This is a genomic window from Flavobacterium sp. (assembly GCF_032153895.1).
Classification (GTDB): Bacteria; Bacteroidota; Bacteroidia; order Flavobacteriales; family Flavobacteriaceae; genus Flavobacterium.
Genome location: NZ_JALDYN010000003.1, coordinates 115,343 through 159,912, shown reverse-complemented (window position 1 = coordinate 159,912; position 44,570 = coordinate 115,343). Strand labels below are relative to the sequence as shown.

General features: G+C 39.0%; 37 protein-coding genes and 2 tRNA genes (1 of these 39 cut by a window edge). 17 read left to right on the top strand and 22 right to left on the bottom strand.

All coding sequences use genetic code 11. From position 1 onward, the window contains the following. Nucleotides 1–8 precede the first annotated feature (8 nt). From RUH60_RS02740 to RUH60_RS02720, 5 genes are all read right to left on the bottom strand, one after another. Nucleotides 9–85, bottom strand: a tRNA-Asp gene (locus RUH60_RS02740). 87 nt (nt 86–172) lie between these two features. Continuing rightward, the gene (locus RUH60_RS02735) at nt 173–1,099 is read right to left on the bottom strand and encodes a DUF58 domain-containing protein (RefSeq protein WP_313805041.1); all 927 of its coding nucleotides are present in this window, start codon (nt 1,097–1,099) and stop codon (nt 173–175) included. An 82-nt stretch (nt 1,100–1,181) separates the two neighbouring features. Then, complete coding sequence (trxA, locus tag RUH60_RS02730) at nt 1,182–1,499, bottom strand: thioredoxin (RefSeq protein WP_313805038.1); 318 nt, start codon at nt 1,497–1,499, stop codon at nt 1,182–1,184. Nucleotides 1,500–1,719: 220 nt separating this feature from the next. Further along, complete coding sequence (gene dnaE, locus RUH60_RS02725) at nt 1,720–6,243, bottom strand: DNA polymerase III subunit alpha (protein WP_313805035.1); 4,524 nt, start codon at nt 6,241–6,243, stop codon at nt 1,720–1,722. Between the two features lie 268 nt (nt 6,244–6,511). Beyond that, the gene (locus RUH60_RS02720; protein WP_313805032.1) at nt 6,512–6,856 is read right to left on the bottom strand and encodes an RNA-binding protein; all 345 of its coding nucleotides are present in this window, start codon (nt 6,854–6,856) and stop codon (nt 6,512–6,514) included. A gap of 194 nt (nt 6,857–7,050) precedes the next feature. Between RUH60_RS02720 and RUH60_RS02715 the strand changes: the two genes are divergently transcribed. The 3 genes from RUH60_RS02715 to RUH60_RS02705 are packed head-to-tail and all read left to right on the top strand — an operon-like array spanning nt 7,051 to nt 8,874. Further along, nucleotides 7,051–7,617, top strand: a complete 567-nt coding sequence (locus RUH60_RS02715) for a 30S ribosomal protein S16 (protein ID WP_313805029.1) — start codon at nt 7,051–7,053, stop codon at nt 7,615–7,617. A gap of 15 nt (nt 7,618–7,632) precedes the next feature. After that, on the top strand, nt 7,633–8,160 hold the full coding sequence (gene rimM, locus RUH60_RS02710; protein ID WP_313805026.1) for a ribosome maturation factor RimM: 528 nt from the start codon (nt 7,633–7,635) through the stop codon (nt 8,158–8,160). Nucleotides 8,161–8,166: 6 nt separating this feature from the next. Next, nucleotides 8,167–8,874, top strand: coding sequence for a methyltransferase (locus RUH60_RS02705; protein WP_313805023.1), 708 nt, complete (start codon nt 8,167–8,169; stop codon nt 8,872–8,874). 190 nt (nt 8,875–9,064) lie between these two features. Here the strand turns inward: RUH60_RS02705 and RUH60_RS02700 are convergent, their stop codons facing one another. Beyond that, nucleotides 9,065–10,009: a hypothetical protein gene (locus RUH60_RS02700; RefSeq protein ID WP_313805020.1), complete on the bottom strand. Its 945-nt coding sequence runs from the start codon at nt 10,007–10,009 to the stop codon at nt 9,065–9,067. Nucleotides 10,010–10,079: 70 nt separating this feature from the next. Here RUH60_RS02700 and RUH60_RS02695 point away from each other — a divergent pair, with 70 nt between their 5' ends. After that, nucleotides 10,080–10,259, top strand: a complete 180-nt coding sequence (locus RUH60_RS02695) for a hypothetical protein (protein WP_313805017.1) — start codon at nt 10,080–10,082, stop codon at nt 10,257–10,259. A gap of 364 nt (nt 10,260–10,623) precedes the next feature. Here the strand turns inward: RUH60_RS02695 and RUH60_RS02690 are convergent, their stop codons facing one another. From RUH60_RS02690 to RUH60_RS02655, 8 genes are read right to left on the bottom strand one after another with little or no spacing between them, the layout of a single operon-like run. Further along, nucleotides 10,624–12,426 (bottom strand): cbb3-type cytochrome c oxidase subunit I, encoded by a 1,803-nt coding sequence (locus RUH60_RS02690; protein ID WP_313805014.1) that lies wholly within the window; start codon nt 12,424–12,426, stop codon nt 10,624–10,626. 30 nt (nt 12,427–12,456) lie between these two features. Continuing rightward, nucleotides 12,457–13,617, bottom strand: coding sequence for a cytochrome c oxidase subunit II (locus RUH60_RS02685; RefSeq protein ID WP_313805011.1), 1,161 nt, complete (start codon nt 13,615–13,617; stop codon nt 12,457–12,459). Between the two features lie 19 nt (nt 13,618–13,636). Then, nucleotides 13,637–15,142 (bottom strand): quinol:cytochrome C oxidoreductase, encoded by a 1,506-nt coding sequence (locus tag RUH60_RS02680; RefSeq protein ID WP_313805008.1) that lies wholly within the window; start codon nt 15,140–15,142, stop codon nt 13,637–13,639. A 22-nt stretch (nt 15,143–15,164) separates the two neighbouring features. Continuing rightward, complete coding sequence (locus RUH60_RS02675) at nt 15,165–15,713, bottom strand: c-type cytochrome (RefSeq protein ID WP_313805006.1); 549 nt, start codon at nt 15,711–15,713, stop codon at nt 15,165–15,167. A gap of 8 nt (nt 15,714–15,721) precedes the next feature. After that, complete coding sequence (locus RUH60_RS02670) at nt 15,722–16,258, bottom strand: DUF3341 domain-containing protein (RefSeq protein ID WP_313805003.1); 537 nt, start codon at nt 16,256–16,258, stop codon at nt 15,722–15,724. Nucleotides 16,259–16,264: 6 nt separating this feature from the next. Continuing rightward, nucleotides 16,265–17,671, bottom strand: coding sequence for an NrfD/PsrC family molybdoenzyme membrane anchor subunit (nrfD, locus tag RUH60_RS02665; protein ID WP_313805000.1), 1,407 nt, complete (start codon nt 17,669–17,671; stop codon nt 16,265–16,267). Between the two features lie 33 nt (nt 17,672–17,704). Next, complete coding sequence (locus RUH60_RS02660; protein ID WP_313804997.1) at nt 17,705–20,764, bottom strand: TAT-variant-translocated molybdopterin oxidoreductase; 3,060 nt, start codon at nt 20,762–20,764, stop codon at nt 17,705–17,707. A 30-nt stretch (nt 20,765–20,794) separates the two neighbouring features. Continuing rightward, entirely contained in the window at nt 20,795–22,105 is a 1,311-nt protein-coding gene (locus RUH60_RS02655; RefSeq protein ID WP_313804993.1) for a c-type cytochrome, read from the bottom strand. Nucleotides 22,106–22,312: 207 nt separating this feature from the next. Between RUH60_RS02655 and RUH60_RS02650 the strand changes: the two genes are divergently transcribed. After that, entirely contained in the window at nt 22,313–22,702 is a 390-nt protein-coding gene (locus tag RUH60_RS02650; RefSeq protein WP_313804990.1) for an SPOR domain-containing protein, read from the top strand. 25 nt (nt 22,703–22,727) lie between these two features. On the opposite strand, the gene RUH60_RS02645 is transcribed toward RUH60_RS02650, so the two are convergent. The 4 genes from RUH60_RS02645 to rimP form a co-directional block, all read right to left on the bottom strand. Then, nucleotides 22,728–23,657, bottom strand: a complete 930-nt coding sequence (locus RUH60_RS02645) for a hypothetical protein (RefSeq protein WP_313804987.1) — start codon at nt 23,655–23,657, stop codon at nt 22,728–22,730. Nucleotides 23,658–23,729: 72 nt separating this feature from the next. Further along, nucleotides 23,730–26,543 carry a translation initiation factor IF-2 gene (gene infB, locus RUH60_RS02640; RefSeq protein ID WP_313804984.1) on the bottom strand — a complete coding sequence of 938 codons (2,814 nt, stop codon included), beginning with the start codon at nt 26,541–26,543 and terminating at the stop codon, nt 23,730–23,732. Nucleotides 26,544–26,598: 55 nt separating this feature from the next. Continuing rightward, complete coding sequence (gene nusA, locus RUH60_RS02635) at nt 26,599–27,843, bottom strand: transcription termination factor NusA (protein ID WP_313804981.1); 1,245 nt, start codon at nt 27,841–27,843, stop codon at nt 26,599–26,601. Nucleotides 27,844–27,857: 14 nt separating this feature from the next. Then, nucleotides 27,858–28,322: a ribosome assembly cofactor RimP gene (gene rimP / locus RUH60_RS02630; RefSeq protein ID WP_313804978.1), complete on the bottom strand. Its 465-nt coding sequence runs from the start codon at nt 28,320–28,322 to the stop codon at nt 27,858–27,860. A gap of 169 nt (nt 28,323–28,491) precedes the next feature. Here rimP and RUH60_RS02625 point away from each other — a divergent pair, with 169 nt between their 5' ends. After that, nucleotides 28,492–29,316 (top strand): universal stress protein, encoded by an 825-nt coding sequence (locus RUH60_RS02625; protein ID WP_313804975.1) that lies wholly within the window; start codon nt 28,492–28,494, stop codon nt 29,314–29,316. 47 nt (nt 29,317–29,363) lie between these two features. On the opposite strand, the gene RUH60_RS02620 is transcribed toward RUH60_RS02625, so the two are convergent. Next, a tRNA-Gln gene (locus tag RUH60_RS02620) sits at nt 29,364–29,434 on the bottom strand. 161 nt (nt 29,435–29,595) lie between these two features. Here RUH60_RS02620 and RUH60_RS02615 point away from each other — a divergent pair. Both RUH60_RS02615 and RUH60_RS02610 read left to right on the top strand, forming a co-directional pair. Beyond that, nucleotides 29,596–32,838 (top strand): DUF2723 domain-containing protein, encoded by a 3,243-nt coding sequence (locus RUH60_RS02615; RefSeq protein WP_313804972.1) that lies wholly within the window; start codon nt 29,596–29,598, stop codon nt 32,836–32,838. 66 nt (nt 32,839–32,904) lie between these two features. Continuing rightward, on the top strand, nt 32,905–33,549 hold the full coding sequence (locus RUH60_RS02610; RefSeq protein ID WP_313804969.1) for a polysaccharide deacetylase family protein: 645 nt from the start codon (nt 32,905–32,907) through the stop codon (nt 33,547–33,549). Here the strand turns inward: RUH60_RS02610 and RUH60_RS02605 are convergent. Continuing rightward, nucleotides 33,546–33,842, bottom strand: a complete 297-nt coding sequence (locus RUH60_RS02605; RefSeq protein ID WP_313804966.1) for a thioredoxin family protein — start codon at nt 33,840–33,842, stop codon at nt 33,546–33,548. The two genes, RUH60_RS02610 and RUH60_RS02605, sit on opposite strands and share 4 nt — an antisense overlap. A gap of 75 nt (nt 33,843–33,917) precedes the next feature. Next, nucleotides 33,918–35,150 carry a metallophosphoesterase gene (locus tag RUH60_RS02600; RefSeq protein ID WP_313804963.1) on the bottom strand — a complete coding sequence of 411 codons (1,233 nt, stop codon included), beginning with the start codon at nt 35,148–35,150 and terminating at the stop codon, nt 33,918–33,920. Between the two features lie 153 nt (nt 35,151–35,303). Between RUH60_RS02600 and polA the strand changes: the two genes are divergently transcribed. The 9 genes from polA (at nt 35,304) to RUH60_RS02555 (ending at nt 44,193) form a co-directional block, all read left to right on the top strand. Next, a complete protein-coding gene (polA, locus tag RUH60_RS02595; RefSeq protein ID WP_313804960.1) occupies nt 35,304–38,138 on the top strand; it encodes a DNA polymerase I in 2,835 nt (944 codons plus the stop codon). A gap of 399 nt (nt 38,139–38,537) precedes the next feature. After that, nucleotides 38,538–39,845, top strand: a complete 1,308-nt coding sequence (locus tag RUH60_RS02590; protein ID WP_313804957.1) for a serine hydrolase domain-containing protein — start codon at nt 38,538–38,540, stop codon at nt 39,843–39,845. Nucleotides 39,846–39,982: 137 nt separating this feature from the next. Further along, complete coding sequence (rplM, locus tag RUH60_RS02585; RefSeq protein WP_313804954.1) at nt 39,983–40,438, top strand: 50S ribosomal protein L13; 456 nt, start codon at nt 39,983–39,985, stop codon at nt 40,436–40,438. Next, the gene (rpsI, locus tag RUH60_RS02580) at nt 40,438–40,824 is read left to right on the top strand and encodes a 30S ribosomal protein S9 (RefSeq protein WP_313804951.1); all 387 of its coding nucleotides are present in this window, start codon (nt 40,438–40,440) and stop codon (nt 40,822–40,824) included. Before rplM ends, rpsI begins: the two co-directional genes overlap by 1 nt. Before the next feature lie 138 nt (nt 40,825–40,962). Then, complete coding sequence (gene rpsB, locus RUH60_RS02575) at nt 40,963–41,727, top strand: 30S ribosomal protein S2 (protein ID WP_313804948.1); 765 nt, start codon at nt 40,963–40,965, stop codon at nt 41,725–41,727. Nucleotides 41,728–41,831: 104 nt separating this feature from the next. Continuing rightward, the gene (tsf, locus tag RUH60_RS02570; protein ID WP_313804945.1) at nt 41,832–42,653 is read left to right on the top strand and encodes a translation elongation factor Ts; all 822 of its coding nucleotides are present in this window, start codon (nt 41,832–41,834) and stop codon (nt 42,651–42,653) included. A gap of 94 nt (nt 42,654–42,747) precedes the next feature. Then, on the top strand, nt 42,748–43,413 hold the full coding sequence (locus tag RUH60_RS02565) for a queuosine precursor transporter (protein ID WP_313804942.1): 666 nt from the start codon (nt 42,748–42,750) through the stop codon (nt 43,411–43,413). Next, nucleotides 43,406–43,975, top strand: a complete 570-nt coding sequence (locus RUH60_RS02560; RefSeq protein ID WP_313804939.1) for a DNA-3-methyladenine glycosylase I — start codon at nt 43,406–43,408, stop codon at nt 43,973–43,975. Before RUH60_RS02565 ends, RUH60_RS02560 begins: the two co-directional genes overlap by 8 nt. Then, nucleotides 43,972–44,193, top strand: a complete 222-nt coding sequence (locus tag RUH60_RS02555) for a VF530 family protein (protein ID WP_313804937.1) — start codon at nt 43,972–43,974, stop codon at nt 44,191–44,193. The genes RUH60_RS02560 and RUH60_RS02555 overlap by 4 nt, the downstream gene beginning before the upstream one ends. Here the strand turns inward: RUH60_RS02555 and aat are convergent, their stop codons facing one another. Beyond that, a protein-coding gene (aat, locus tag RUH60_RS02550) for a leucyl/phenylalanyl-tRNA--protein transferase (protein ID WP_409559645.1) crosses the window boundary here: on the bottom strand, nt 44,194–44,570 show its 3' portion. It continues 280 nt past the right edge of the window; the window shows 377 of its 657 coding nt (coding positions 281–657); its start codon lies off the right edge, out of view; its stop codon occupies nt 44,194–44,196.

The following is a 44,570-nucleotide window of genomic DNA, read 5'->3' as shown; positions in this document are numbered from 1 at the left end:
TCTTTTACTGGCGGTCTGGACGGGACTCGAACCCGCGACCCCATGCGTGACAGGCATGTATTCTAACCAACTGAACTACCAAACCAGTGCTTTATTGCGGATGCAAATATACAACGCTTTTTATATCCTGCAACTATTTTTTTAATTATTTTTATTTTTTAACATTTATACCTTATCCAAACCTTTGTTTTTCAACTAAATAGGTGGTTAAAATTTTTTCGAATTTCTCATCAACCGATACCGGAACATATTTGATTTTATACTGTGAACACGTATTGGCAACTCGGGTAAAATAAGCTTCAACCAACTTTTCATATTCGGTTTTCACATTTTCAGCAAAAAGATTTACCTGTTCTCCGGTTTCCAAATCGATAAATTTTCTCGGAGCATTGTCGAAATCAAACTGAAACTCGGTTTTCTTATCAATAACATGAAACAAAACCACTTTATGCTTGTTGTGTTTTAAATGCTGCAAAGCCTTAAACAAACGCTCATCATCTTCGCCTTGAAACATATCGGTAAACAAAATTACCATCGAGCGGCGGTGCAATTTTTCAGCAATATGATGCAAATACGTAATCGTATCGGTGGTTTTAGTCTCTTTCTGTGTTTGCAAAATCCCTTCCAGCTGATTCAACAGCATTCTGTGATGGCGTTCACTTCCTTTTTCAGGAGCATAATATTCGTAGGAATCCGAATAAACACTTAAACCAACTGCATCGCGTTGCTTTTTAAGCAAATTCATCAAAACAGCCGAAGCCAAGACCGAAAACCCAATTTTATTCTCGTAAAACAATTGTCCGTCGTTTAATTTTGGATAATGCATCGACGACGAATTATCAATAATCAAATGACAACGCAAATTGGTTTCCTCTTCAAAACGCTTCGTATACAAACGGTCTGTTTTAGCAAACAATTTCCAGTCGATGTGCTTGGTGCTTTCACCAGCGTTATAGATTTTATGTTCAGCAAATTCAGCAGAAAAACCATGAAACGGCGATTTGTGCATTCCGGAAATAAAGCCTTCCACAATCTGGTTGGCTAACAATTCCAAATGCTGAAAACTGGATATTTTGGCGATTTGACCTTCGATCTTCATCTTTCAAAGATATTGAAAAGATTCTAAAACAAAAAAGGCCCGACCTAAGCCGAACCTTTATATTTTGAACACTGTTATACGATTACAACAAAGCGTCGATAGCCTCTGTATACGTGTTTTTAGGAGCAACACCTACTTGTCTTCCAACCACTTCTCCGTTTTGGAACACTAATACTGTAGGAATGTTACGCACTCCGTATTTTGCAGCAAACTCTTGGTTCGCATCCACATCAACTTTACCGATTACGGCTTTACCAGCATATTCTTCGCTGATTTGGTCGATGATAGGCGCCACCATACGACAAGGTCCACACCACGCTGCCCAAAAATCTACTAATACCGGTTTATCTGATTTTAATACTACTTCTTCAAAAGTAGCATCTGTAATTGCTAATGCCATTTTAATGTTGTTTAAAATTGTGAAACAAAAATAGTACTTTATTTTGAATCGCAAACCGTTTGAAAATCAGTTTTGACTATGCTGCGATTGTTAATTTTTATCAGAAGCTATTTCCCGCTGTACGCTATATCTTTTTCGGTGACTTCGCCCTTCGACAGACTCAAGAATCGTTAACACCAAAAAAGGATGCCGCTGCCATCGGGGCTAGGGCATTATCTCATTAATTCAACTTGAAATTAACCTGCAAGCGTTCCAGTTCATGCAAAACCGCATTGGAAATCCCTATTTTCAGCTTACGGCTCGGCATGCTTAATTTCGTTACAATTCGAATTTCTTCTTTTTCTTCAGGAAGGGTTACTTCTACCTCATCCAAACTTTCATCCGCATCACCTACTTCATCGGAATCGTTCATTTCCGCTACAACCGGAACTTCTACAATTGTTTTTATCTTTTCCAGTTCCATCACTTCAAAAGTTACGGTGGTTTCTCCGCCATTGGCTTTAAACAACTCGTTCAGTTCCATGATTAATTGTTCTTTCAATTCATTAATCGAAAACTGTAAAATCAGTTTTTTAGAGAATTTTGGCAAGACGTCTTGCAACTGCAACACATCCATAAACTGCAAACGCGGATCGGAGCGTTTACCGGTTTCTTTATTTACCCAACCTTCTTTCACGTTCAGGCGGATGTACACAAAATGATTTTGTCCCAAATAATGACGGAACCTTAAATATTCCTCGTCAAAAATGCGGAACTCATAACTTTCGTCATAACCTTCCAAATTAAAAGTTGCCCAGCCTTTACCATTTTTGGCTACGCGATGCTGTACGTTGGTCACGATACCACCAACGGCTATATTTTTCCCAACAAACGGGTTCAAATCTTTTAAAGCTTCCAAACGCGTCGGACAGAAATACTTCATCTCAAACTTATAATCATCCAACGGATGACCAGAAATGTAAATCCCGACTACTTCTTTCTCTTTGGCAAGTTTTTCCATCGTAAACCATTCTTCACACGGCGGAACGGTCGGCTCTGGAATTTGCACTTCGGAAGCATCGCCAAACAAACTTACCTGCGATGAATTTTCATTTTCCTGCGTTTTGGATCCATAGCGCATTGCCTTTTCTAAAAAAGTAATGTTATCGCCATCGTGATGGAAATACTGAGCGCGGTGCGTATTATCAAAACAATCAAAACCACCTGCTAAGGCTAAGTTTTCAAAAGCTTTTTTATTGGCGGCACGCAAATCGATACGTTTGGCTAAATCAAAGATAGATTTGTATTTACCGTCTTTTCGGGTATCAACTATCGTTTTTACAGCACCTTCTCCTACTCCTTTAATCGCTCCCATTCCGAAACGAACGGCGTAGTTTTCGTTTACCGTAAATTTATAGAACGACTCATTCACATCAGGACCTAATACATCTAAGCCCATGCGCTTACATTCCTCCATAAAGAACGAAACCTGCTTGATATCGTTCATGTTATTGGAAAGCACCGCTGCCATGTATTCTGCAGGATAATGCGCTTTTAAATAAGCGGTTTGATAAGCAATCCAAGCATAACAAGTTGAATGGGATTTGTTGAAGGCGTAACTCGCAAACGCTTCCCAGTCCGTCCAGATTTTATCTAGTTTTTGTTCGTCGTGTCCGTTCCCTTTTGCCTGATCGATGAACTTGGATTTCATTTTATCCAGTACATCTTTCTGCTTTTTACCCATCGCTTTACGAAGTACGTCGGCATCCCCTTTCGAGAAATTCGCCAGCTTCTGCGACAAAAGCATCACCTGTTCCTGATATACTGTAATCCCATAGGTTTCAGAAAGATATTCTTCACAAGCATCAAGGTCATAAGTGATTTCCTCTTCGCCATTTTTACGCTTAACGAACGACGGAATATACTCCAACGGTCCCGGACGATAGAGCGCGTTCATCGCAATCAAATCTCCGAAAACGGTTGGCTTCAGCTCTTTCATGTATTTCTGCATCCCGGGTGACTCGTACTGGAAAATCCCAACGGTTTCACCTCTTTGGAACAGTTCGTATGTTTTTTGGTCGTCAATTGGGAACGTATCCGGATCGAGCTGCGTTCCGGTGCGGTATTTCACCAACTTGACCGTATCTTTTATTAAGGTTAGGGTTTTTAATCCTAAGAAATCCATTTTCAAAAGTCCTGCACTTTCGGCTACCGAGTTGTCGAACTGCGTTACGTACAAATCGGAATCTTTAGCGGTGGTAACCGGAACGAAATTCGTAATATCATCCGGCGTGATGATTACCCCACAAGCGTGAATTCCCGTATTTCGAAGTGACCCTTCCAACATTTTTGCCTGCTGGATTGTTTCTCCGGCTAAATCTTCTTCGTTGGCAATAGCAATTAATTCTTTTACTCGGTCAAATTCCTCGGATGATTTTAAAGCTTTTTTTACTTCGCCTTCGTCTTCCGCTAAGAAACGGGCTAAGTTCCATTTGCTCGGCATCATGCCAGGTATCAGTTTTGCAATTCTATCGGCTTCAAATAAGGGTAAATCCAATACACGCGCCGTATCTCGAATCGCGGATTTGGTTGCCATTTTACCATATGTGATAATCTGCGCTACCTGATTGGCTCCGTATTTATTAATTACGTAATCCATAACCAAGCCACGACCTTCGTCATCAAAATCGATATCGATATCGGGCATGGATACACGATCCGGATTTAGGAAACGCTCAAAAAGCAAATCGTATTTAATCGGGTCTATGTTGGTAATTCCTAAACAATACGCTACGGCTGAACCTGCTGCAGAACCACGTCCAGGCCCAACGGAAACACCCATTTTACGCGCTTCGGCGATGAAATCCTGTACAATCAAAAAGTAACCCGGATATCCCGAATTGGAAATTGTTAATAATTCAAAATCCAGACGTTCACGAATATCATCCGTAATTTCAGGATAGCGTCTTTCGGCTCCGGTGTAGGTTAAATGACGTAAATAAGCATTTTCTCCGCGTACACCGCCATCGGCTTTGTCTTCTTCCACTTTGAACTCCTCTGGAATGTCGAATTTGGGAAGCAAAACGTCGCGGTACAACGAATAGGCTTCGACTTTATCAATGATTTCCTGAATGTTGATGATGGCTTCGGGTAAATCGGCGAAGAGCTTTTTCATCTCCGCTTCCGACTTGAAATAGTATTCCTGATTCGGCATTCCGTAACGATAACCGCGGCCTCTTCCTATTGGTGTAGCTTGTTTTTCTCCGTCTTTTACACACAACAAAATATCGTGGGCGTTGGCATCTTCTTTGCTTACATAATAAGTATTGTTGGTGGCAATCAGTTTTACATTATGTTTTCTTGCAAACGCAATCAGGGTTTGATTCACGCGGTTTTCGTCTTCCTGATTGTGACGCATTAGTTCGATGTAAAAATCTTTATCGAATTGGGCTTTCCACCAGATTAGCGCTTCTTCCGCCTGATTTTCGCCAATATTTAAAATTTTACTCGGAATTTCCCCATAGAGATTTCCCGACAAAACAATAATATCTTCTTTATACTGTTCGACTACCGAACGATTGATACGCGGCACATAATAAAAGCCTTCCGTATAGGCGATAGACGCCATTTTGGCTAAATTATGATAGCCTTTTTTATTCTTCGCCAGAAAAACAACCTGATAACCGTTGTCTTTTTTGGTTTTGTCTTTGTGATCGTCACATATGTTGAACGTACAACCTACAATCGGTTTTACGATAGTCTCGGTTGGAGCTTCACCATTTTCCTCAGCCGCTTTATTTTTACCTTCTGCCGCTTTGTTGTGGTTGAATACGGCGCTCACAAAGTGAAACGCTCCCATCATGTTCCCCACATCGGTCATGGCTACCGCTGGCATTTTGTTTTTCACTGCTGCATTTACTAAATCATTGATTGAAATAGTGGATTGCAGTACCGAAAATTGGGAATGATTATGCAAGTGCGCAAAAGACGCATGTTCTAGATCTTTTTTAGCTTCTTCAGAAACGGTAGTGACAACTTCCTCCTGCTGAACCTGCTTTAAACGCGCACGAATTTCGTCGGACGCTTTTTTCAGGTTGATGTGTTTTAACCCGATTAATTGAATTTCCTGCGGATTGTTCTCACGAAAACGGTCGTAATAATCTTCCGCTACATCAAGTTCTTCCTTGGTAAAAACTTCACGCTTGATTAATTCTAAGAAACAGCGTGTGGTAGCTTCCACGTCGGCAGTTGCGTTGTGGGCTTCTGCAAATGGTTCTCCGAAAAGGTATTGATGTAACTCCGTTAGCGTTGGTAATTTGTAGCGTCCGCCGCGACCTCCAGGTAATTTTAACAATTCTGCGGTGGTTTCGGTACAGGTATCCAACACCGGCATTTTAACCATGTCGGAACCTACATTCATACGGTGGAATTCACACCCCATGATGTTGACGTCGAATCCAACATTCTGCCCTACAATATATTTAGCCTTCGATAAAGCGATGTTGAATTTCTCTAAGACTTCCAGTAACGAAATACCTTGCTCCATCGCTAGTTCGGTGGAGATTCCGTGAATACGCTCGGCGTCATAGGGAATGTTGAAGCCTTCGGGTTTGACCAAATAATCTTGATGCTCAACCAGATTTCCCAATTCGTCGTGTAACTGCCAGGCAATTTGAATACAACGCGGCCAGTTGTCAGTATCCGTAATGGGTGCTGACCAACTGCGTGGTAATCCGGTGGTTTCGGTATCGAAGATTAAATACATCAGGCTGATATTTAGATTGTAAGCTAAAGATTATAGACTCCTTTTGAGCCAAAACAAAAATACATTTTCAGAAGCGGAATGCCAATTTTAGTTATTAACAAACACAAAAGATCACTCCTTTCTAGCCCAGGTTGAGCCGGTAGCTTCCCGCCACTGCGGGAACTTGAGGCGAAGACGGGAATAAGGATTACTGAAAGCTCAAACCCTTCGCTCAAAAAACAAAAAACCACCTCAATTGAGATGGTTTCTTTATTGAAATTGCTTTCTTTTAGTATCTTCCTCCACGGTTTCCACCGCCAAAGTTTCCACCACCGCGGTTGTTTCCGTAACCACCAGAACGGTTGTTGTTGAAACTTCTTCTTTCACCTTCCGGTTTTGGCTCCGATTTGTTTACCACGATAGCACGACCGCCAACAGTTGCACCGTTAAGCTCTTCGATAGCTTTTAAACCATCTGCTTCGTTTTCCATTTCCACAAAACCAAATCCTTTACTTCTTCCTGTAAATTTATCAGTGATGATTTTAACTGAAGTCACTTCGCCGTACACTTCAAAAGACGCTCTTAAGTCTGCTTCGTCTAATGAAAACGGAAGACTTCCTACAAAAATGTTCATATTAGTATTTTAAAATTTTGGTAAAGGTATACTTTTTTAAATCTAATTCATTCATTATTAAGCTTTTTGTTTTTAAAATTTTATTGTATACAAAACATATTTTTTTCGAGAATCATTAGTTTGTATGCCAAACTTTTCTATCTTTGCACCCTTAAATAACCGAGGTCGAGTACCTCAAATTAATCACAAAGATTATGTCAGTAAAAATTAGATTACAAAGACATGGTAAAAAAGGGAAACCTTTTTACTGGATCGTAGCAGCAGATGCTCGCGCGAAAAGAGATGGTAGATTCTTAGAGAAAATCGGAACTTACAATCCAAACACTAACCCTGCAACTATCGACTTGAACTTGGACAAGGCAGTTACTTGGTTATTCAACGGTGCTCAGCCAACTGACACTGCAAGAGCTATCCTTTCTTACAAAGGTGCTTTATTAAAACACCACCTAGAAGGCGGAGTTCGTAAAGGTGCTTTAACTGCTGAACAAGCGGAAGCTAAATTAGCTGCTTGGTTAGATGAAAAAGCTGGAAAAGTTACTGCGAAAAAAGACGGTTTAGCAAAATCGAAAGCGGATCTTAAAGCTGAGGCTTTAAAAGCTGAAAAAGCTGCTAACGAAAAACGTATCGCTGCTCAAGCTGAGGCTGTAAAAGCTGAAGAAGCTACTGAAGAGGTAGCAGAAGAAGTTGCTGAGGAAGTAGCAGAAGCTACAACTGAAGAAACTCCGGCTGTTGAGGAAAACAACGAAGAAACAGAAGCTTAATTTTAAAGCGGTTCCATGCGTAAAGAAGATTGTTTCTATTTAGGTAAAATCGCAAAAAAATTTAGTTTTAAGGGAGAAGTCCTTATTTATTTGGATACGGACGAACCCGAAATGTATGAAGATTTGGAATCAGTTTTTGTCGAATTCGGCAAAAATCTGGTTCCATTTTTTATTGAAAGAAGCCAGCTTCACAAAGGCGACTTTTTACGCGTGAAGTTTGAAGAAGTAGACAGCGAAGACGACGCCGACCGAATCATGGGAAGCGAAATCTATTTGCCGCTTACGATGCTGCCGAAATTGGACGGTAAAAAATTCTACTTCCACGAAGTGATTGGTTTTGATGTGGAAGATGTGCGTTTAGGGAACATCGGAAAAATTGTTTCCATTAACGACTCTACCGCACAACCACTTTTCGAAATCATGAAAGACGACACGGAAATCCTGATTCCGATGATTGACGATTTTATTGTCGAAATTGACCGCGCTAATAAAAAAGTGGTTTTGGATACACCAGAAGGCTTGGTGGATTTATATCTTGGATAAACTCCAATGACTTTTCAGTTCAAACAATTTAGCATTCAACAAGACCGATGCGCCATGAAAGTGGGTACCGATGGTGTTTTATTGGGTGCTTGGACACCGCTTATTAACAATCCTTATAATATTCTCGATATTGGAGCCGGAACCGGTTTAATCGCTTTGATGTTAGCCCAACGCAGCAATGCGGAACAGATTGACGCCATCGAAATTGACGCCGATGCTTACGAACAGGCAACGGAAAACTTCGAAAATTCCCCGTGGAACGACCGCTTGTATTGTTATCATGCCGGTTTAGACGAATTTGTGGATGAAGTGGATGAGGAATTCGATTTAATTGTTTCCAACCCGCCCTTTTATACAGATGAGTACAAATCTGGTGATGAACAACGCGACAGTGCTCGTTTTGAAGATTCGTTACCTTTTGAAGAATTGGTGGAAGCGGCAGATTTTTTCCTATCGGATAATGGTATTTTCGCTTTGATTATTCCTTTTAAAGAAGAAGAAAAACTACTTACACTTTGTGCAGAGCGAGGTTTATTTCCGCTGAAAATTACCCGTGTGAAAGGCACACCAACCACAGAAATCAAGCGAAGTCTAATGGCTTTTTGTCGTATCAAGCAAACTCCTTTAATTGATGAATTGGTTATTGAGACGGCGAGGCATCAGTATACAATGGAATACATTGAATTGACTAAAGCATTTTATTTAAAACTTTAAAATTAAGTGTTGCAAAATTTCTTCTTCAATCATTTTGCGACATCAGATACTAACTATATTAAAAGAAAAACTACACCTTACAAGATGTAGTTTTTTTTGCTTTTAGTCGCGGGTTTCATCCGAACGAAGCGAATTAAAAAAGTAAATCTCCGCTATCAGGCAGGTACGATACGCTACCTCCTTGTATAATTTAGAAAAAACTCCAAAAAGATTTTCTTTCTTTATCTTCTTTTGTTTCTCTAGGCAAAGGATTTGTTTCATTATATCCTTTCGATGAATTGATAATAAAATGTTTTCCTTTGACTAATTTGGATAAAGGTATTGCGTAAGCGATTGTCCAAAAATCTCTTTTTTGGCCAGCATCAATAGTGCCAAGCTCGTAACCATAACCAACTTGAAAATCTAAAATACTTGCAGATAATGTAGGAGCAAATATGTTTTTTGTGGCATCTCCACTAGCTGCTGAAAACAAAACACCTAATTGAACACCCCAAAAAGGGGTAAAATCAGAATTGATCACTTCGCTTTTATCGTTTGTAGTTCTTTCTAATTCACCCCAAGATATTCCCGCTCCAGCTCCAATCGAATTGAATAAAATAATATCCCCTATCTTTGATGATGAATCAATTTCAGAATCATTTACAGTGTTAAATCGCGCAACTGGTATTGAAAAGTTAGTTGTTATAATAAATGATTTGAAGTTGTATTTAGTATTAATGGGCTGTATTTCATTTAGCTGTGGGTTTATTTTTTCAATAGTGGGTTCTGGAACTGGTGTCGGCAAGATATTAGTTGGCAGAACAGTTTTACCGCTCGTTATTTCAGCCAAAATTTCAGAATCAGTTTTAGGGTTCAGTTTTACAACTGATGATTGTTTTCCATTCTCGTCTTCAGTCCAAATAGAAATTTGCTTCTTGGTACTCAAGGGCTTTACAAACTTGTGTTCAAAATATCCTTTGTAGTTTACAACGATTGTAACATTAGGTTTGTCTGATCCGGTGGTATCAACCTTAATGACAAAAGTTTTATCTGCATTACCAGATATTTGCTTTTCAGACAGCACTACATTAGTCGGTGCAGTTTGGCTATATCCTATAGAAAAACAGAACAATAGCAAGAGAAGTGTTGTTTTCATATAAAATTATTTAAAATTTGTAAATAAAGTTATACAAAAAATTATATATAAGAAAAGAAAAAATGACAAAATGCGAATATTCTTTTTGAATAAACTTTTAGTAAATGAAAAGAATATCAACAAATTCTTTTCAAACCAGCAACACGAAAGCGTTTTATCTGAAGCTTTAAAATCTTTCGTTGGTTTGATGGTTTCAATCGTTTGTCGCCAGAATGCATTAGGATTGTTTTTAGGGAAATTCTGGAGATAGAGACAGGAAGAGTTAGTTATGAAATAAAAAGCCTCGCAGATGCAAGGCTTTTTATAATTATTCTACTAACAATTTATTTATTGTTTTATGATTTGATTCCGTGATCACTTCAAGCAAATACATACCGTTGATAGTCTTGATAAATCTAATTTTTCAGATAATCTATTTTCAATTTTAGATTTACTGAAAACCATTATCCCATAAACATCATAAACTGTAATTACATTGGGAAAATCCAACAAAACTAGTTATCAAACAAAATAAAAAAAGTGATTTTTTAATCATATCTAAAACCATTTAAACAAGAAAGACAATGTAGATTAACTTCATTGTCTTTCCTTGAATATATTAATTAAGTAATCTCTTAGTGATGCAATTGCTCCTCACCCTCTTTATAAGGAACCGTTTGCGGTACAAAATCATCTTCATGACCTGGTTTACTGTAATCATAAGCCCAACGGTATACGTGAGGAATTTCACCTGGCCAGTTTCCGTGCATGTGCTCAACTGGTGTAGTCCACTCTAATGTGTTCGATTTCCAAGGGTTTTGTGTAGCTTTCTTACCGTAGAAAATGCTGTAGAAGAAGTTCCAGAAGAATACTAATTGGAACGCTGCTCCTACCAAAGCAAACACAGTAATCAATACATTCACATCTGCTAAATCATCGAATAACGGGAAGTTCGTGTTAGTATAATAACGTCTTGGAAGACCTGCCATACCGATAAAGTGCATTGGGAAGAATACTCCGTAAGCACATACTGCCGTTACCCAGAAGTGAATGTAACCTAAGTTTTTGTTCATCATACGTCCGAACATTTTAGGGAACCAGTGGTAAACACCCGCAAAGAATCCGTAAAGTGCAGAGATACCCATTACCAAATGGAAGTGAGCCACTACGAAATATGTATCGTGAACGTTGATATCTAAAGTTGAATCTCCTAAGATGATACCTGTTAAACCTCCAGTGATGAAAGTCGAAACCAATCCGATAGAGAATAACATACCCGGATTCATCTGCAGATTACCTTTCCATAAGGTTGTAATATAGTTGAACGCTTTTACCGCAGATGGAATCGCAATCAATAATGTTGTAAACGTAAATACCGATCCTAAGAATGGGTTCATACCTGAGATGAACATGTGGTGACCCCAAACGATAGTTGATAAGAAAGCAATCGCTAAAATTGAAGCAATCATCGCACGGTAACCGAAGATAGGTTTACGGGAATTGGTTGCAATAATTTCAGAAGTGATACCTAATGCCGGTAATAATACAATGTAAACTTCAGGGTGTCCTAAGAACCAGAACAAGTGCTCGAACAATACGGGAGAACCTCCTTGGTAATGTAAAACCTCTCCTGAAATATAAATATCAGACAAGAAGAATGATGTACCGAAACTTCTGTCGAAAATCAATAACAATGCTGCAGAGAATAATACCGGGAACGATACGATACCGATGATAGCCGTTACAAAGAAAGCCCATACAGTAAGTGGCAATCTTGTCATCGACATTCCTTTAGTACGCAAGTTGATCACTGTTACTACGTAGTTCAACGATCCCATCAACGAAGAAGCGATGAAGATAGCCATAGAAACCAACCATAACGTCATACCTGTTCCTGAACCAGGAATCGCTTGCGGTAAAGCCGATAATGGCGGATAAATTGTCCAACCTGCTGAAGCCGGTCCTTGTTCCACAAATAAGGAAACCAACATAATAACCGAAGATACGAAGAACAACCAGTATGAAATCATGTTCATAAAACCGGATGCCATGTCACGTGCTCCAATCTGCAATGGAATTAATAAGTTACTGAACGTTCCGCTTAATCCGGCGGTCAATACGAAGAATACCATGATGGTTCCGTGAATGGTAACCAAAGCCAGGTAAATATCATTTCGCATTACACCTCCCGGAGCAAATTTTTCACCCAATAAAAACTTAAATAGTCCGAATGATTCTTCCGGCCATGCAATTTGCATACGGAACAACAAAGACATCATTACCCCGATAATCCCCATGATTAAACCAGTGATAAGGTATTGTTTTGCGATCATTTTGTGATCGATACTAAAGATATACTTTGTGATAAAAGTATCTTTATGGTGATGTTCGTGATCGTGTCCGTGATCGTGAGTTAAATCGTGTCCTACTGCTGACATATTCTTTTAATTTGAATAGTATTAAATAATTTATTTTACAAGCTGAGCAATTGCTTTCGTTGAATCTGCTGCAGGAGCTGCAGGTGTTTCAACAGCTGGCTCTTCTGAGGCTGCTGCTTCTTTAACGGCTTTGCTTAAAGTACCTTTTTCGCTCAACCATTTTTTATAGTCAGCTTCGCTTTCAACTACAATTTTCATCTGCATGTTGAAGTGTGATGCCCCACAAATCTTGTTACATAATAATAAATAATCGAAATTGTATGGCTCTAAAGCTGATTTTCCTTCGGCTACCAATGCAGCGCTTTTCTTAGCTCTGATTTTGTTGATACGTGCAACTTTCTCAACCATTTCCGGTGTCGAACGCATTTGATCAGTCGTCAATGTTGGTGTGAAGGCAAATTGCGTAACCATACCCGGAACACAGTTCATCTGTGCACGGAAGTGTGGCATATATGCTGAGTGCAACACATCCTGAGAACGCATTTTGAAAATCACTTTTCTACCTACCGGAATGTGCAACTCCTGAACAACTTTATCATCCTGAGCATTAGGATCTGCCATATCTACACCTACAGTATTCACACCCTCGATGTAACGAACGTTGGCTTTACCTAACACGTTATCTTCACCAGCATAACGAGCTTCCCAGCTGAATTGTTTTGCATACAATTCCACATAGATTGGGTCACCTTCTTTCTCATCCACAAACATAATGTTCGTCCAAGCGTACAATCCGTAAAGGATTAAACCTGCTAAAACAATTACCGGGATGATTGTCCAGATGAACTCCAATTTATCATTATCAGCAAAATATAAAGCTTTGTTTCCTTGTTTTCCTCTGTATTTGAAAGCAAAGTAGTGCAATAAAGCTTGAGTGATTGTCTGAACAAAAAAGATCAGAATCATCGAAATCCACATCAAACGGTCTACATCCGGTCCGTGTTCTGAAGCAGAATTATCCATTAACGGTAAGTCACCAAATTTAACACAACAATAAATGGTAGTTAAATAGATGAATACCAAGAAAGCAAACATCAAGTAACCGTTAAGATTATTGTCTCTATCGTTTGCAATACCAGAATCATCACATGATGTCTTAGCGCCGATTTGCGTCAAATCAAATATTTTTGTCAATTGCCAAACGGCAACCCCCAATAAAACTACTACTAAAAGTATCAATAAACTTGTCATTGGTTTATTACTTTAAATATTAATAATGAAAATGTTTACTTTCTTCAATCAACGGATTACGTTTTGCCAACAACGGAGCTTTGGTAAGTGCCGAGAATATAACAAAAATAAACAATCCAAGGAAGAACATTAATGCTCCGATTTCGGAAGCTCCAATGAACCACTGATCTCCTACAGTTGCAGGCATAATCATATTAAAGAAATCAATATAGTGTCCTGTTAAGATGATGATTCCAGCCATTACTACAATCCAAGTCAAACGTTTGAAATCAGTGTTGATTAAGATTAAGATTGGCAATACAAAGTTCATCACTACCATTCCAAAGAACGGCAATCTGTAGTTATCAATACGGGTTACGAAATAAGTTACCTCTTCCGGGATGTTCGAATACCACATCAACATGAATTGAGAGAACCATAAGTACGTCCAGAATACCGAAATACCAAACATGAATTTCGCTAAATCGTGGATGTGACTTGTATTCACATATTCTAAATAACCTCTAGATTTTAAGTATAAAGTAACAAATGCAATTGTTGTAATACCGCTTACGAAGAATGAAGCAAATACATACCATCCGAATAAGGTACTGTACCAGTGTGGATCCACTGACATTACCCAATCCCAAGAAGCAATCGATTCAGAAACGATAAAGAACGCTAAGAAACCTGCTGCCGCTTTAAAGTTCTTCTTGTAAAAAGAATCATCCGAAGCGTTGTCTTGCGCTAATGAATTCTTTCTAGAAACATAGCGGTAGTAATTCCAACCTGCTAAGAAAATAGCGGCACGGATTAAGAAGAACGGTACATTCAAGAACCCTTTTTTACCAGCAATGATAGCATCGTAATTAGGACTTGCAGGATCTGTTACCCCTTCACCCATCCAAGTAAATAAATGGTTGAAATGCATCCCTGACAATACCAACAATACAAAGAAAATGATAGAACCTGGTAATAAATAAGCTGTAATACCTTCCATTACACGGAATAATACTGGCGACCATCCTGCTTGCGCTGCCCATTGGATTGCATAAAATGCTAAAACTCCAACTGAAATCAACAAGAAGAAGATACAAGCCACATACAAAGCAGCCCAAGGCTTGTTTTGTAATTGGTGCAATACGTGTTCTAAGTGTTTTTGGTGCTCAGCATGTGCGTCAGCTTCTGCATGATCTGCTTTTGCTGCGTGAGCATCGTCATGATGTGCTTCTGCAGCCGGAGCTACAGCAGCAGCAACTGAATCATGCGCCGTTGTTGCCAGTGAATCGGTTGCAGGGGCAGCTACATGTTCTGCAGGTGCCACCTCATGATGTGCCTCAGTTGAAGCGTGCGAATCTGCAGCAGTAGCATGTGCATCGTGTGCAGCTTCCGCTCCATGATGTCCTCCATGAGCACTCTCCGCTAATATCTTTTCTACGTCAGCCGTAGTTTTTGGTGCATCAAAAAAACCATATCCCCATCCTATAAGCCCTAAAGCCATAAGAACAAAAGCAAAGGTTTTTAATTTGTTTGAAAATGTGTACATATTCTAAACGTTCAAATGAGTTTTACTTAGTTAATTCTCCTTTTAGTGTCATCACGTGCTTGGCCACTAACCAACGCTCTTCTTGCGTTAACTGATTCGCATGAGAACCCATAGAGTTTAATCCGTAAGTTTCCACGTGGAATACACTTCCTTCAGTAATAGCACGATCAGCATAACTTGGAACTCCCAAGAATTTTTCACGTTTTACTAAATTTCCTTTTCCGTCTCCTTTTTCACCGTGACAAATAGCACAATAAATATTGAACAATTCTGCACCTTTTTCAGGATTTACAGACAAAGAATCTAATGGTGATTGTAAAGATTTTGACATCTCATATCCTGCAGGCGTGTTCGGCAATTCATAAGGTTGGAAACCTCTTTTGATTGTTCCTTTCGCCGGCTTCAAACCTTCTTTTCCACCTTTAAAGGCAGAAGATTGTGAATACGTTTCATAAGCCACTGACTCATACATGTTCGGGAAGAACTGATAATTTGGCTTCGATTTGTCGAAACATGAAGTAGCAACAACCGAAAGTCCAACTACAGCTACTATTTTATATAAAGCTTTCATATTTTCTATTAATGCTTATCAATTACTTTTACTTCTACCGCACCTGTGTTTTTAAAGAACGAAACCATGTCGTCTTCGTTTCCACTTACAGCTACTTCCATTAAGAAATGATCATCTGTAGTTCTTACATCAGGGTTTTCAGCTTTTTTAAACGGCCACAATTTACTTCTTAGGTAAAACGTGATAACCATTAAGTGAGCCGCGTGGAATACCGTCATCTCAAACATAACCGGAACGAAAGCCGGCATATTCTGATAGAAAGCAAAACTTGGTTTACCTCCGATATCCTGAGGCCATCCACCATCCGGATTGATCATGATGTTCCACAACATCCAACTTGCGAAACACAAACCGTAACATCCGTAAATGAACGCACAGATTGCAATTCTTGTTGGTGCCAAGCCCATAGCTTTGTCCAAACCGTGAACCGGGAATGGCGTATAAACTTCTTCAATATGATGATGAGCAGAACGGGTTGCTTTAACAGCATCCATTAAAACGTCATCATCGGTATATAGCGCGTGTATAACTTTATTCGTACTCATGATCTATTAATGATTGTGTGAATGATGTCCTTCTTTTTCTCTTTCTCTTTTGTAGTTGTCACCCGAAGTTTTCAAAATTGTTTTAACCTCTGCCTGAGCAATTACAGGGAAACTTCTTGAATATAATAAGAATAATACGAAGAAGAAACCAATAGTACCGATATAAATACCCGCATCAACAAACGTTGGCTGGAACATCGTCCAAGAAGATGGTAAGTAATCACGGTGTAATGACGTTACGATAATTACGAAACGCTCAAACCACATACCGATGTTTACTACCAAGGAAATAATAAACGAGAACATGATACTGGTTCTCAATTTCTTGAACCACATGAACTGCGGAGAGAATACGTTACACGTCATCATCAACCAGTACGACCACCAGTAAGGACCTGTAGCACGATTTAAGAATGCATACTGCTCATACTCTACTCCAGAATACCAAGCTACAAACAACTCAGTAATATAAGCACATCCTACGATAGAACCGGTAATCATGATTACGATGTTCATCAATTCGATATGCTGGATTGTGATATAATCTTCTAAGTTACAAACCTTTCTCATGATGATAAGTAAGGTGTTTACCATCGCGAATCCTGAGAAGATCGCTCCCGCAACGAAGTACGGAGGAAGGATTGTCGTGTGCCACCCCGGAATTACCGAAGTTGCGAAGTCAAAGGATACAATCGTGTGTACTGAAAGTACCAATGGTGTTGCTAAACCAGCCAATACCAAAGAAACCTCTTCGAAACGCTGCCAGTCTTTAGCTCTACCCGACCATCCGAAAGATAAAATTGAATAAATTCTTTTGTTGAAAGGGGTTACCGCTCTATCACGAATCATGGCAAAGTCAGGTAATAATCCAGTCCACCAGAAAACTAATGATACGGAAAGATACGTTGAAATCGCGAATACGTCCCACAATAACGGCGAGTTAAAGTTTACCCATAACGAACCGAATTGGTTTGGAATTGGCAATACCCAGTAGCCTAACCATGGACGCCCCATGTGAATAATCGGGAATAAACCTGCCTGAACTACCGAGAAAATTGTCATTGCCTCTGCAGAACGGTTAATCGCCATTCTCCATTTTTGACGGAATAATAATAATACGGCTGAGATTAGAGTTCCGGCGTGACCGATACCTACCCACCAAACGAAATTGGTGATATCCCAAGCCCAACCTACTGTTTTATTTAATCCCCATGTTCCGATACCGGTAGAAATGGTGTACACCATACATCCTGCTCCCCAAAGGAACGCAGCTAATGCAATGGAGAATACAGTCCACCATAGTTTGTTTGCTTTTCCTTCAACAGGACGAGCTACATCTACTGTTACATCGTGATAAGATTTATCACCAAGAACTAAAGGTTTTCTAATGGGTGCTTCGTAATGAGACGACATAATCCTTTATATTGTTTCTTAATTAATACTTTATTATTCTTGAGTGTTTCTCACTTTTACGTGATAGAAAACATTTGGTTTGGTTCCGATGTGCTCTAACAAATGATACATTCTGTCATCTTCTGCTAATTTAGCCACTTGACTTTCTTTATCATTTACATCTCCAAATACCATAGCACCGCTAGTACAAGCTGCAGAACATGCTACCTGGAATTCATCCTTTGCCACAACTCTACCTTCTTTCTTAGCTTTAAGAATAGTAGCCTGTGTCATCTGGATACACATTGAACATTTCTCCATAACCCCACGAGAACGAACGTTTACATCCGGGTTCAATACCATACGACCTAAATCGTCATTCATGTGGTAATCGAATTCACTGTTTTTGTTGTACAAGAACCAGTTGAAACGACGTACTTTATACGGACAGTTGTTTGCACAGTAACGCGTTCCCACACAACGGTTGTACGCCATGTGATTCTGACCCTGACGCCCGTGAGAGGTTGCCGCAACCGGACAAACCGTTTCACAAGGTGCGTGGTTACAGTGTTGACACATTACCGGCTGGAAGGCTACCTGAGGATTCTCAGACGGATCTTCCATACCTGTGAACGTATCGATAGAGTTCATTAAACCTGACATTTCTCCTTTCAAATCTACATCGCCTTTGAAAGTATCTTCCGAAGAATAGTAACGGTCAATACGCAACCAGTGCATATCACGACTTCTTCTTACCTCAGATTTACCAACTACCGGAACGTTGTTTTCTGCGTGACATGCAATAACACATGCTCCACAACCTGTACAAGAGTTCAAATCAATCGATAAATTAAAGTGATGTCCAACCGAACGGTCGAAAGAATTCCAAAGGTCAACTTCTGTAGCCGGAGTTGCCTGGTGGTCTAAAGATACCATTGGAACCGGATTCCAGATTTCAGCATCTTTAGTATTGAATATTTCAAGGGTAGTTTCTTTAACGATATCGCCTCTACCCATTAATGTTTTTTGTAACTGTACGCAAGCGAATTCGTGATCTCCGCTTCCTTTAGTCAATTTAGCCGATTGGTTTGCGTTTAAGTTAGCGTACACTTTATAAGCGTTAACTCCAACTTGCATTTCAGCTTTCATCGCTTCTTTACGACCATATCCTAAAGCCAAACCGATAGTTCCAACTGCCTGACCTGGCTGAATGATAACCGGAACGTTTTCTAACTTCACACCACCCACTTCTAAAGTAGCGTAGCTTCCGTTCAAACCTCCATTAGCAACGTTGTAGTTTTCCAATTCTAATGCTTCAGCATCTTTCTTAGATACCGTTACATAGTTGTCCCAAGAGGCTCTTGTAATTGGATCCGGAAACTCTTGTAACCATGGGTTGTTAGCCTGTTGTCCGTCACCCATACCTGTTTTAGTATAAAGGACTAACTCTAAGCCTCCAGCATTTTTAGCTTGTGCTAACGTAGCAGCAGCACCTGCAAAATCAGCAGCACCTGCACCTGCAACACCAGCTTCGAAAGCGTAAACCCCATCGTGAACCAATTTGTTCCAAGAAGTACCACCGGCAATTGAAGTACCAACAGCTTTTAAATAATCGTAATAAGAAGTTGTATTTCCAGTCCAAGCTAATAAGGCTTCCTGGAATTGTTTTGTATCAAATAATGGACGGATTGTCGGCTGAGTAACCGCGTATTGTCCTTTTGCAATCATCACATCGCCCCAAGACTCTAAATAATGAGGAACCGGAGCTGAAATTTTAGATTTAATTGCAGTTTCATCTTCACGTAAAGTAAAAGCAACTGAAGTTGACACTTTTGCTAAACCTGCCTGAAAATCTGCAGCATTTGGCAATGTATATAATGGATTAACGCCATTCATGATTAAAGTGTGAACTGCACCGGCTTTCATATCTGCTACCAATTGCATTACCGCTTTGTTATCTCCTTTACGGATTAAACGAGCAGCAGCCGGATTGAAAGCTTCAGAACTTAATGCCTTATTGATGGCCAACACCAACAATTGCGCATTCACATCATCCAAACCAGAAACTAAAACTCCTTTAGCACCTGCCGCTTTTAACTGCTGTGCTGTTTTAGCTACAGCCGCTTCTTTATCACCTAAATTAGCCGTTCCTACTGAAGAACCTGTAATTGCGTTATAAATTTTAACAAGCGCTTGTTTTTGTTGCGTAACGGTTAAAGGAATACGTTTGTCAGCATTTGCTCCTGCCAAAGACATATTCGCTTCAATTTGAATGTGCTTGGACATTTTACCATTCTTTGGCACACGTCCTTTTGCATAGCCTGAATCGTAGTTTCCACCTTGCCAGTCTCCTAGGAAATCTGCACCAATCGAAACAATAACATCCGCTTTCTCAAAATCGTAATCTGCTAAAGCTCTTTCTCCGTAAGCCATTTGGAAGGCATCCAAAGCTGTAGAAGAAGATACTGCATCATATACCACATGCTTTGCATTAGGATTTTTTGCGATGAACTCAGCAATTAATTTATCTGTTGACGGACTCGCCATAGTACCGGTTAAAAGCACTACTTGTCCACCTTTTGTTTTAGCTTCAGTTAAACTTTTAGCAACCGCCGCATTTACCTCAGACCAAGAAGCATCTTTCCCCTTGATTTTTGGTTGCTTTAAACGCATGCTGTCATACAACGATAAAACCGATGCATGCACACGTCCGTTTGCTCCAAATTTAGCACCCGCCAAATTGTTATTTTCAACTTTAATAGGACGACCTTCGCGTGTTTTGATTAAGATGTTTGCAAAATCAAAACCATCATTCATTGTCGTTGCGTAATAATCTGCAACTCCAGGAATAATTTCTTCAGGTTGAACTACATAAGGAATAGACTTTACAACAGGACCTTCACACGCCGCCAAAGTAGCAGCCGCTGTTGAAAATCCAACGTATTTCAAAAAGTCACGACGACTTGTCGAAGAAGCAGCTAAAGTAGCTCCGTCACCCAGGAATTCATCCGTAGGAATTTCTTCAACAAATTCATTGTTTCTTAGCGTCTCAACAATAGAACTGTTTTCGTTCAGCTCTTCAACACTTTTCCAGTATTTTTTGTTTGATGCCATTGTATATAGATATTAGCTTCTTATTAATTATTAATAGTGACACTTACCACACTCTAAACCTCCCATTTGAGCCGCTGTTAACTGATCAACACCGTACTTTTTAGAAAGCTCTTCGTGAATTTTCTTGTAATAGTCATTTCCTTCCACTTTAACATTGGTTTCTCTGTGACAGTTCACACACCATCCCATCGTTAAAGGAGAATGTTGTCTCATGATTTCCATAGTTTCAACAGGACCGTGACATTTCTGACACTCAACTCCTGCTACAGAAACGTGCTGAGAGTGGTTAAAGTAAACGAAATCAGGAAGGTTGTGTACACGAACCCATTTCACTGGTTTTACTTTACCTGTGTATTTCTGCGCTGTTTTATCCCAACCTACTGCATCGTATAGTTTTTGGATTTCAGCTGTGTAGAATTCTTTTGAATAATCAACGTAAGTCGAATCTTTATCACCTGTAAACTCATTAACGTTTTTGTGACAGTTCATACATACGTTCAAAGAAGGAATCCCTGACGTTTTACTTACACGTGCCGAAGAGTGACAATATTTACAGTCGATTTTATTATCTCCTGCGTGGATTTTGTGCGAGAAGTGGATTGGCTGAATTGGTTCGTAGTTCTGATCTACACCAATCTGCATTAAGTATCCGTAGATAAAATACATACTCACCAAGAAACACACAATTACCGAAACCAATACTAAGAACTGGTTTTTAGCAAAAGCTTTCCAAATTGGTAATGATTTTTCTTTTACCGGAATCTCAACACCGTTAGCCGCAGCAATTTTGTTCAATACATTTTTAACGAAGAACAACATTGCTACCAACATTGCTAAAACAACTGCTAAAATTCCTAAAATCAAATTGTTAGAAATTCCACCTTGTTGTGAAGCACCTCCACCAGCAACATCTGGAGCAGGAGTTTTAACTTCCTCTTTTGGCTGAGAAGTATACGCTAAAATGTTATCAATATCTGCATTCGATAATTGAGGGAAAGCAGTCATCGCTACTTTGCTGTACTCCTCATAAACCTTAACCGCCTGAGCGTCGCCAGATTTTACTAATTCACCACTGTTTTTAATCCATTTGTACAACCATTCTTTGTCATACTTTTCAGCAACACCACGAAGCGCCGGCCCCGTCATTTTTGCATCTAATTTGTGACAAGCCGCACAGTTTGCATTAAAAATTGCTTTACCCGCTACCGGATCTCCAGCACCTGCCGCAGGAGCCGCCGCAGCTGGATCTTGCGCAAATGAGTTCAGCGAAAGCGACAAAATCAGCGCTAAACTGAACAATAATTTTTTAGAAATCGAGTTATGGTTACCCACGTTTTTCATAATTAAAAATGATTATCGACTAAATTTGGTATGGTTTTAGCTCTCTAAAGAACACACCTTATTTATAAACTCGGACAAAAATACGACTTATGAGCTATTATTAAAACCTTAAATTTATCTTAAAAGGTAATTTATATCAATTCTAAATAAATTACTAGTTTTGCTATCATAACATTAATCGTACATTTGCTATAAAGTTAGTTCATTATGAGAATTTTAAGAACACCCCATCGAATTGGCATTCTGTGTTTAACCGCTTTTTTAAGCTTCAAATCATTTTCACAGCCTGGAAAATTTAACATTATTCAGGATCCAAAATTTGAAACCCTACTCAATGAAAAAAGAAAGATCAACTCTTCCATAACGGTTAACGATCGTTATAAGGTTCAGATTTTTTACGGAACTAACGAAGAAGCCAAAAAAACCTTGAGCACATTCCGAAGAGAATTCAGATATTTAGACGGCACCATCATCTATTCCAACCCTTCTTACAAAGTTTGGGTAGGTACGTTCAAAACCCGTATTGAAGCAGAAAGAAATTACAAGGAAATCCTCAAAAAATATCCAAACGCACTCTTGTTACGCCCGAACAAATAATCAAAATCCCTTTTAGGGATTTTTTTTATGGCCAACCCATTTCCTTTCTTACTTTTTCAGTTTCGAAAGCATTTTTTACGGGTATTTTTTGGGTCAAATCTTCATCCTCTGAAGGAACAATAGGAACATCTTTACGTTCAATCAAACCAAAACGCTGGTAGTCAAAATGCATGTAATTATAGATGTCATAACTTCGATAAAACGAATAATCCAACTGATTTTGAAGATAGGCTTTTTTGAAAAATGGCTCCAGAAGCAACCAGGTGCGCTCCAGATTGTCTGTTGTGGAAAAATTATTAATAATTAAGCGATTAAAATCTCCATGCAACAACCCAAAATTCTTCCCTGTTGGAAAAACATCATACTTTCTACAAATCTTATACAACTCCGTTAAAAGGGAAAAATAAACCTCCCCTCTTATTTTCATTAACGCAACAGATGCTTCTGAAGTAAAACTATCATCTGATGAAACTTTAATCAGGTGATTTGAAACCGCTTCTTCTCTAGCAATTAATTCCTTTAATTTTCTAATGTCAGAAAGTTTTGAAAAATTCTTATCATGCCAAATTGCAGATTTTGTCAAATACATCGGTTTGAACCAAGCTTTCAGTTCTCCTTCAAAAATAGCCTCATAAAAGTATTCATGACCCGAAAAATGTGAAGCATCCAAGCCATATTGCTCTGTCAAAATTTCAAGATGGCTTTTAAAATGCGCTATATCGGAATGATAAAAACTCCAATTCAGCAACTTATAGTGCCAGTCAGCTTCATAACCGTAATCGTGGTCTAATTTCTCCAACAGTCCTTTAATTCTTTGATAATTTTCAGGCGTCATCGTTCGAGTACTTCGCATTGCGGGAATAAATTCCTTGGTAATGATTTCATCGCGATAATTTTGCGCTTCTGAAGTAAGGACGCTTAATAAAAACAAACAAAGAGTTACAGCTGATTTCATATTGTATTTTTAAAGTTATAAAAATAAAAAAAGTCCGACAAAATCGGACTTTTCATTGTATATAAAACTAAATTATTTTAGTTTCTTTTTCACTTCAACTTCTTGGAAGGCTTCTATTAAATCGTATTCTTTCAAATCGTTGTAGTTTTTAATCTGCATACCGCAATCGTATCCTTTGGAAACTTCTTTTACGTCGTCTTTGAAACGTTTCAAGGTAGCCAATTCTCCAGTGTAAATTACAACACCTTCACGGATTAAACGAATTCTCGAACTACGGAAGATTTTACCATCCGTAACCATACATCCGGCAATTGTTCCCACTTTAGAGATTTTGAACAATTCGCGAACTTCTGCGGTACCGGTGATTTCTTCTTTCAATTCCGGTGACAACATTCCTTCCATCGCATCTTTCAAATCGTCGATAGCATCGTAGATAATTGAATAATGACGGATATCGATTTCTTCTTTCTCAGCCAACTGTTTCGCATTTCCAGCTGGACGAACGTTAAATCCGATGATAATTGCGTCTGAAGCCGAAGCTAACAATACGTCAGATTCTGTAATCGCTCCAACGCCTTTGTGGATGATACGGATTTGAATTTCTTCGGTTGACAATTTCGAGAAGGAATCCGATAACGCCTCTACTGAACCGTCTACGTCTCCTTTAAGGATAATGTTCAACTCTTTAAACTGACCTAAAGCGATACGACGACCGATTTCGGCAAGTGTGATATGTTTCTGCGTACGAACTGACTGCTCGCGTAACAACTGCATACGTTTAGCTGCAATTTGTTTGGCCTCTCTTTCGTCTTCAAATACGTTGAATTTATCTCCGGCAGTTGGCGCTCCGTCCAAACCTAAGATTGAAATTGGCGTTGATGGACCGGCTTCTTTAATCGAATTACCACGCTCATCAAACATCGCTTTTACTTTTCCATGGTTTTTACCGGCCAACACGTAGTCTCCAACACGTAGCGTTCCTGCTTGTACCAAAATAGTAGTTACATAACCACGTCCTTTGTCCAATTGTGCTTCTACTACGGTTCCTACTGCTGGTTTATTTGGATTCGCTTTTAAATCTAAGATTTCCGCTTCCAACAATACTTTTTCTAACAATTCCGGAACTCCTTGTCCGAATTTAGCAGAGATATCGTGAGACTGGTATTTTCCACCCCAATCTTCTACCAATAAATTCATTCCGGCTAATTGCTCCTTAATTTTTTCAGGGTTCGCACTTGGCTTATCCACCTTATTAATCGCAAAAATCATCGGCACCCCTGCTGCTTGAGCGTGAGAAATCGCCTCTTTGGTTTGCGGCATGATGTCGTCGTCTGCTGCTACTACGATAATCGCGATATCGGTAACCTGAGCACCACGCGCACGCATCGCGGTAAACGCCTCGTGACCCGGTGTATCTAAGAACGTAATTTCCTGACCGTTCTCCAATTCCACTCCGTACGCTCCAATGTGCTGGGTAATTCCTCCAGACTCACCCGCGATAACATTCGCTTTACGGATGTAATCCAACAAGGATGTTTTACCGTGGTCTACGTGACCCATTACGGTTACAATCGGTGCGCGGTGTTTTAAATCTTCCGGACGATCTTCTACTACTTCAATTGTTTCTTCAATATCGGCTGTTGTAAATTCAACTTCATAACCGAATTCATCTGCAACGATTGACAAGGTTTCAGCATCCAAACGCTGGTTCATCGTTACCATGATGCCTAACGACATACAGGTTCCGATTACTTTAGTGATTGGCACGTCCATCATCGAAGCAATTTCACCTACCGTTACGAATTCGGTAACTTTAAGTACTTTGCTTCCTTCTTCCATCGCCTGCATTTCATCTTCTGAACGCTGACGGTGTGAATCACGCTTGTCTCTTCTATATTTAGCCGCTTTCGATTTATTACCTTTTCCTTGTAATCTTTCCAGCGTCTCTTTAATTTGGTTTTTAACTTCTTCTTCGGTTGGCTCTACTTTGGCTACAATCGCAGGACGATTTCCTTTTTGGAAGCCTGGTTTGTTACCCCCGAATTTACCACCACCTCTATTTTGGTTGTTTCCACCTTGGTTTCCACCACCTTGTCCTGGTTGACCAGGAGTTCCCGGTTTTCCAGGTATACGGTTACGTTTTTTCTTCTCTTGGTTTTGCTGATTCGCATTCTGACCAGCTGCACCTTGATTTGGTTTGTTTCCGTCTTTTTTGAAGTCTTCTTTCTTTTTCTTAGGCTTGTTGAACTGCGACAAGTCAATAGTTTGCCCTGTAAAAGTAGCTCCGGAAAGTTTCTGGTACTGTGTTTCGATTTTCTCATCAGCTGCTTCTTCTGTAGTTGCTGATGGTTCTTCTTTTTTACGCTCTTCCTTAACCGGTTTTGCAACTGGCGCTTCTTCTTTTACCGTTTCCGCTTTTGGTGCTTCTTCTTTAACCGGTGTCGCTTCCTGAACAACTTCCTCTTTTGGCGCTGAAGAAACAGGTTTTTCTACAACTTCTTCTGGTTTTTTAGGATCTAAATCAATCTTGCCAACCGCTTTAGGACCAGACAACGATGCTTTTGCACGAACTACTTCCTGCTGCTGTTGTTGCAGTTGTTTTCTCTCTTCCTCTTTGCGTTTTTCTTCGATCTCTTTTTCACGTTCGATACGAAGCGCTTCTTTCTCCTTTTTCTTTTCCTCACCTACTTCCAAAGAAGCTTCTTTTTTTCCTTTATCGGCAGAGAACTGATTGCACAAGACGGTATATTCCTCGTTGGAAATCTTTGCATTCGGACTGGACTCGATCGTATGACCTTTATCCTTTAAATAGTCCACAGCGCGATCCAGAGAAATGTTTAATTCCCTTAAAACCTTGTTAATTCGTATTACTCTTTCTTCAGACATATAATCTTTTTGTTTTTACCTTAATGCGTGTGTGTTGTTGTGTCTAACTAATTGCTTAGTCTTCGAATTCTTCTTTTAAAATTCGCATTACATCTAAAATGGTCTCTTCTTCCAAATCGGTTCTACGAACTAAATCGGCAACATCTTGTTTCAGTACGCTTCTTGCTGTATCCAAACCGATTTTTGCAAACTCGTCGATTACCCATCCGTCGATTTCATCCGAGAACTCTGTTAATTCTACATCATCCTCTTCTTCAGCTAAGTTTCCTTCGCGGATAACATCCAATTCGTATCCGGTCAATAAACCTGCCAATTTAATATTGTGTCCGCCGCGACCAATCGCTTTGGATACTTCTTCTAATTTCAAAAATACTTCCGCTGCTTTTTTGTCTTCATCGATTTTAACCGAAGAAACTTTTGCAGGACTCAACGCTCTGGTAATGAACAATTGAGAGTTCGTAGTATAGTTGATTACATCAATATTTTCATTTCCTAATTCGCGAACAATTCCGTGGATACGAGAACCTTTCATTCCCACACAAGCTCCAACCGGATCAATTCTGTCATCGTATGAATCTACAGCAACTTTCGCTTTTTCACCCGGAATACGAACTACTTTCTTAATCATGATTAAGCCGTCGAATACTTCCGGAATTTCCTGCTCGAACAATTTCTCTAAGAACGATTCTGCGGTTCTGGACATTACGATTTGTGGTTTGTTTCCTTTCAATTCCACGCTTTCGATGATTCCGCGAACGTTGTCTCCTTTACGGAAAAAGTCAGACGGAATTTGTTTTTCTTTCGGTAATACGATTTCGTTTCCTTCGTCGTCTACCAAAATTACAGCTTTTGGACGTACGTGGTGTACTTCCGCCGTGTAAATTTCACCTATTAAATCTTTGAACTGCTTGTACAAGTTCGTATTATCATGTTCGTGGATTTTCGAAATCAGGTTCTGACGTAAAGCCAAAATCGCTCTTCTTCCTAACTGAATCAACTTCACTTCTTCCGACACTTCTTCACCTACTTCAAAATCCGGCTCGATTTTACGAGCTTCAGACAAGGAAATTTCAGAGTTAGAATCCTCTACTTCTCCATCAGCCACTACCACACGGTTTCTCCAGATTTCCATATCGCCTTTGTCAGGATTGATAATGATATCGAAATTGTCGTCTGATCCGTACTTCTTCTTCAATGCATTTCTGAACACATCTTCTAAAATTGCCATTAAGGTAACTCTATCGATTAGTTTGTCGTCTTTAAATTCTGAGAAAGACTCGATTAATGCAATATTCTCCATGTTAACTCTTAGATTTAAAATGTTATTATAACAACTGCTTCTTTAATAGCTTCGTATTTAATTTCTGCTCGTTTTTGAACAGTTTCTTTTCCTTTTCCGATTTGCTTTGGTTCTCTGGCGGACCATTCCAAAACAATAAATTCGTCATTGGCTTCGGTAATTTCAGCTTCGATTTTATCCTCTGCTGTAGTTACTTTTAGCTTTCTCCCGATGTTCTTTTTAAACTGTCTCGGCATTTTCAACGGACTGGTCGCTCCTGCCGAAGCCACTTCCAATGAAAAATCCTGCTCTTCCCGGTCAAGGTTATTTTCAATAGCCCTGCTCACATCGATACAATCCTGAAGGTTTACCCCGTTATCGCCATCTAAAGTTACAATAATTTTAGAAGCCTCAGTAATCGTAAAATCGATTAAAAAAAGAGAAGGTCGCTCTGCCAAAGCATTTTCAAGAACCTCGCTAACTTTTTCTTTAAACGTCATAATCTGTATAAAAAGAGGGAAGCTCTGCTTCCCTCATTATTTAGTTCCGTAATAAATAACGCTGCAAATATACAACTTTTTTTAAATATTGAAAATCATTGTTTATTGTAAAAAAAATTATACCTTTATGAAAAGATATTTAACACAATTTTCTCACACCAACATACTTATGAAAAGAATTTTAGTACCTACCGATTTTTCAAAACACGCCGAATACGCTCTAAAAGTGGCTGCTCAGATTGCCAAAAAAAATGACGGAGAAATTTTCATTTTGCACATGCTTGAACTTCCTCATGAAGGAAAAGATGCTTTCTCTCACGGACACGATATCCCAGAAATTATGTATTTCAAAAAGAGAGCCGAAGAAAAACTGGACGATCTTTGCGATGCCCCTTACCTAAACGGCATTGAAGTTTCTGAAATCATCAAAATTGAAGGGACTTTCGAAGGAATTATGGACATTTCACAAAAAAACGACATTGATTTAATCGTTATGGGCTCTCACGGGTCGAATGGTTTTAAGGAAATGATTATTGGTTCCAACACTGAAAAAGTAGTTAGAACATCTAACGTTCCAGTTTTAGTGATCAAAAAAGAAATGGGTGAATTCGATGTAAATAAATTTGTATTTGCTTCTGATTTTTCAGATGAAGTAAAAGACACTTTCACTAAAGCTGTTGAATTTTCAAACAAGTTTGGAGCACACTTACATTTGGTATCCATCAATACGCCAAACAATTTCAAATCAACTTCGGTTTCTGAAAAAATCATGGCGGATTTCATTGGAAAATTCCAAATCAATAATTATTCAACCCATATTTACAACGATGTAAATGTTGAAAAAGGAATTCTGAATTTTGCTAACAGCATCAACGCTGATTTAATCGGAATGAGCACACACGGACGTCGTGGCTTAGCCCACTTCTTCAATGGAAGCATTAGCGAAGATTTGGTAAACCACGCTGTTAGACCGGTAGTCACCTTTAAAATCTAATACAGCATTAAAATAAAAAAAGCCCCGAAAATTTCGGGGCTTTTTTGTTGGTCTACTAGGACTCGAACCTAGAATGACTGAACCAAAATCAGTAGTGTTACCATTACACCATAGACCATTAAACCTGCTCTCATTGCTGATTGCGGGTGCAAATGTAATACATATTTTTTTCATTCCAAATTTTTAGATAAAAAAATATTAAAAAAAAGCTTTGTGCGTTTCTATATACAAAAAAAGAGTTTCTTTGTACTATAAATAAGACTAACCGAAAACCGTTATATGATAACTTTCGACTTTAAAAAATGGGACACCTACTTAGGGTGGTTTGCATTTGCCATTGCTTTACTTACTTTTTCCTTAACCGTTGAACCAACATTAAGTTTTTGGGATTGTGGGGAATACATAGCAACATCCGCAAATTTAGAGGTCGGTCACCCGCCGGGAGCACCTCTATTTCAGATGATTGGTGCTTTCTTTGCCATGTTTGCCATTAGTCCGGATAAGGTTGCTTTGATGGTTAATATGATGTCGGTTTTCTCAAGTGCTTTTACTATTCTTTTCATCTTTTGGTCGAGCACTATTTTACTGAGAAAAATCATTTCAAGCTTCACAGAACTTGACAACAATAAAGCCATTGTAATTTTAGGTGCTTCTTTTGTAGGCGCGCTAGCCTTTACATTTTCAGACAGCTTTTGGTTCAACGCAACCGAAGCCGAGGTATACGCGATGGCCACATTGTTCATTGCGATGATTTTTTGGATGGCTTTACGCTGGGAAGAAGACATGCACAAACCGAAAGGCAATCGTTGGTTGTTATTAATTTCCTTAATGATTGGACTTTCCTTCGGAGTTCACTTTATGGCATTGTTGACAATTCCATCTATCGGATTGTTGTATTATTTCAAAAATTACGAAAAAATAACGATAAAAAACTTCATCATTGCTAACGTTGTTGTGGTAGCGGTGTTGTTTTTCTTCTTCAAATTCCTTTTACCATATATGCTGGCTTTCTTCGGAAAAACCGAAATTTTCATGGTAAACAGTTTAGGGCTTCCATTCAATTCAGGAACCATTTTTGCATTCTTATTGATTGCTGCTTTCTTCTACTTCGGATTAAACCAAACCCGCAAGAAAGACAAACCGTTTTTAAACACCTTATTGCTTTGCGTACTTTTTGTATTGATTGGATTTTCAACTTGGTTAATGCTACCGATTCGTTCCAATGCCAACGTGGTAATCAACGAGAACAAGCCTTCCGATGCAGCCGAAGTATTAGCGTATTATAATCGTGAGCAGTACGGAGAGCAAAAAACTTTTTACGGACCGTTCTTTTCGGAAACTTATGCGGCTTTAGATGCTACAAATCCGTATTTGGACGACAAACCCAACTACGAGCGTGATTACAAAACCGGGACTTACGTTATTGTAAACAATTATAAAAACGCAAAAAGCAACAGTGATGACAACCATAAAGGTGTTTTACCAAGAATGTGGTATGGTGACACCGAAGATGCTCGCGTCAACTACATGACCTTCACCAAGCCATTAGATTTCAAAATTGATCCGAATACTTTTGTGGACGAAAACGGTGAAGTAATGGAAAACGAAATGAGTCAGATGACCGAAATCGTTTCTGAATTTAGAGCTGCTTTTGCTGCCGGAAAAATCGATTTAGAAGGCTACGATAAATTTTTAAAAGGTTACGGCGATTATTTGATTGTTGAAAAACCGTCATTTACCGACAACATGAAATTCATGTTTGAGTATCAGTTTGGCTATATGTACTGGCGTTATTTATTGTGGAATTTCGTGGGTCGTCAAAATGATGTTCAAGGAAAATACGACACGCAAAACGGAAACTGGTTAAGTGGCATCGGCTTTATTGATGACGCTCATTTAGGTTCTCAAAAGAATTTACCTCCTGATGTTGCTGGCAACAAAGCTCGAAACACCTATTACTTCCTTCCATTCATCTTAGGGGTTTTAGGAATTGTGTTCCACGCCTCGAAAGACAAGAAAAGCTTCTACATTCTATTAGTATTGTTCTTATTCAACAGCTTTGCTTTAAAAGTATTCTTGAACGAACGTCCGTTTGAGCCGCGTGAACGAGATTATGCGGTTGTAGGATCCTTCTACGTATTTGCCATCTGGATTGCCGTTGGAGTTTACGCGCTTTACGATGCTATTCAGAAATATTTACAACCAAAAGTTGCTATTCCTGCAGTTTTAGCCGTTTCGATGCTAGCCGCTCCGGTTTTAATGGCTAAAGAAAACTGGGATGATCACGATCGTTCCGATAAGTACACTGCAATTGCTATGGCAAAAGCGTATCTGGATTCGTGTGAACCGAATGCGATTTTATTTACTATTGGTGATAACGACACGTTCCCGCTTTGGTATGCACAGGAAATTGAAGGTCACAGAACCGATGTTCGTATTGTCTGTACAAGTTTATTCGCAACAGATTGGTACATCGATCAAATGAAGATGAAAGCACACAAATCAGAACCTATTCCGCTTCGTTTTACGCACAATCAATATGTTGGTGGAAAGCTGGATTTCGTGATTCATAAACCTTTGACAGAAAACGGGATGTTATTGGAAGATTTGATGCAATTCATCGCTTCAGATGACGACCGTACTAAAATCGAAATGCGAAATGGACACAAGGTTCACTTCTATCCAACTGATAAAATCCGTATTCCGATTGATAAAAACACGATTATCAAAAACAAGGTAGTTTCTCCGAATCTGAATGATTCTATTGTGGAAAACATAGACATTGATTTAAAAGGTTCGCCAATTTACATCAACCGATTGATGATGTTAGATATTGTAGCGAGCAACAACTGGAAGCGCCCAATTTATTTCACCGGAGGTGCTTTTGCGGACGACGATTTCATCTGGATGAAAGATTATCTGCAATTGGATGGTTTGGTTTATAAATTAGTTCCGATTAAAACACCACTTGGAGAACAGGCAAGTCCACTGGATATGGGCCATATTGATACAGAAAAAATGTACAACATCGTATCTAAATGGAGTTGGGGCAACAGTGGAAGTACCGAAATCTACCACGATCCGGAAACCCGTAAAAACAGCATCACGTACCGTACAAATTTGGCGCGTTTAATGGAAAAATTAATCAACGAAGGTAAAAAAGACAAGGCTAAAAAAATTATTGAGATGGCAATGAAAGAAATGCCAATCGATTATTTTGGGTATTACAGTTTTGTAGAACCTTTTGCTGGTGGTTACTATGAAGTAGGTGAAAAAGCCAAAGCCCGCGACATTTTAAACCAGTTGATGAAGAAATACCAAGACAATCTAACATATTACTCTGGTTTAAAACCAAGCGAACAAAACGAAGTATATATTGACATTATACTAGATATCGATCGCTACAGAAGTTTATTGGAAATCATGAAAGACCGTGGTGATGTGGAATTCTACAACCAAAACAAAGCCAAATTCAACAGTTATAACAAATTGTTTGAACGTTTTGGGCGCGACATGGAATAAAACTTTTAACAGATAAATCACTAAGGCTTTCAGGATTATTAACTCTGAAAGCCTTATTTTTATAGTATGAATCGGTTCTGGATAAAAACATCGCCTTTAATCAAGAAAATCTTTTCGAGTCAGGTTTGGGATATTCCGAACACTGAAAACAAAGTTTTTTTAACCTTTGATGACGGCCCAACTCCCGAAATCACAGAATGGGTTTTGGCGCTTTTGAAAGAAAACGATATTAAAGCAACGTTCTTCTGCATTGGAGACAACATCCGCAAACATCCTGACTTATTTTCTAAGCTGCTAAGTGAAGGGCATTCTATCGGCAATCACACGTTCAATCACCTGCACGGTTGGAAAACTTCTACAAAAACATATTTGGAAAACACTCTGCTTTGTGAAGAACATATTCAGAAGCACACGATCACACCAAAGCAAAGCCGATTATTTCGACCTCCTTACGGCAAAATAAAACCCTCGCAAGCTTCGAAATTGCGCAAAATGGGTTATCAAATAATCATGTGGGATGTGATTAGCGGTGATTTTGACATAAAAATTTCACCAGAAGAATGCTTGAACAATGTCCTGCAAAATACAACATCCGGCAGCATCATTGTGTTTCACGACAGCACAAAAGCAAGTACCAACCTAAAGTATGTTTTACCAAAGGTCATTCAAGAATTAAAAAATAAAGGATTTCAGTTTGCGAAAATCGACTAAGAATTTTCCTGAACCAAAGTAATTAAAGTATTGGCATCTAATTCTCCGGATTGTCTCCAAACCATCTGACCAGCTTTGTAAATCATCAGCGTAGGCAACCCTTTAATACGCAATGCTTCGGCCAATTCCTGGTTTTTATCCACGTCAATTTTTATCACTTTAGCCTTATCGCCAAGCGCCGCAGCCACATCGCGGATTACAGGATGCATGGAAACGGAAGATTCGTTCCAGTCGGTATAAAAATCAATTAACACCGGGACCTGCGCATTGATAAGTTCTCCAAATTTTGACATAATCGAGGATTTAAAGTTATGTTATAAACCAGCTTTCGTCATGAAATAGTATACAAATATAATATTTTTGCGCATTTATGCTACTTTTTCAGCTTTTTTTAGTTCTATAACGGTTATTTCAGGCCAAATTCCAACGCGACCCGGATAGGCATGAAACCCAAATCCGCGATTTACATAGATATAACGCCCCATATTTTCATACAAACCAGCCCATTGTTTATAGACATATTGCACCGGACTCCATTTGATAAACCCTGGTATTTCAATCCCAAACTGCAAACCATGTGTATGTCCTGAAAGCGTCAAATGGTAATTGTTCTCGTGGGTTTTTACTTCAGCATCCCAATGTGACGGATCGTGGCTCATCAAAATTTTAAAATCTTCTTTTGCTAAACCTTCCGAAGCCTTGGTTAAATCACCAGCTTGTTTAAATTTCACGCCCCAGTTTTCTACACCAACAAGTGCAATCTCATCGGAACCATTTTTCAACTTTACGTTTTCGTTCAGCAAAAGTTTGAAATCAATCTGTCGGTGTAAATCTTTAATCGCTTTGAAGTTTTCCTCTTTTTCGGTTCTTGATGACCAATCGACATATTCACCGTAATCATGATTTCCTAAAATAGAATACTTTCCGAATTTCGGTGTTTCAATTTTCTTGAAAGTTTCCACCCAAGGATGCATCTCCGTAGCATGCGTATTCACGATATCTCCGGTAAACAAAACAATGTCCGATTTTTGCTCGTTAATCAAATCGATAGCATATTGAATCTTCTCCGGATTGTCAAAACTACCACTGTGCACGTCAGAAAACTGCGTGATGGTCATCCCATCAAAACTTTCCGGCAAATCAGCAAAAAACAACGTCTGACGAATCACTTTAAAATTGTATTTTCCTTTGGTCATTCCGTACAACAACGACGTAAACGGAATCGCCGCAATTCCCAATGCTATCTGACTGATGAATTTTCGTCTGCCTGGAATCGCTTCTTTGATATTATCGGCTTGGGTAAAATAATTGATCACCGTGGCGAACATTCTATAAATATCTTCTCCTAAAAGAATGATGGTGATGATGAGTTTCGGAACCAACATCAACAACAGTAAGCCCATAGTAAACAAGGATTGTGCATTCTGCCCTACTTTGCGGTCAAATTGGCTGAAACCATATAAAATATAAGCTACCGCCAACAAACTGATTATCTGATATACGATAAGAATCCAGCGCTCCCTTGTAATTGTCTTGACAGCCTGATAGGCATACAGTTCAACCAACAGTAGAATTACTCCAATAAAAACCAAACGACTCATTTACTTTTTGTTTTTAGACAAGCAAAGTAACGAAGAATGAAACGCTTAGCCGTCATTTCTTAATTTAATTTTAACTAAAGCACTGATTTGCCGTTGAAGTTGTAGCATAATCTTCCCACTTTCCTTATTTTTACGTTCTAATTTTTCGAAACCATGTCACAAAAACGTCTTTTTCTTTTAGATGCTTATGCGTTAATTTTCCGTGGATATTACGCTTTTATCAAAAATCCGAGGATTAATTCCAAAGGGATGGACACTTCAGCCATTTTAGGATTTATGAACTCGTTAATTGACGTCATCAAACGCGAAAAACCCGATCATTTAGCCGTAGCATTCGACAAAGGCGGAAGTGCAGTTCGCAGCGAAATGTTCGAAGCTTACAAAGCCAATCGCGACGAAACACCGGAAGCCATTAAAATTGCCGTTCCTTACATTCAGGAATTTTTGCGCGCGATGCACATTCCCATTGTAGAAGAAGCCGGTTACGAAGCCGATGATTTAATAGGAACTTTGGCCAAACAAGCCGAAAAACAAGGCTATCAGGTTTTCATGGTAACGCCGGATAAAGATTTTGGGCAATTGGTTTCTGAAAACATTTTCATGTACCGACCGGCACGTTTGGGTAACGACATCGAAATTTGGGGCGTGGACGAAGTGAAAGCAAAATTCGAAATTGAAGATCCGCTTCAGGTGATTGATTTCTTGGGAATGATGGGCGATGCGGTGGATAACATTCCGGGGCTTCCGGGTGTGGGTGAGAAAACTGCTAAAAAATTATTAGCCGAATTCGGTTCGATGGAAAATTTGTTGGCCAATACCGACAAACTAAAAGGTGCTTTGAAAGAAAAAATCGAAGCCAACAAAGAACAAGGAATTCTATCCAAAAAACTAGCTACTATATTATTAGATTGTCCAGTAACGTTTGACGAAACCGATTACGAATTGTCCAAACCGGATGTCGAAAAAACGGAAGCCTTAATGATAGAACTGGAATTCCGTCAGTTAAAAACCCAATTTGACAAATTATTCGGTGGTGGTCAGGAATACGACGAAATCAGCAATAATGGCGATTCGGCTCCAAAAACAGCCAAAAAACCTACCAAAAGCGATGATCAATTTTCGTTATTTGAAACCGGCGACAGTGAAGCCGAAGCAGGACATCACAGTTATTACAATACGTTAGAAAACACGCCACATCATTACGAAGTAAGCCAAGGAAATCTAGGCATAAAACTATTGCTTCAAACACTTTTACAACAAAAAGAAGTTTGTTTCGACACGGAAACCACAGGAATCGACGCCAACAACGCAGAATTAGTCGGCATGTCGTTTTCGTTTGAAAAAGGCAAAGCGTTTTACGTTCCGGTTTCTGAAAATCGCGACGAAGCTCAGGAATTGGTTGACAAATTCAAACCGTTTTTTGAAAATGAGGAAATCGTCAAAATCGGTCAAAACATCAAATACGATTTAAAAATATTAGCCAATTACGGTGTTTCAGTAAAAGGAAAATTGTTCGACACCATGATTGCGCATTATTTAATCAATCCGGACATGCGTCACAATATGGACGTGCTTTCGGAAACCTATTTAAAATATTCGCCAAAATCCATCGAAACACTAATCGGTAAAAAAGGGAAAAACCAGAAATCGATGCGCCATGTGGCTTTGGAAGACATCAAAGAATACGCTGCCGAAGATGCCGATATCACTTTACAATTAAAAGAAGTATTCGATCCAAAATTGGACAGTGCGGGCACGAAAAAATTATTCGAAGACATTGAAATTCCGCTAATTTCTGTTTTAGCCGATATGGAACGCGAAGGCATTCGTTTGGATGTTGAGTATCTGAAAGCAATGTCCAAAGATATGGACGTTGAAATCAAAGCACTGGAGCAGAAAATCTATGAAACGGCTGGTGAGAAATTCAATTTGGCTTCTCCGAAACAGTTGGGCGATATTTTATTCGAAAAACTGAAAATTGGTGGCGCGAAACAAAAGAAAACCAAAACCGGACAATATGCTACGGGCGAAGAAGTCTTGAGTTATTTGGCTGGCGAACATGAAATCGTACAGCAAATTCTCGACTGGCGTCAAATGGTAAAACTGCAAAGCACTTATATCATTTCGTTACCGGAACAAGTCGATAAAGGCACCAATCGAGTACATACCGATTATATGCAAACCGTCGCAGCTACCGGACGTTTGAGTTCCAACAATCCGAACTTACAAAACATTCCGATTCGTACCGAAAGAGGGCGATTAATTCGAAAAGCGTTTATTGCAAAAGACGATAATTACACTTTACTTTCTGCCGATTACTCGCAAATCGAATTGCGCGTGATTGCTGCGATGAGTGGCGAAGAAAACATGATTAAAGCCTTCCAAAACGGCGAAGACATCCACCGAAGTACAGCTGCAAAAGTATTCAATGTTGCACCGGAAGAAGTTACTAAAGAACAACGAAGCAATGCCAAAACCGTAAACTTTGGAATCATTTATGGGGTTTCCGCTTTCGGATTGAGCAACCAGACAAATTTATCGAGAAGTGAAAGTGCTGCTTTAATTGACGCGTACTACAATACGTATCCGCGTTTGCGTGCGTACATTCAGGAACAAGTGAGTTTTGCCCGTGACCATGGGTATGTGCAAACGGTTTCGGGTCGTCGTCGTTATTTAAAAGACATCAATTCTGCCAATGCGGTGGTTCGTGGTGCTGCGGAGCGAAATGCGGTTAACGCGCCAATTCAGGGAAGTGCTGCGGATATCATCAAAATTGCGATGATCAACATCCACAAAAAACTGACTTCGGAAAACTGGCAATCCAAAATGCTTTTACAGGTACACGATGAATTGGTTTTTGACGTTTATAATGAGGAATTGGAAAAAATCAAACCGATGATCAAACACGAAATGGAAAACGCTTTCAAATTAGCCGTTCCGTTGGAAGTGGATTTGGGTATCGGACGTGATTGGTTGGAAGCGCATTAGAAGTTTTTTAGTCGCAGTATTCAGAATTCAATATGAAATATTTAAAGTTTTTATCAAAATTCATTGTCCTTACAACACTATTGTTGTTTTTGACTCTATTTATTTCAAACATATTGTTTGGACCAATCGGAATAAACAAAACTGTCGGTTGGGCATGGGATATTACTAGCTTTTTATTTCCACTTGTCATTATCACATTAACGACATACTTAACTTTGCTCGTTTTAAAGGTTAAAACAAATTTCATCTTAACATTGCTGTCCATATTTCTAATTTTTATTTGTTTTTTCACAACAGACAACAATCATATACTTTTTTTTACTGCTTTTCTATTAAGCGCATTATTTTTTGCAACTAATGTTATTGTTTCAATTTATCTGAAATTAAAAAACTAAACCCATGAAAAAACTATTTATTTACCTTCTTCTTGCAATTTCAATCACAACAATTGCTCAGGAAAAAACCCGTTTCCGAAAAATTGACAGTTTGCTAACGTACCTGAATCAGAATAATAAATTCATGGGACAATTGAGCATTCGTGAAGGTGACAATGTCGTTTTTTCCAAAGCGTATGGTTTGCCGGAAAGCACCGTACAACCGGATGGCTATACAAAATATAAAATCGGTTCGATAACCAAGACTTTTACAGCGGTGATGATTATGCAGTTGGTGGAAGAAAAACGCTTGAAGTTAGATGATAAACTGAGTAAATTTTATCCGAAAATTACAAATGCGGAAAAAATCACCATCAACGACTTGTTACGTCATCGTTCTGGAATTGTGGATTACATCAACGGCGATTCTACGATTAACGTAATGGCCAAAGTGAGTAAAAAAGAAATGGTGGAACGAATTGCAGCTTATCCTTCAGCTTTTGAACCGAATTCTAAAGCGGAATACAGCAATTCCAATTACTATTTATTAGGTTGCATCATTGAAGATTTGACCAAAGTAAGCTACGCCACTAATCTTAAGAACAGAATCACCAGCCGTTTAAAATTGCGCGATACTTATTTAGTTGATAAAGTTGATGTGAACCGAAACGAATCCTATTCCTATTTATACAACGGCACCCAATGGGAATTGTTTCCGGAATGGGACATGTCGCTTCCGTTTGCAGCTGGTGGAATTACTTCGGATGCGAATGATTTAACAGCTCTGATGCGCGGACTTTTCAATGGAAAATTGTTAAAGCAGCAAACTTCACTGGACGAAATGACAAAACTGAACCAGAGTTATGGCATCGGTTTGGTGACATTCCCATTTGGAGAGCGCAAATTCTTCGGACATACAGGTGGTATTGAAGGCTATCGTTCCGTTGTAGGTTATTATCCAACCGAAAAATTAGGTGTCAGTTTAATCGTAAACGGTGAGAATTTCAGCCGCAACGATATTATGATTGGAATTTTGAGCATCTACTATAAAATGCCTTTCCCGTTTCCAAATTTAACTTCGCTGAAAATCGACGAAGCCATTCTTAAAAATTATGAAGGTACTTATGCTTCAAAAGATATTCCTCTGAAAATCAATATAAAAATAGAAAAAGGCGAATTGATTGCGCAAGCCACCGGACAAAGCTCTTTTCCTCTGAACGCCATCAGCAATACCGAATTCACTTTTGACTCTGCTGGCATCACTATGCTTTTTGGTGACAAAACCATGGTTCTAAAACAAGGCGGCGTGGAATTTAAGTTCACCAAAGAATAGTTTTCCTTCAGCAAATCAATCACTTGACTGATAATCAGAATCAAAATAATATTCAAAGGAGTTTGCATTATAAATAATTAATTGTACTTTTGCACTCCCTTAATTGGGAATGGAATGTTTAATTTAAATAAAAAAACGTGGACAATTTAAGCTACAAGACAGTATCAGCTAACAAAGCTACTGTAGACAAACAGTGGATTGTTGTAGACGCTGACGGTCATAACTTAGGTCGCCTTGCTTCAAAAGTAGCCATGCTATTAAGAGGTAAGTACAAGCCAAGTTATACACCACATGTGGACTGTGGAGATAACGTAATCGTTATTAACGCAGAGAAAATCAACCTAACCGGTAACAAGTTGGAGGATAAAACGTATATCCGTCACACTGGCTACCCAGGTGGACAAAGAAGTTTAACTGCTAAAGTAATGCAACAAAAAAACCCTGCATTATTAGTAGAAAAAGCTGTAAAAGGAATGCTTCCTAAAAACAAATTAGGAGCTGAGTTATTCCGTAATTTGAATGTAAATGTTGGTTCTGAGCACAAACATGCTGCACAACAACCAAAAACTGTAAACTTAAACGATCTTAAGTAATGGGAGTTATTCACAAAATCGGTAGAAGAAAATGTGCAGTAGCACGTGTTTATGTTACTGAAGGTACAGGAAACATTACCGTAAACAAAAAGGATTTCGCAACTTACTTCCCAACAGCTACATTACAGTACAAAGTTATGCAACCTCTTTCTATGACTGAGAATGCTTCAAACTTTGACGTAAAAGTTAATGTATACGGTGGTGGTACTACAGGACAAGCTGAGGCTGTTCGTATGGCTATCGCAAGAGCAATGTGTGAAGTAGAAGCTGAAAACAGAACGATCTTAAAACCTGAAGGATTATTAACACGTGACCCTCGTATGGTTGAGCGTAAGAAATTCGGTCAGAAGAAAGCTCGTAAGAGATTCCAGTTCTCTAAACGTTAATATTTATTATTATTTAAAAACACTAAGTTTTTGTTGCTCTCCTGCCGAGGTAGGAATTAGTTTAGCATCTAAATGGTTCAGACCGACACAATCGCTACTCAACCATTGCTAATTCAACAGAACGTAAACTATTACAAAATGGCAAACAAAGTAGAAGTTAAAGAATTACTAGAAGCAGGTGTTCACTTCGGACACATGACTAGAAAATGGGATCCAAACATGGCTCCTTACATCTATATGGAGCGTAATGGTATTCACATTATCAATCTATATAAAACTGCAGCTAAAATCGAAGAGGCTAATGAAGCTTTGAAAAAAATCGCTGCATCTGGTAGAAAAGTACTTTTCGTAGCTACCAAAAAACAAGCAAAAGACATCGTTGCAGAAAAAGCTGCAGCAGCAAACATGCCTTACATCACTGAAAGATGGCCAGGTGGTATGTTGACTAACTTCGTTACTATCCGTAAAGCTGTTAAGAAAATGGCTGCTATCGATAAAATGAAGAAAGACGGTACTTTTGACACTTTATCTAAAAAAGAAAAATTACAAATTGATCGTCTACGTGCTAAGTTAGAGAAAAACTTAGGTTCTATTGCAGACATGACTCGCCTTCCGGCTGCGTTATTCGTTGTAGATATCAAAGCAGAACACATCGCTGTTAAAGAAGCTCAAAAGTTAAACATTCCAGTATTCGCTATGGTAGATACCAACTCTGATCCACGTCAGGTTGATTTCGTTATCCCGGCAAACGACGATGCTTCTAAATCGATCGAAAAAGTTTTATCTTTAGTATCTGGTGCAATCGTTGAAGGACTTTCTGACAGAAAATCTGACAAAGATGAGCAACCGGCTGGAGAAGTAGCAGAAGCGAAAGCAGAAGCAACGACTTCAACTGAAGAATAAAAATAACCTTATCATAAAGTCGTTGTGCTGATGGATGTCTACTTTTGTAACACTATCAATATGACGACTTTATAATTTTTTTCAACTTAAAATTTTATACAAAAATGGCAACAATTACTGCTGCAGACGTAAATAAATTGAGAACCATCACCGGAGCAGGTATGATGGATTGTAAAAAAGCATTAGTGGAAGCTGATGGAGATTTCGATTTAGCTATCGAAAACCTACGCAAAAAAGGACAAAAAGTAGCGGCTAACCGTTCGGACAGAGAATCTACAGAAGGTGCTGCAATCGCTGTTGTAAATGCTGACAACACGGCTGCTGTAGCGATCACATTAAACTGTGAGACTGATTTCGTAGGTAAAAATGAAGGTTTCGTAAAATTAGCTACAGATTTAGCTAACCAAGCATTAAACTACGCTACTAAAGAAGAGCTTTTAGCTTCTGACTTCGGTGGAATCACTGTTGCTGAGAAATTAATCGAGCAAACTGGTGTTATCGGTGAGAAAATTGAAGTAGGTCAATTCGAGCGTTTAGAAGGTGCTTACGTTGGTTCTTACGTTCACTCTGGCAAAATCGCTACTTTGGTTGCTTTATCTGCTAACGTTGCTGGTGCTGACGAAGCTGCTAAAAACGTAGCAATGCAAGCTGCTGCAATGAACCCAATCGCTTTAGACGAGGCGGGTGTTGACGCTTCTATCATCGAGAAAGAAGTAGAAATTGCAAAAGAGCAATTGCGTGCAGAAGGAAAACCAGAAGCTATGTTAGACAACATCGCTAAAGGTAAAATCCAACGTTTCTACAAAGACAACACTTTGGTAAACCAAGATTATATCAAAGACGGTTCTATGAGCGTTTCTGCTTATGTTAAATCTGTTGACGGTGGTTTAACGGTTACTGGTTTCAAACGTGTGGCTTTAGGATAATTTAAAATCCAAATCAATTATACAAAACCTCAGTCGCAAGATTGGGGTTTTTTTATTCTCGAAAACACCGTATATTTGAGTTTAAAGCCGATTTATGTTTCAAAGCAAGAAAGACATCGTTTATATCATTTTAGCCGGTATTTTCATCACCAATGCGATTGTAGCCGAACTCATCGGAGGCAAACTGATTGAAATTGGTCCATTCATCATGAGCGTCGGTATTTTGCCCTGGCCGATTGTTTTCATTACCACCGATATCATCAACGAACACTTCGGTCGTGATGGCGTAAAAAAACTATCGTTTATCACTGCCGGATTAATAGCTTACTGCATCTTATTGCTTTTTATCGGAACCAAAATCCCTGCTTTTGAAACCGGCGAAACCGTAACCGACGCACAATTTTATGCCGTCTTCGGGCAAGGTTTATTCATCATGGTTGCTAGTATTATTGCTTTTTTAGTTTCACAGCTGATAGACGTTTCCGTGTTCTGGATGTTGCGCAACAAAACCGGTAAAAAAATGATTTGGCTTCGAAGTACTGGCTCCACCATCGTTTCCCAATTGATTGACAGTTTTATCGTTTCCGGAATTGCGTTCTGGATGACCGGCAAAATCACCACCAGTCAATACATCAATATGTCTGCAACGGGCTATGTGTTCAAATTGATTTTAGCAGTGGCTTTAACTCCGTTAATTTACTTAGGACACTATCTGATTGAAAAATATTTACACGAACCAAAAACTGAAGTTCATGGCTGATAAAATTCGCTGCGCCTGGTGCGAAAAAGACGATTTGTATCGCAATTACCACGATACCGAATGGGGAATTCCCGTTTATGATGATCAGAAAATTTTCGAATTCCTAACTTTGGAGACTTTTCAGGCAGGTTTAAGTTGGTATACGGTTTTGGCAAAACGAGAGAATTTCCGAAAAGCGTTTGACAATTTCGATTACAAAAAAGTAGCCAAGTATTCCGAAGGAAAAATTGAAGCGCTGAAGCAAGACGCCGGCATCATCCGCAATGGCTTAAAAATCAAAGCCGCCGTGACCAACGCGATTGCTTTTATGGAAGTGCAAAAGGAATTCGGCACGTTTTCAAAATACATTTGGGGATTTGTAGACGGAAAACCGATTGACAACAAATGCAAAACTTTAAAAGACGTTCCCGCAACCACAGAAATTTCAGATAAATTAAGCAAGGATTTAAAAAAACGCGGATTCAAATTCGTAGGCTCAACAGTTGTGTACGCACACATGCAGGCTACCGGAATGGTGAATGACCATGTGGCAGATTGCTGGACGAAAACAAAAAACCAATGAGTAACGATCCTTTACACGGCATCACTTTGAAAACTATAGTAGAAACGCTTGTAGACTATTATGGTTTTGACACGCTTGAAGAACTAATTCCGATTAATTGTTTCAAAAAAGATCCATCAGTAAAATCGAGTTTGACGTTTTTGCGTAAAACTCCTTGGGCAAGAAAAAAAGTGGAAGAATTATACATCCGAACACTTCCAAAACTGAATAACCGATAGTTATTGATTCCGATGCTTTAGAATTGTCATAAAATCTTCTCTTTCGATTTCAACACAACCTAAACTTTCCAAATGCTCGTTGTACACCTGACCATCGAGCAACAAATAATCATTAGCTTTCAGATATTCGACTAAATGGACAAAAGCTACTTTACTGGCGTTGGATACTTTGGAAAACATGCTTTCGCCACAGAAAACATGGCCTAAATCGATGCCGTACAAACCGCCAACCAATTCGTCGTTTTGCCAAACCTCAACCGATTTTGCGATTCCCAAATCGTGCAGTTTACAATACGCAGCAATCATATCATCCGTAATCCAGGTGCCGTTTTGACCTTCGCGTTTTACGGATTGACAATTGGAAATAATTTCTTTAA

Excerpts from the sequence above, each read along its gene's own strand:
- RUH60_RS02645 (WP_313804987.1), bottom strand. The coding sequence starts at position 23,657 with ATGAAATCAGCTGTAACTCTTTGTTTGTTTTTATTAAGCGTCCTTACT.
- RUH60_RS02605 (WP_313804966.1), bottom strand. The coding sequence starts at position 33,842 with ATGTCAAAATTTGGAGAACTTATCAATGCGCAGGTCCCGGTGTTAATT.
- dnaE (WP_313805035.1), bottom strand. The coding sequence starts at position 6,243 with ATGTATTTAATCTTCGATACCGAAACCACCGGATTACCACGCAGTTGG.
- rimP (WP_313804978.1), bottom strand. The coding sequence starts at position 28,322 with ATGACGTTTAAAGAAAAAGTTAGCGAGGTTCTTGAAAATGCTTTGGCA.
- trxA (WP_313805038.1), bottom strand. The coding sequence starts at position 1,499 with ATGGCATTAGCAATTACAGATGCTACTTTTGAAGAAGTAGTATTAAAA.
- RUH60_RS02670 (WP_313805003.1), bottom strand. The coding sequence starts at position 16,258 with ATGAGTACGAATAAAGTTATACACGCGCTATATACCGATGATGACGTT.
- polA (WP_313804960.1), top strand. The coding sequence starts at position 35,304 with ATGTCACAAAAACGTCTTTTTCTTTTAGATGCTTATGCGTTAATTTTC.
- nusA (WP_313804981.1), bottom strand. The coding sequence starts at position 27,843 with ATGGAGAATATTGCATTAATCGAGTCTTTCTCAGAATTTAAAGACGAC.
- RUH60_RS02600 (WP_313804963.1), bottom strand. The coding sequence starts at position 35,150 with ATGAGTCGTTTGGTTTTTATTGGAGTAATTCTACTGTTGGTTGAACTG.
- rimM (WP_313805026.1), top strand. The coding sequence starts at position 7,633 with ATGCGTAAAGAAGATTGTTTCTATTTAGGTAAAATCGCAAAAAAATTT.
- RUH60_RS02615 (WP_313804972.1), top strand. The coding sequence starts at position 29,596 with ATGATAACTTTCGACTTTAAAAAATGGGACACCTACTTAGGGTGGTTT.
- RUH60_RS02685 (WP_313805011.1), bottom strand. The coding sequence starts at position 13,617 with ATGACAAGTTTATTGATACTTTTAGTAGTAGTTTTATTGGGGGTTGCC.
- RUH60_RS02590 (WP_313804957.1), top strand. The coding sequence starts at position 38,538 with ATGAAAAAACTATTTATTTACCTTCTTCTTGCAATTTCAATCACAACA.
- tsf (WP_313804945.1), top strand. The coding sequence starts at position 41,832 with ATGGCAACAATTACTGCTGCAGACGTAAATAAATTGAGAACCATCACC.
- rpsB (WP_313804948.1), top strand. The coding sequence starts at position 40,963 with ATGGCAAACAAAGTAGAAGTTAAAGAATTACTAGAAGCAGGTGTTCAC.
- RUH60_RS02690 (WP_313805014.1), bottom strand. The coding sequence starts at position 12,426 with ATGTCAGCAGTAGGACACGATTTAACTCACGATCACGGACACGATCAC.
- RUH60_RS02660 (WP_313804997.1), bottom strand. The coding sequence starts at position 20,764 with ATGGCATCAAACAAAAAATACTGGAAAAGTGTTGAAGAGCTGAACGAA.
- RUH60_RS02565 (WP_313804942.1), top strand. The coding sequence starts at position 42,748 with ATGTTTCAAAGCAAGAAAGACATCGTTTATATCATTTTAGCCGGTATT.
- RUH60_RS02555 (WP_313804937.1), top strand. The coding sequence starts at position 43,972 with ATGAGTAACGATCCTTTACACGGCATCACTTTGAAAACTATAGTAGAA.
- RUH60_RS02680 (WP_313805008.1), bottom strand. The coding sequence starts at position 15,142 with ATGTACACATTTTCAAACAAATTAAAAACCTTTGCTTTTGTTCTTATG.
- RUH60_RS02675 (WP_313805006.1), bottom strand. The coding sequence starts at position 15,713 with ATGAAAGCTTTATATAAAATAGTAGCTGTAGTTGGACTTTCGGTTGTT.
- RUH60_RS02625 (WP_313804975.1), top strand. The coding sequence starts at position 28,492 with ATGAAAAGAATTTTAGTACCTACCGATTTTTCAAAACACGCCGAATAC.
- RUH60_RS02655 (WP_313804993.1), bottom strand. The coding sequence starts at position 22,105 with ATGAAAAACGTGGGTAACCATAACTCGATTTCTAAAAAATTATTGTTC.
- RUH60_RS02700 (WP_313805020.1), bottom strand. The coding sequence starts at position 10,009 with ATGAAAACAACACTTCTCTTGCTATTGTTCTGTTTTTCTATAGGATAT.
- rpsI (WP_313804951.1), top strand. The coding sequence starts at position 40,438 with ATGGGAGTTATTCACAAAATCGGTAGAAGAAAATGTGCAGTAGCACGT.
- RUH60_RS02695 (WP_313805017.1), top strand. The coding sequence starts at position 10,080 with ATGCGAATATTCTTTTTGAATAAACTTTTAGTAAATGAAAAGAATATC.
- infB (WP_313804984.1), bottom strand. The coding sequence starts at position 26,543 with ATGTCTGAAGAAAGAGTAATACGAATTAACAAGGTTTTAAGGGAATTA.
- RUH60_RS02705 (WP_313805023.1), top strand. The coding sequence starts at position 8,167 with ATGACTTTTCAGTTCAAACAATTTAGCATTCAACAAGACCGATGCGCC.
- nrfD (WP_313805000.1), bottom strand. The coding sequence starts at position 17,671 with ATGTCGTCTCATTACGAAGCACCCATTAGAAAACCTTTAGTTCTTGGT.
- RUH60_RS02610 (WP_313804969.1), top strand. The coding sequence starts at position 32,905 with ATGAATCGGTTCTGGATAAAAACATCGCCTTTAATCAAGAAAATCTTT.
- RUH60_RS02735 (WP_313805041.1), bottom strand. The coding sequence starts at position 1,099 with ATGAAGATCGAAGGTCAAATCGCCAAAATATCCAGTTTTCAGCATTTG.
- RUH60_RS02720 (WP_313805032.1), bottom strand. The coding sequence starts at position 6,856 with ATGAACATTTTTGTAGGAAGTCTTCCGTTTTCATTAGACGAAGCAGAC.
- RUH60_RS02560 (WP_313804939.1), top strand. The coding sequence starts at position 43,406 with ATGGCTGATAAAATTCGCTGCGCCTGGTGCGAAAAAGACGATTTGTAT.
- RUH60_RS02715 (WP_313805029.1), top strand. The coding sequence starts at position 7,051 with ATGTCAGTAAAAATTAGATTACAAAGACATGGTAAAAAAGGGAAACCT.
- RUH60_RS02650 (WP_313804990.1), top strand. The coding sequence starts at position 22,313 with ATGAGAATTTTAAGAACACCCCATCGAATTGGCATTCTGTGTTTAACC.